Source organism: Hymenobacter arcticus (assembly GCF_054779975.1).
This window is the reverse complement of the sequence record NZ_BAAGXF010000002.1, coordinates 114254-171924: the sequence shown is the minus strand read 5'-3', so window position 1 is coordinate 171924 and position 57671 is coordinate 114254. Positions and strand designations below refer to the sequence as shown.

Sequence of the window (57671 nt, the reverse complement as noted above, 5' to 3'; positions counted from 1 at the left end):
GTGAGGGCGTAGCGCAGGCTCACGGGCACGGCCAGCTGCTGGTCGGTGGCCAGCAGATTCTGCACCAGGATGTAGCCGCTGGGCGTGTCGAAAGCAATGGCTCCCAGCACCTTGTGGTAGCGCTCGTACTGCACGCCGGCCTGCACGGCCAGGCGCGGGGTGAGGTAGTAGCCCCCGTACACGTAGGGCAAGGTGCTCACGTACTGCGTATACGTACCGTAGCCGTTGTTATACGCCCCACTGCCGTAGCTGGTCGTTACCGTGACGTTGGGTGGCGGGATGATGGCAGAGGGCGGCAGCGGGTTGTCGGGGGAGTAGTGCAGGCGGTAGGAATAGCCGCCCACCTGCACCCCCACGTAGGCGCGGGGCAGCAGCGTGAGCACGGCATCGGCGGGCACGGGCGGGGCCACGGCGGGGCCGGCCCCCGGCAGCACCAAGCCGAGCCGCAGGCTACCGTTCAGGCCCAGGCTCTGCACGCTGCCACCGGCCAGCAAGGCGCTTATCCCCAGGCTGGCATCCACGAAGCCGTAGCTGCCCAGGCGGCGCTGCAGGCCGTAGAGCAGGGCAGCATCGGCCACCGCGCCCACCGGGCTGGCTACCAGGTAGAACGGAGTTTCGCGCACCGGCCCGCCCAGGCCAGTACCCACGGCCAGGGAGACGTAATTGGCCGAAAAATTACCGGTGTAGTGGCCCCGGCGCAGGCGGCGCTCCAGGTTGTAGTAGTAGCGGCCCGCCAGCTGGGCCCGCACGCTCAGGCCCGCGCTAATGTCCTGGCCCGGTGCGAGGCGGTAGTGCGTAATGGCCGGGCTTACCTCCACCTGCCCCGACCAGGCGCGGCCCAGGCGGCGCTCGTAGGCTAGGTGCAGGCCGTAGCGGGTGTAGTAGAGGTTATAGGAGCCGAGGGCCGGAATGGAAAGCGCCGGGTAGGCGTCCACCAGAAAGTTGTTCAGCCCCAGCTTCCACTGCCCCTGGGCCACGCGCTGTACCCGCTGCGGCAGCGGCGCGGTAGCGGGTGCGGCGGCTTCTTCGCCGTAGCGCAGGTGGGTGGTGTCGGCGGGGGTAGTTTGGGCGGCGACGGGCCCGGCCAGGGCCGCCCCGCATAACAGACCCAGCCAACGCAAGTAGTTGTTTTTCATAATAATACTAGGGTTTGAGCGAGGAAGAAATGCTAAGTGGCGCGGCCGGTAGCGGCTGGGTTTGCAGCGTGAGCGGGGCGTAGGTGGTGGTGGCCCGCACCAGCGGCCGGGCCGGGCCGGCCACCGTGAGGGTGGCCCGCGCCTCGGTGCCGCGCCGGGCGGCGGCGTAGGCGGCGGGCACCGCGAGGGTGCCTTGCTGGGCACTCAGCTGGTAGGCAAACTGCTCGGGCTGCGGCACGCTGATGACCACCTCGGTGCGGTCGGTTTCGAGGGTGAGCTTGCGCAGGGTGGCGGCCGGCTGCACCCGCACGCTGCCGTAGAAATTGCGCACCACGCAGCTGCCGCCCAGCCCCAGCAGCAGCACCGCCGACTTATTGGCCTCGCACGTAAAATCGGCCTGAATATCAGTGCCCGTGAGGTCGGCGTAGCGGGCCGTTACGGCGAGGGTGCCGCGCAGGTCGCGCAGGGTTATTTTGCCGAAGCTCTGCTCCAGAGTCAGGCGGCCACTGAGGTCGGCCAGGTCGGTTTGGCCGTAGGCGTTCACCACTTGCAGCGGGTTGGCGGCGGGCATAAACACCGTGTACTCGGCCCGCAGGTCGGCGCGCACGGCGGGGGCCCCGGCGGGCAGCTCAAAGAAGTTGAGCAGGTCGAGGCCGTTACCGTTTTTCTGGAGGCGGTACTGGGCCACGGGCAGGTCTTGCTCGGCCACGGCGCGCTCGGGGTGCCGGGCGCTCAGGCGCAGCGTTACGCGCACGGTGGGCTGGTCCCAGGCCCGCACCTGCACGGTCGCCTTTTCGGCCCGAATGCGCACCGCCATGCCCGGCGCGCAGGGCCAGCTTTGCTCCAGCGTGCGGGTCACTACCTGCACTTTCTGCTGGGCCCGGGCGGCGGGCAGCGCCCCCAGCGCCAGCAGCGCCAGCAGCAGGCCCAGTCGCCGGGCACGATGTAATAAATTGTATAACATATTGTTAAGAGATAAAGAGCTGCACCAGCTCGCGGGTGAGCGCGGCTTTCATACTGACGAGCTGGGCCTGCTCGCGCAGTAGTTCGGGTGAGGTGCCAAAGCGCCGGGCATCGAGGCGCAGCCGAACTTCCTGGGTTTCCAGTTCGGCCAGCTGCGTGCGCAGCGAGCGAAACTCGCCCGACTGGCACACCCCCGGCAGCGCCGAGCACTGCGAATTGATAAACGCCTGGCCCTGAAGCTCCAGCGGGTCGGCAGCTGCCGAGCTGCCCGCACTGGCCGGGGCCGGGGCGGCGGCCGTTTCTTCGCTGTAGGCCACGCTTTCGCGGGGGCCGGCGGCCACCGCTACCGGCCGGGGGCCGGGGGCCGCCGGGCGCTGCTGCCACCACACGCCCAGCAGCAGCAGCACGCTGGCGGCCAGCGCCAGCACCCGGCGCACCACGGGGCGGGCCGGCCACAGCGTGCGCACCACGGCATCCGCCGGCTGGCGCACAACCGCTTTGCTGTCAATATTTTGCATAACACCCGGCGCGTCCAGCCGGGCCGCGATGCTGGCCCACAGGTCATCGGCGGGCTCGTGGGCGGGCAGGTCCGGAATGATGCGGGCTAGGGCTTCGTCGGCGGCCAGCTGGGCGGCTACGCGGGGCCAGGTGGCCGGGGCAGGCTCGTGGGTGGGCAGGGTAGCTACCGCCCGCCGCAGGTTCGGGGCGCCGCGGTCGGGCGCGTCGGGGGTTGGGTTCATCGGTAGAGATACTGAAGTTTGCGTTGTAGCACGCGCTTGGCCTGAAACAGCTGCGACTTGCTGGTGCCCTCGCTGATGCTGAGCAGCTCGGCCACCTCGCGGTGGGCGTAGCCCTCTACTTCGACCAGGCAGAAAACCGCCCGGTAGCCGGCCGGCAGCTCGCCGATGGCCTTTTCCAGGGCCTCGCCGGTGAGGCCGTCGTGCCAGGCCACCAGCGGCTCGGGGTGCTGCCCGGGGTTATATACGTCCATGCGCTGCTCACACTTGAGGGTGCGCAGCGCCCGCCGCACCACAATGGTTTTCACCCAGGCCCCCAGCGTGGACTGCTGCCGGAAGCCGCCCAGCGCCTGGAATACTTCGATGAAGCCTTCCTGCAAGGCATCCTGCGCCAGGGCGTGGTCGCCCAAAATGCGGAGCGCCGCCGAAAACATGGCCGTTTTGTAGCGCAGGTACAGCTGGTGCTGCGCCTGCCGGTCGTGGGCCAGGCAGCCGGCCACCAGGTGCGCTTCGTCGGCAGGCAGAAAGGGGGGCGAAGCGGACACTGACCGGGGCGGCTGATTGATTTTCGACCCAAAGTGACAGGCCGCCGCCGAAAGGTTGGTTGCCTGGTCCAAAATATTTTCCGGCCCCACCCGGCGCTCAGCACTGTGGCGCGGCAGCAGCAGCTCGCAAGCATAGCCGCAATGCCGGGAAACACTTTTTTAAGGGAAATTAATTATTATTAACTCATTCACAATCATGCTTTTACTCGCAAAATTAAATACCTTGACGGGCCGGATAAGTATTTTTTCCAGGAAGCCAACCAACCTTTCTTCCGGGAGCCGACACTTTCCGGCAGCTTCTCACCAACCCCGGTTTTTCTTTTCCGCACTTTTCAGCAATCCCCACTTTTTTCATGCAAAAACTTCTCCTCCTGGCGGCCGGCCTCCTCGCCCTCGGGGCCTGCAAAAAGAACGATACCGCTGCGCCCACCCCCTCGCGCACCGACCTGCTCACGGCCAAGCCGTGGCGGCTAGCGGCCCAAACCACTACCAGCACCCCCAGCAGCGGCCCCGCCACCACCACCGACGACTACGCCACCCTGTCGGCGTGTGAGCGCGACAACTTTGTGAAGTTCAACCCGGATAAGACGCTGCTCGTGGACGAAGGCCCCACGCGGTGCAGTGCCTCGCTGCCCCAAACCTCGGCCTTCACCTGGGATTTCAACGCCGACCAGACCAAGCTGCTCGTCGCCTCACCGGGCAAAGCCAATGCCGAAACAGATGACATTATCGAGCTGTCGGCCAGCACCTTGCACTTCCGCACGGCCGTTACCAGCAGCTCCGGCACGGTCAAAACCCAGGATGTTACCTTCACCTCTTTCTAACGCAACCACCTCCCTGTCATGAAGAAACTTCTGCTGGCCCTGCTGGTACTGAGCGCCTGCGCTAAAAAGGACGAGGGCCCCGCCTACAACGACTTCACGCCGATAAGCGGGCAATTCAAAATCACGAACGACGGGTTTTTGCGCTACAACAAGCACGATACCACGGCCGTGCTCTCCGACCTGCGGCTGCGCATCAACACCGGCGGCACCCAGGACGTGTATGAGTTTCAGGGCCGCCTCAGCGCCCACGAAACCGAGAACATCCGGTTTCTTGTCGATAAAAACCGGGCGGGTACCGGCCCCTGGACCAAGCTTGCCACGGAAGGCACCACCTACGTCAACGGCAAGGTCTGGACGCAGGGCGGCAGCTCCAATTCAGGCTCGCTTTCGGCCAGCGGCAACACGTTTACCGCCTCGTTCGCCCATTCCAGCACCACGGGCGTGCTCAAATAACCGCCAAGCGAGCCGTTTAAAACAGGCGGGGCCGCTGAGCAGACAGGCCTGATTATCGAAAAAAGCGCGCCCACCTCCCTCGCAACGGGTAGGCGGGCGCGCTTTTTTGGGCCGGTGGCAACTACTGTTGCAGTTTCAGCAGCTCTGCTTTGGCAATGCTGGCGGCCTCCTATTTGCCATAAATTGTTATTAATCAGATTTTTGCTTCATCAGCTGTTTGCGTTGCGCAGTAGGTAATAACGCGAAAGCCGCCGCCCTTGCTGGCGCTGCCCGGGCGGATTTTATAGAGCATTGCGCCCAGGATTTTGCCCGGCCCCGGGCACCGCTAGGCAGCCCGGTCCAGTAAGCGGAGCACGACTTCCTTCTGGAAGGCGCGAAACACCGGGTTGCCGGTGGCATTGGCGAAGACGAGGACGCCCGTGTGGTGGGCCAGGTCCAGGCAAACCACGGAATCCGCGCCCGGGTCGCCGCCGCTGTGGCTCGCGAGCGGGGTGCCGTTCACCTCGCGCCGGAGCCAGATGAGGGCTTGTTGAATGGTGTTGTTGCCGGGCACGACCGCTGGGGCGGGCTGCGGTGCCAGAAAGGTGCGCAGCGTGTCGGGTTGCAGGTACCGCCGGTGCCGGCTAACGCCTTCATTGGTAAACACTTCCAGGAGGCGGGCAAAATCGCGCGCCGAGCTCCGGAGCGAGCCCGCCGGCCAATCGGGGTAGCCCGTCGGGGGCAGTTCGCGCAGCTGCCCTTCGGCCCACTGGTAGGGCTTGGCCAGGTGCTGGGGCGGGATATCGGCGACCTTCCAGGCCGTGTGGCGGGTACCCAGCGGCCGGAACAGCTGCTGCTGCGTGAGGGCCGCCAGGGGGGTGGGGCCCACCCGGCCGGCCAGGTAGCCCAGCAGGGCAATGGCCACGTTGCTGTACTGCCACTGCTGGCCCGGCGGCACGGTAGTGAAGCAGTCGGCGGCGGCATACCAGGTGCCGCCCGGGGTGAGGTAGCCCACCAGGAAATCGCGCAGGGGCAAGGTGGGGTCACCCACCACGCTGAAGGCCGGGGTTTGGCCATAGCGAACATCTGAAATGCCCGAGGTGTGGGTCAATAAGTGCCGAAACGTCAGCGGCACATTGGGAAACTGGGGGTGCCGCACGGGAAAATCCAGGTACGGCCCGATGGGCTCGTCGAGGTGATATTTCTGCTGCTCCAAGAGCTGCATCAGGGCGGTACCCGTAACCACTTTGCTGACCGAGGCAATGTGAAAGGCTGTGTCCGGCGTTACGGGGCGGGCGGCGGCTACATCGGCCAGCCCGTAGCCGGCCGTAAACACCGTGCGCCCGGCCCGCACAATGGCCACGCCCAGGCCGGGCGTGTGCGTTTGGGTTAACCCCGCCCGCACAAACGTGGCAAATTCCGGCTCCCAGGGCTGGGCGACCGGCCGACGGCCCCACACCGCCGGCGCGGCGAGCAGGGAAACGCCTAGCTGCAAGGCCTGACGACGATTCATAAAATGGGTTAGTTGGGTGAAGGAAGCAACCAGGGAAACGCTCCCCGCGGCCGTATTTCGGCGAAAAAGCGCGGGCAAAATCAGGGCGTGCAGCGGTAGCGCGCCACAAAGGCGCGGAACGCCCGGCGGTAGGACTCGCTGACGGGTAGCCACCGGCCGCCGACCTGCACTTTGTCCTTATCAATGGCCTCGATGCCGGCCAGGCCCACGATATAGGAGTGGTGAATGCGTACGAAGCGGTCGGCGGGCAGCTGCGCCACCAACGCTTTGAGGCGCAACAGGCTGATAATCTTCTGCGAACGGGTATGGACCGCCACGTAATCGCGCAGCCCTTCTATAAACAGAATATCATCGCAGAAGACCTTATGCTGCCGGGCCCCGTCCTTGAGAAACAGGAAGGCGGGCTCGGCGGGGAGTAGCAGCGGCGGCGGGGCGGCCGGGGTGGGCCGCCGGTCGTAGGCCTTGTGCACCGCCCGCAGAAACCGCTCGAACGTGATGGGCTTGAGCAGGTAATCCACCGCATCTACCTCGTAGCCGTGCAGGGCGTATTGCGAATGGGCCGTGGTGAGAATGACCAGGGGCGGGCGCGGCAGCGTGCGCAGCAGCTCCAGCCCGGTGAGCTCAGGCATGTGCACATCCAGCAGCAGCAGGTCGATGGGCGTGGTGCGCAGGATGTCCAGAGCAGCCAGCGGACTGGCGCAGGCGGCGTGCAGTTCCAGAAAAGAAACCTTGCCCACGTAGTCAGTGAGCAGGTGCCGGGCCAGGGGCTCGTCGTCCACGATGAGGCAGCGCAGGCTCATACCAGGTGCAGGGTAAGGTGCACGTGAAAGTGGGCGGCGGTGTCATCCAGCCGCAGCTCGTGCCGGCCGGGGTAGGCCAGGGCCAGCCGCCGCCGCACGTTGAGCAGCCCCGTACCGGGCAGCGGCGCGGTACCGCGGGCGGGCAAGCGGCCATTGGCCACCGTGTAGGCGCAGGTGGTGGGCGTCACGCGCAGGTGCACCCGCACCCAGGCGGCCGGGTCGTCGTCGCGCACGCCGTGCTTGAACGCGTTTTCCAGAAAGGTCATGAGCAGCAGCGGGGCCACGGCCACCCCGGCCGGCTCGCCCTCCACCACAAAGTGCACGGCCACGGGATTATTGAGCCGGAGCTGCTCCAGGCTGAGGTAGCTGCGCATAAACGCGATTTCCTGGCTCAGCGGCACCGTGGGCTGGTTGGATTCTTCCAGCAGGTAGCGCATCATTTGGGCGAGCTGGGCCACCACTTCCGGCGTTTTGGGCGACTGGGTGTAGGCCAGGTAATACAGGTTGTTGAGGGTGTTGAAGAGGAAATGCGGGTTAATCTGGGCCTTCAGAAACTGGAGCTCGGTGAGCAGCTGGGCATTTTCCAGCGCCTTGGTTTTCGCTTCCAGCGCGAAGGTTTTGGCTTCCAGGGCAAACCAGCCCACCGAAAAGCGCAGCATGGCGATAAACAGCACGACGGTGAGCGTGCCGACCACCGTTGCCACCACAAAGCTGAACGAGTGCAGGTAGGCGGGTGGCAGGGCGGCGAGCAGGCCCGCCGGCGCGAAATACTGCATGGCTTTCACCCGCAGCCACACGCTCAGCACCAGGGCCCCGGTGAGCTCCAGCAGGTAGCGCCCGGTGCGGTGGTGGGTTAGCCACCGGGGCAGCAGGTAGCCATAGTTGAGGTAGGCCACCAGCCCATTGCCCACCAGCGGCACCAGTGCCCAGGGCACGGCCTGCCGCCACCCATACTCGTGCTGGATTTGGTAGAAATAGAACGAGAAGTAGACGCCCCAAAACGCCAGGTGCAGCAGCACTACCCGGTACCGATAAAGAAACAAACGCATGAGCAGCTGGCAAACAAAGCACAAGTATACCGCCGCCCACGAGGGGGCCAGCGGCCGCGCGGGCCCTATTCGACACGTGCGGCTTTTTTATCGGCAGTTGCCAGTTACCGCCTCTTTTGCCCTTCGCAACGCAGGTGTCGAATATCAGTTGGCACTGGTCGAAAATAGCCCTTACTGCTGCGGGAAGCCGCTTTCCTTTGCGCTATCCGGTTGGCAGAAGCCCACCGGCACTTCCCATCTTTCCGGCTGCCCCGCTCATGCCTTTTCTGCGCACCCTCCTTACCTATGGCTTGCTGCTGGGGCTCCTGCTCGGGCTCTACACCACCCTGATGTGGCTCACCCGCCTCGATACGACGTACCTCGCCACTGGGCAATACCTGGATATGGCCGTTGGGTTGCTGCCGGTTGGGTTTATCGCGGCCGCTATTCACCGGCAGCGCCGGCAAAGCCACCTCAGTGGGCTGCGGCGCGTGGCCCTCGGCATCGGGGTGATGGCCCTGGCCGAGCTGCTTTATCGGCCATATCTCTACCTGTACCATACCGTCATTAACCCGAGTTGGTTTGCCGCCGTGCTGGCCCTGAAGCAGACCGAGCTACTCGCGGCGGGCCGCAGTGCTGCCAGCATTGCCACCGAGTTGGCCCACTTACAAATCAGTCATTCCCAGCAGACTGGCATGTTTCACGGCTTCTGGCTGTCGGCCATGGGGTTGCCCGTACTGGTAACCCTGCTCACTTGGCCATTGCTGCGCAACCGGATTGCTGGGAGCGAACGTCTTCTGCCGGGTGGCCCTCCTGATGGAGGTACCATGTACCCTTGCCGGATGGGAGATAGTGGCGGCGGGAAAGTAGGACCTTGATATTAAAAGTCGGAGCAAAAATTAAACGGGCGGGTTGCTGGTGGGCTCCCATCTGAAGGCCAGCAGAGCCTCGCTATCGAAGCGGAGCGAGTCCTTGAGCGCGTCGTCGGAGAAGTTAAACTCCCTGTGCAGGTTGATATGCCGCCAGCTTACGGACGAGCTGGCGACGCTGGCGGCGGCCAGCTACTGGCGCTCGGCCGCCGGGGCCTGGAATAAGTACTGATTGAGGTAGAGACAATTCCAACATACATTCATGTCTTGCACCAGCCGTTTTGGCCGTAGAACAGGCCCGGGCGAAGTGGTGAGTGCTTTCGAGCTTATCCAGCTGGTCGTCGATGCACTTACGAAAATTACATTACTCAGTAAATGAGGGAGTTAACTTGTCGTATAGCAACGTTTTACCGTCAGTATCCTACTGAGGTAGCTGTGGCCTTCGTCTTCCTGGCTGTGGTGGGAATATTCCAGATTGGCAATGAAGACAACTCGGCCGGCTGGCCCCGGCAGTGGCAATGTCACGCCCGCATTCGGCTGGGCCGGCTCAATCATGGCCGACCCGAAATCTATTATTATCACCCAAATGGCACTTGGGCACACCTGCCCTACCTGGCAGGCGCCATCGAGCAACTGCGTACCAATGACAGCATTAGCAAATCATTGACTGATACGCGATTCTACGTCATTCGGGACAGCGCTCGCTACCGAATGACTTTGCAGTATACCTGGAACGCAACGACCCGCGAGTTTGAGTTCGCGGGTCGTAATTCTACTAGGCGCTGAGCTTCCTACGCGTACACGCTGGTCTTCAACTCCTCGGCCAAAAAGCGGCTGGTGTGGCCTTTGCCACTCTTCGCCACTTGCTCGGGCGTGCCCTGGGCCACGATGGCGCCGCCGCCTGCGCCGCCCTCGGGACCGATGTCGATGACGTGGTCGGCCACTTTGATGAGGTCCAGGTTGTGCTCGATGATGAGGACGGTATTGCCCTTGTCGGCGAGCTTGTGGAGCACGTCGGCTAGGTGGCGAATATCCTCGAAGTGCAGGCCGGTGGTGGGCTCATCGAGGATGTAGAAGGTCTTGCCGGTGTCCTTTTTGCTGAGTTCGGTGGCGAGCTTCACGCGCTGCGCCTCGCCGCCCGAGAGCGTGGTAGCTTGCTGGCCCAGCGTGAGGTAGCCGAGACCCACATCAGCCAACGTCTTGATTTTGCGCAGGATGCGCGGCTGAAACTCGAAGAACTCCACCGCTTTCTCCACCGTCATATCCAAAATGTCGGTGATGGACTTGCCTTTGAAGCGCACTTCCAGCGTTTCGCGGTTGTAGCGGCGGCCTTTGCAGGTTTCGCAGGGCACGTGCACGTCGGGCAGAAAGTTCATCTCGATGGTGCGGATGCCCGCGCCTTCGCAGGTTTCGCAGCGCCCACCCTTCACGTTGAACGAGAAGCGGCCGGGACCGTAACCCCGGATTTTGGCCTCCGCCATCTCGGCAAACAGCTGCCGGATTTCAGTAAACACGCCCGTATAAGTAGCTGGGTTAGAGCGCGGCGTGCGGCCAATGGGCGACTGGTCAACCTCAATCACCTTGTCAATCAGCTCCAGGCCTTCGAGGCTGCCATAGGCCAGCGGCTCGCGGTGAGCGTTGAAAAAGTGCTGGTTCAGAATAGGATACAGCGTGTCGTGGATGAGCGACGACTTGCCCGAGCCCGACACGCCCGTGACGGCGATGAGCTTACCTAGGGGAAACTTAGCCGTTACGTTCTTGAGGTTGTGGCCCTTAGCCCCTTTCAGCACCAGCTCGGTGCCCTCGCCTACCCGCTTCTTTTTGCGCAGCTCAATATTGCGCTTGCCGCTGAGGTAGTCGGAGGTGAGGGAGCCCGAATTGAAAATAGCTTCCGGCGTGCCCTCGGCCACAATGTGGCCGCCGTGGATGCCCGCGCCGGGGCCAATATCGAGCACATGGTCGGCGTGCATAATCATGTCTTTATCGTGCTCCACCACAATCACCGAGTTACCGATGTCGCGCAGGTGCTGCAAGGCCTTGATTAGACGTTCGTTATCGCGCTGGTGTAGACCGATACTCGGCTCGTCCATGATGTATAGCACGCCCACAAGCTGGGTGCCAATCTGGGTGGCGAGGCGGATGCGCTGGCTTTCGCCGCCGCTCAGCGTGCGCACCGAGCGGTGCAGGCTGAGGTAGTCGAGGCCCACTTCCAGCAGGAAGCCAATGCGCTTGCGAATTTCCTTGAGCAACTCGCGGGCAATGAGGTTCTGACGGTCGCTCAGGCGCTCCTCCACATCCACAAACCAGGTCGCTAACTCGTTGATATCCATCACCGACAGCTCGCCGATGTGCTTATCAGCCAGCTTGAAGTGCAGGCTCTCCTTCTTCAGGCGGTAGCCGTCGCACACCGGGCAGGTTTGGGCCTGGGTGTACTGCTGAATCCACTCCCTAATGTTGTCGGACTCCGACTCCATCTGGCGGCGCAGGAAGGGAATGATGCCCTCAAACGGCTCGGTATAAACGGCTTTCGCGTCGTCGGCATCGTCCTGGGTGATGCCGTGGAGCAGGCGCTTGAGCAGCTCGGGGTCCAGCTTCTCGATGGGCGTGTTGAGGCTGGCCTTATGCTTCTTGAGAATAAGCTGGAGCTGCTGAAAAATCCAGATGTCGCGGTACTCGCCGAGCGGCGCAATGGCCCCGCGGCTCACGCTCAGCTTGGGGTCGGGTATTACAGTTTCCTCGGTTATCTGCTGCACCTCGCCCATGCCGGCGCAGTGCGGGCACGCGCCGTAGGGCGAGTTGAAGCTGAACGTGTTAGGCGCCGGGTCGTCGTAGGCGATACCCGTTTCGGGGTCCATGAGGAAGCGCGAGAAGAACTGCGGCGCGGCCTTTTTGGCGTCGGGGTCGAGCACCAGCATCGTGCCCTTGCCGTGGGTCATAGCGTTCTGCACCGAGCCCGACAGGCGGAAGCGGTCCTCCTCCTTCACCACGAGCCGGTCAATCACGATTTCGATGTCGTGGATTTTGTAGCGGTCCACCTGCATCTTGGGCGTGATGTCGAGCAGCTCGCCATCGACGCGCACCTTGGTGAAACCCAGCTTCGCAATCTTCTGAAAATCTTCGCGGTAGTGACCCTTGCGGCCCTTCACCACGGGCGCCAGCACGATAAGCTTTTTGCCATCGTACTGCTTGAGGATGTAGTTGATAATCTGGTCGTCAGATTGCCGAATCATCTTCTTGCCCGTGGCGTAGCTAAACGCCTCCGCAGTACGGGCATACAGCAAACGCAGGAAGTCGTAAATCTCGGTGATGGTGCCCACCGTGGAGCGCGGGTTGCGCGAGGTCGTCTTTTGCTCAATCGAGATAACCGGCGACAGACCCTCGATTTTATCGACGTTCGGCCGTTCCAGCCCACCCATGAAGGAGCGCGCGTAGGCCGAAAACGTTTCCATGTACCGCCGCTGCCCCTCGGCATAGATGGTATCGAAGGCCAGGCTCGACTTGCCCGAGCCCGATATCCCGGTGAAAACCACCAGCTTACCGCGCGGAATGCGCACGCTCACATTTTTGAGATTGTGCTCGCGCGCGCCGTACACTTCAATGTAGGGGGCCTCGGCGGCCGCGCCCAGCAGCGGGCCTTCGGCCGGCGGCGGCAGGGCGGCGGGCGTTTGGTGCTGCATGGCCACGACCAGGCCGGCGGGCGCAGGCTGGCTGCCCACGGGCAGGTTGTGCTGCGCGTTGGGGCCTTGCTGCTCAGCCACTTCCACAAGCGCGGCGGCGGTGACGTCGGTCAGTATTTCGGCCGCCGGGGCGGTGGACTTCACCGCTTTTTTAGGAGCAGCTTTGGGGGATTTCGGAGCGGGAGCAACGGGAGCGGTAGCCGTTTTTTTAGCCATGCGGGCAGAATCGGAGGAACGAGCAAAGGTACGGGAACGGCCAGGCGGGGGCTGGGCAAAGTTTGAACTTTTGCTACTACCCAGGCCGGGAGCCGACTGACACTAACAAGCTTAGTGGCCGATTGGTGCGGGGCCGATTCCTTTCTTTACTGGCCTGGCTGCCGATGCTGGCCGCTCTTACACTTTTTTCTACCTGATTATGTCCCTTTTTCCTCGCCTTTCCAACTTGTTAGGCGCTTTGGTCGGCGCTGGGTTGCTGCTGAGCAGCCCAATGACCCACGCCCAAATGGCCGCGCCAGCTGGCGCGGTGGCGGCGCGTGGGTATGAATACACAACTTTGACCTCGTTTGAATCGGCGTCCAAAGCCACTTCTAAGATTTTCGTAGCTCCTGCTTTTCAAGGAAAATCAGAAGTGCAGTTAGAAGATTTCAATGCGTTTGCTTATGAGAAGAACAAGGAGAAGCTTCAGCAAAATATGCAAACGATTAACCAACTGTTAGGTGACCTATCAGCAGTAGGCTGGGAATTAGTGCAGGTATATCCACTACCTAGCCAGGGCAGTAGCACTAATGTTACGCGTTACCTACTGCGCAAGCCCAAAAGCTGAGCCGCCGCGTACAAGCACTGCTGACCTCCGACACCTGGCACCGTCCTTGCACCAGGAGGCCACATCTACTTACTCTTGCTTTCATGAATTTCCTTCAAAAAACCGCCGCCCTCGGCTTGCTGAGCGCCCTGGCGCTGGCCGCCGCCCCGGCCCAGGCCCAGGTCAACATCAATATCAACACGGCGCCGCCCGTGGTAGTAGGTGCGCCCGCCAACGCGCAGTACTACTACATTCCGGAGGCCAACGCCTACTATGATGTGCCCGCCCGCCGCTACCTGGTGCAGCGCGATGGCCGCTGGAACCGCTACGAGCGCCTGGAGGGCTACGATGCCCGCAATTTCCATCCGCAATACATCGACTACCGCGGCAATGAGCCCTGGACGTATAACCGCGGCGGCAACCCCCACGGCCTGCCCCCCGGCCAAGCCAAGAAGCTGTATGGCAAAGGGTATAAGCAGGACAAACACGATAAGCACGACCATGATGACCGCGGCCACGGCCACGGCCGCCACTAAGGCCCGTCTGCCTCCCACTGAAAGCGCTCGCAAGGGCGCTTTTTTTGGCTTTATAGAATTAAGGTAGGCTGGTCGATGAAATAGGCCTCTTGGTCCGCATAAGCTGGGTGCTCAACGGGGAAGGGCATTTTGGGGCACCCGCTTTGCATGGGTCAGCGTATCCAGTTCAACATTTCTTTCCACCTTTTCCTTCTCACTGACATGAAATTCCGCACCCAAGTTCTCGCCTTTGTTTTTGGTGCTTTTGCGGCGCTGGCCGCCCCGGCCGCCCACGCCCAGGTCAGCATCAACGCCCAGTTTGGCCACCCCACCTGGGGGCCGGCCGCCCCGGCTGGTGCGCAGTACTACTACGTGCCCGAAATCGACGGCTACTACGACCTGGCCGCCCGCAACTACATTGTGCAGCGCAACGGCCGCTGGACGCCCATGGCCAACGTGCAGGGCTACAACCCCAGCAGCTTTCACCCGGTAGTGGTAGACTACCGCGGCCGCCAGCCCTGGGCGCAGTACAATGACCACCACGCCCGCTACTACCGCCGCCCCGTGGTAGTGCAGCAGCCGGGCCGCCGTCCCGTAGTGGTACAGCAACCCGGCCGCCGCCCAGTCATTGTGCAGCAGAAAAACCGCCGCCCGGTTATCGTGCAAAAAGTAAATCGCCGCGGCCAGGTCGTGACGCGTACCGTACGTTAATGTAGCCGCCTTTGGCCTTTAAAGCCTCGCCCGGTGGGCGGGGCTTTTTTGGGCATTCCCCGGCCGGGTGGGGGTTGGTCGACACATTTGCCGGGTCTGCCGCATAGCTGGAGCTGGCACCCACCCGAGCCAAAATCCGGCACCTTACTTGCACTGGTCCAACGGCCTACTCTTCCCTTTTTCGCTTTTCAACCATGAACTTCCGCCTTCGTTATCTTGCTTTCGCGCTGGGCACTGGCCTGGCTTTTGCCGCCCCCACTGCCGCGCAGGCGCAGGTGAGCGTGGGCATAAATATTGGCCTGCCGCCCTGGGGGCCTTCGGTGCCGCAGGGCACGCAGTACTATTACATTCCGGAGATTGACGGGTACTACGACATCTACAACGGCACGTACATCGTGTTCGATGGCGGCCAGTGGATTTCGGTACCCTACCTTGACGGTTATGACCCCTACTACTTTCACCCACAACCGGTTAGCTACGTAGGGGCGCAGCCCTGGCTCTACATTGGCACCTACCGCCAGCGCTACCCGCAGTACGTAACCGTGTACCGCGGTGGGGGCTACGGCGGGGGCGGCCGCTACAATGGCCACGAGTACGGCGCAGGCCGAGTGTATGGCTACGACCGCGGCGGCTACAACAATCGCGGCAGCGTGGGCAACCGGCCCTATGACCGCGACGGCTACGGCGGCCGGGGTGGCAACTACGGCGGCCAGCCCAACCGCGGCGGTAATCCCGGCGGCTTTGGTGACGACCGTGATGGCCGTGGTGGCGACCGTGGTGGCCGCGGGGGCATTGGCAATAACCCTGGCGGGGGCCAGCCCAACCGCGGCGGCTTTGGCGGCCAACCCGGTGGGGGCAACCCTGGGCGAGGAGGCTTTGGCGGCGGCCAGCCCGGCGGGGGTAACCCCGGCGGTGGCATGCAGCCCGCCCCGGGCCGCGGTGGCTTTGGGGGCCAGCCCGGTGGTGGCGGCCAGCCTAACCGGGGCACTTTTGGCGGGCAGCCCAGTGGCGGCCAACCTGGTGGCGGCGGGCAGCCTGGCGGGGGCGGCCAACGCGGCGGCGGCCAGCCGGGCGGAGGCAACCCTGGCGGCGGGGGCCGGGGCAGACGCTAGCACCTTGCTAATCAAGCAAAAAGAGGGGGACGACACCAAATAGGCGTCGTCTCCTTTTTATGTTTAATTGAGCGCAAATGCAGGCGGGGTTAGCGCAGGGCGGCCCAGTCCGTTTTGTCGTGCACGGCGGCGGGGGCGGGCAGCTTACCCGCGCTTAGCAGCTCGGTGATGTAAATCATGTCAGTATCGCGGCCCATGCCGGCGGCGGCCAGAATGCGGCCGCCCAGCACGTAGAGCGCCAGAAAATCCTGCTTGGCCACGTCGCCGTGGTAAATGATTTCATCCCACTTTTCGGCGTGGCCGGCGTAGCGCAGGCTTTTGCCATACTGCTGCGTCCAGAAGAAGGGCGCGGCCGTGAATTTCTCGCGCTGGCCCAGCATGTTGCGGGCCGCCACCTGGCCGTGCTGCTGGGCCACGCGCCAGTGCTCGATGCGGGTGGGCTGGCCAGTGGCGGCCAGCGGAAACCGGGCGATGTCGCCGGCCGCGTACACATTGGGCGCCGCTTGCAGGTATTCGTCGGTGACCAGGCCACCGTCTTTTTCCAGGGAGAAGGCTTCCTTGAGAAAATCGGTAGCCGGGCGCACGCCCACGCCCAGAATTACCACGTCGGCATCCACCAGCTTGCCCGTTTTTAGTTCCACGCCCACCACGTGGCCGCGCTCGCCGTGCAGGGCGGTTACCTCGGCCTCCGTTTCAAACTGCACGCCCTTTTCTTCGTGCAGCTTTTGAAACATTGCCCCAATTTCGGGCCCCAGCACCCGCGCGAAGGGCACTTTTTCCTGGGCAATTACTGTCACGGCCCGGCCTTCGGCAATGAGGCTGCTGGCGGCCTCCATGCCAATAAAGCTGCTGCCGATGATGACTACCTGCTTGGCGGCTTCGGTGGCGGCCAGTAGCTTATCGGCGTCGGCCTGGGTGCGCAGGGGCAGCACGCCGGCCAGGTTGTGGCCGGGCAGCTTGGGCAACAGGTTGGGGGTGCTGCCGGGGGCTAGCAGCAGTTGGTCATAGTGCAGGGGCGGCTGGCCTTCCAGGGTGATTTCCTGCTTGCTGAGGTCGAGGCCGGTAGCACGAGTATTCGCCAGCAGTTCAATCTGTTGCGCGGCATAAAAGTCTTTTTCGCGTAGTGGCATAGTGGCCGGCTTGGCCTTGCCCGCCAGGTAGGCTTTGCTGAGCTTGGTGCGGTCGTAGGGCACGTCGGCCTCGGCCGAAACCAGCACTACGCGGCCCGCAAAGCCCTCGCGGCGCAGCGCCTGGGCCGCAAATTCGCCGGCTGCCCCGCCGCCCACCAGCACAAACGTTCGGGTATCGGTGGGGGTGGCTGCCGGGGCGGGTGGCGCGCCGCCCAGTTCGGCCGTGGGCGTGGCGTCGGGCTTGTCGGTGCTGGCGGGCGGATTAGCGGGCACCTGCACCCAAATGCGCCCCTCGGCCTCGCGCACGGCGTAGGTGGGCAGGTCGTCGAGGGCGGGCGGCGCGCAGAGGTGGCCGCTATCCAGCTTAAAGCAGGCGTGGTGCCAGGGACATATTAGCTTGCCATTCACTACTTTACCTTTTTCCAGCGGCGCGCCATAGTGCGGGCAGTTGGGGGCGAAGGCGTGCACCTGGCCTTGCTGACGCGTCAACAGCACTTCGGGGCCGCCCTCAAGGGTAGGAAAGGTTTTCAGGCCGCCTTCGGGTAGGCTAGCGGAGTCGGTAAGGTCTATTTCGGGGCGCATAGTCTGGAAACTGAAGAATTACCTGATGCAACGCACGGCCGGCCCGCCGGGTTGGCTGCGCCAACCCGGGGCGGGGCGCAGGCCGCCGTTTTACCAGACCAGTTTTAGCGGTTACCCTAGCTAGGGCAGCTTCATTTTTGCACAGAATTTCCGGCAGCACCTTTGCGCTGCCCCAGGCCGGCCGAGTTTTCCGACTGCGTGTAAAATCCCTCCTCGAGCGTAGTGCCGCGCAGCCGCAGGCCGGGCGGCCACGCTTCGGCGCACGGCAGCGGGCAGTTGCCGCAACGCCCGGTAGCAGCGGGTGCTACGCGCAACGGGTAGCGCCCCAGCTGGCCCGCAACTTGTGTCGCCACGGGTGGGTAATCAACTGGTAATATGATAGTTGCTAACACCTCCGGCCGGGCCAGCTCGTGCCGCAGCCCGTTCACCCCATAAACCAGCCCAAGGCTGAGCAGCACCCAGCCGCTCAGCCGCCCCCGGCGCGCCAGCGGCGCGCGCAGTACCAGCAGCGGGCCCAACACGGCCGCCCCGATGAGGTAGGCATACCCAAAGCGCAGCGCCGGGGCCGCCGCAAACCAGCCACCGCATCCAATCAATATGAGTGCGTAGAGTTGCACCGCAGGCTGACGCAACTGACGGTGCCAGGCCGCCGGCCGCCGCAGGGCCAGCCACACTAGCCAGCCCAGCACCAGCGCCGCGCCGGCCAGCACCAGCACCAGCAGCCGCTTGTCGGCGGGCTCTTGCTGGGCCCACCACGGCGGCAGCCACTGGCGTAGCGGCTGCCCGGCGGCCAGCGGCCAGTCGGCCAGGGGCCGCCGGGCAAACAGCCTGATTTCGGCCACGTCGGCTAAACGCTGGGCTTCTGGCACCGCCCACTTGAGCCCCAGCGGCCAACCCCCCAACGGATACATTAAGTAGCCTGATAGCAGTACATTACGCCCCAGCCAAGGCAGCAACACTATAGCTGCGCTGCCTGCCACCACAGCCAGCCCGCGCCCCCAATCCCGGCGCGGCAGCCGCAGCAAGCCGGCGGCAGGCCACAGCAGCAGCAGCCCCGCCGAGGGCTTGAACGTGAGGGCCGTAGCCGTAAGCAGCGCCAGCCAGGCCAGGCCGCCGCGGGAGAGGCATCGCGTTTCGAGCAGCGCCCCCAGCAGCAGCAGGCCCCACGCGGCTACCGTGCTATCGGGCAGCGGCGACGAAATCCAGGGCCGCAAGGCCATGAGCAGCAGCAGCAGCGTGCCCAAGTAAAACCAGCTTAGCCAGGGCTGCCCGCCCGGCCGGACGTGAATGGCCGCCCGGCGCACGTGGTGCAGCACCAGCAGCAGGCAACCCGAGCTGTTAAGTATCTGCTGAAAAGCCGGCCCCCGCCCGGCCGCCGCCGGGCTAAAAAACGCCGTGAGCAAATGCGCGTGCGAGTTAAAAGCCAGCCGGCTTTGCAAGTTGCCCAGCCCCGGCACCGCCGGATACTGGTGCAGCCACTGCACAAACTGCGCGTGATACAGCGCCGCATCGGGAAACACGGGCGGCTGAGCGGCGTGCACCAGCACCAGCGCCGCCAGCACGGCCGCCAGCGCGCTCGCCCCTACTCCGGCCTGCCGCCACTCGTTAGCATAACTACTCAGCAAGGCCCGCAGCTGCGCCCGGCCGGCCACTAGGCAGCCGGCCGCCAGCACGCTCAGGCCCACCTGCATACCCACGGCCACGGGCAAGCCAAAGCTGAGCCCGGCAGCCAGCCAGGCCAGCGCGGCCAGCCCGGTCAGGCACAGCAGTTCGGGACTGCTGGTCAATATGTTAGGCAGTGGGCCCACCAGCCGGCGCAGGGCCGCCGCCAGCCCCAGCCCAAGGCCGAGCGACACGCCCAGCGCCCAGCCCCAAAACAGCAGTATCAGCAGCATAGGCCAGCGGGGCGGCGGGGCGGCCTAAAACTCGGCGTTCTTCGGGAAGCGCGGGAACGGGATAACGTCGCGGATGTTGGTCATGCCCGTCACGAATAGCACCAGCCGCTCGAAGCCCAGGCCGAAGCCCGCGTGCGGCGCCGTGCCGAAGCGGCGCGTGTCGAGGTACCACCACAGCTCGTCTTCGGGCACGTGCATTTCCTGCATGCGGGTTTGCAGCTTCACCAGGTCCTCCTCGCGCTGCGAGCCGCCGATGATTTCGCCAATGCCGGGGAAGAGTACGTCCATGGCCCGCACGGTGCGGCCATCATCGTCGAGCTTCATGTAGAACGCCTTGATTTCCTTGGGGTAGTTGGTGAGGATAACCGGCTTCTTGAAGTGTTTCTCCACCAGGTAGCGCTCGTGCTCGCTCTGCAAGTCGGTGCCCCAGTCCACGGGAAACTCAAATTTCTTCTTTGCCGACTTCAGAATCTCGACCGCCTCGGTGTAGGTGAGGCGCTGAAACTCGTTGGTAGTCACGAAGCTGAGGCGCTCCAGCAGCTCCTTGTCGTAGGTGTCGTTGAGAAATTGCAGGTCCTCGGCGCAGTGTGCCAGGGCGTACTTCACCAGGCTTTGGAGGAAGTCCTCGGCCAGGTCCATGTTGTCGGTGAGGTCGTTGAAGGCCACTTCGGGCTCAATCATCCAGAACTCGGCCAGGTGGCGGGCGGTGTTCGAGTTTTCGGCCCGGAAGGTGGGCCCAAAGGTGTACACGCTGCCCAGCGCCATAGCCGCCAACTCGCCTTCCAGCTGCCCGCTCACGGTGAGGTTGGTTTGCTTGCCGAAGAAGTCCTCCGAATAATCCACGGCGCCGTCCTCAGTGCGGGGCGGGTGCTCGGGCGGCAGGGTAGTTACCCGAAACATCTGGCCCGCGCCCTCGGCATCGGAGCCCGTGATGATGGGCGTGTGCACGTAGTAAAAGCCGTGCTTGTTGAAGTAGTCGTGCACGGCAAACGCCAGCGCGTGCCGGATGCGCAGCACCGCCCCAAACGTGTTGGTGCGGGGGCGCAGGTGGGCAATTTCGCGCAGGTGCTCCAGCGAGGTGGCTTTCTTTTGCAGCGGGTAAGCCTCAGGGTCGGCGGTGCCGAGCACGGTAATCTCAGTAGCCTGAATCTCAACGGCTTGCCCTTTGCCCTGGCTGGCTACCAGCTGGCCGCGCACGGCAATGCACGAGCCGGTGGTGATTTCCTTGAGGCTTTCCTGCGGAAACTGCTCGGCAGCAGCCACCACTTGCAGCGTGGCCAGGCACGAGCCGTCGTTGAGGGCAATAAACTGCACGTAGTTGTTGCCGCGGCGGGTGCGTACCCAGGCCTTCACCAGCACTTCGCGGTTGAGGTCGGTACTTTTGAGCAGGTCTTGGATGCGGGTGCGGCGGAGCTGGTCGGCAGGCATAAAGAAGGATTAAGGAGTGGGGCAAAGGTAGGTTCCAAGGTTAGTGTACCTCAAATACGCTGGCCCCGCCCCCCGAAAACACCCAGATGAAGCGCCCGGCCCGGTCGAAGCTCAGCCACTTCAGCATCTCCCCTTTGTGTTGCGGCAGGCCGGTGGTAAAAGCTTTTTGCCTAAAGCCCAGCCGGGTCACTTCGCCCGTAGCAAAGCAGTAGAAATAGAGCCCGCCCTGCGCGGCGGGCAAGTACTGGTTCCAGCCCGCCAGCGTGCCATCGGCCGTTAGCCGCACGCTGGCCCACTGCGTGGGTACGTATTGCAGCAGGGCAGTAGCCGTGGCCGAGCGCGGCTCCACGGCCAGCAGGGCCAGCCCCCGCCCCGTACCCGCCCCGCCCATGCGGGCCGAGTAGTAGCCGCCAAACGTGGCTACCTGTAGCTGCCCCGCCGCGTAGCGCAGCGCCAGTAGCTGCGGCGCGTCTAGTAGGTCGTCCAGGCTGTCCGGCAGTTGTTGCTCGGCGCGCAGCGCAGCACTTAGGCTAAGCGGCTGGGCTGGCGCTACCTGGTAAAAGGCAGCGGGCAGCGCTTGCATATGACTATCGGTCTTTGGCGCGGGCCGCAGGCGCAGCAGCCCCAAAAACAACTGCCGGCCCCGGAACTGGCCGTGCTCGTAGGCCACGGCCAGTTCGTTGGTATCGGGTAGCCAGCAGGCCGCGCCTGGGCAGCCGGCGCGGCCGGTGAAGCGGGCGGGCAGCACCTGGGGCTGTTGGTCGGGGCCTAGCACGTCGAGTACCCGCGGTACGGGCTGGTCCAACGTATCGAACAGCAGTACCTGGTCAATAAATACTACGCCAAAGCCCTGCTGGTAAGGAAATAACGCCCCGCCGCCGTAGTCGCGGTCCGCAAAGGTGTCGCCCGCCTGCTGCCACTGCTGGTAGCGGGCCGAAAGCGGGCGCAAGTCCTGCCCCGGCCCGATGGGGCCGTCGAGCGAGAGCCGCCACAACTGCCGGTCGTGGGTGAGGGCCACGGCGGCCTGGCCTTCGTGCAGGGCCAGGCACTGGCGGGTGAAGCCGTGGCGCTTCGGCGTAGGAAAGTCGCGGTACTTGCTGAATTTCATAGTACTATCCAAAGACGGAGGCGCAAAATAAGCCGTGCTGGCGCGCCAGTAGTACCGGCTGGTAGCACTGGCGGCACACCGGCTATAACCCGCCAGCCACCGGCCCGCTAGCAAGCTGCGCCAGGACCGAGAGTTAACCTCATCCGTGCATTGGGAGTATGAGAGGGGCCAACTGGAAATTGCCCGCCGTACCTTACGACCAAGGGCCGGCCGGCTACGTATCACTATTCCATGCTCGCGACCACGCCCCTCGCCTATTTTCGCCTTTCTTTATGCAACGCCTTGATTTAAAGCAACTTCTCTCGCAACGCCTGTCGCCCCAGCAGATTCAGTTTATCAAGCTACTGCAAATACCCACGGCCGAGCTGGAAACGCGCATCAAGGAAGAAATGGAGGTAAATCCCGCCCTCGAAGAAGGCGATAGCGAGGATGCCGACGACCGCGACGACAACTCGGACGAGGCCCCCGAGGCCGACGACCCCAACGACTCGCTCGACAACGACGAGAACACCCTGGACGAGGACTACGCCCCCGCTGGCCCCGACGCCGCCGAGCCCGTCGAAGAAAGCTATAACACTGACGACTACGCCGACCAGGGCCCCGAGCCCGCCGCCACCAATGAGCCGGAAGGCATCGACAACGACAACCACGAAATCGACATCAGCGACTACGTAAACGACGATGAGATAGCGGGTTACAAAATGCAGGGCGACGGCCCCGGCGACGAGGAGGAGCGCGAAATGCCCCTGGCCGACAACAGTGGCTCGCTGCAAGACTCGCTGCTCGACCAGCTGCACTTTGCCCAGCTCAACGAGCGCCAGCAGGCCATTGGTGAGCAGCTGGTGGGCTCGATTGATGGCGACGGCTACATCCGCCGTGACCTGGCGGCCATTGCCAACGACCTGGCCTTCAGCCAGAACCTGGAGGTGAGCGAAGACGAAATTGAGGCCGTGCTGCGCGTGGTGCAGCAGTTTGACCCGCCCGGCATTGCCGCCCGCGACCTGCCCGAGTGCCTGCTGCTCCAGCTAGAGCGCCGCCACCAGGACGAGGACACCCTGAACGCCGAGCGCATCCTCACCGAAACGTTTGACGAGTTTACCAAGAAGCACTACCAGCGTATTCAGCAAAAGCTTGATTTAGAAGATGATGAGCTGAAAGACGCGGTGGCCGTCATTCTGCGCCTGAACCCCAAGCCGGGCGGCAACGGCCCCGTAAACGCGGGCCGCGGCAGCGGCGGTGGAGCGCAGTACCTCATGCCCGACTTCATCCTCACCAACGACAACGGCGAGCTGAACCTGACCCTGAACGCCCGCAACGCCCCCGAGCTGCGCGTGAGCCGCGACTACCGCGAAATGCTCCAGACCTACGACAAGGCCGCCAAGAAGGACCAGAAAATGAAGGAGGCCGTGAGCTTTGTGAAGCAAAAGCTCGACTCGGCCAAGTGGTTTATCGACGCCATCCGGCAGCGCCAGAACACGCTGCTGCGCACCATGTCGTCCATTGTGGAGCTACAACGCGAGTTTTTCATGACCGGCGACGATTCGAAGCTGCGGCCCATGATTCTCAAAGACATTGCCCAGCAAATCAGCATGGATATCAGCACGGTGAGCCGGGTGGCCAACTCCAAATCGGTGCAAACCGAGCACGGTATCTACCCCCTCAAGTTTTTCTTCTCGGAAGGCATCGCTACCGATTCGGGCGAGGACGCCAGCAGCCGCGAGGTCAAAAGCATCCTGCGTGACCTCATCGGCGGCGAGAAAAAAGACCATCCCCTCAGCGACGACAAGCTGGAGAAAATGCTGAACGCTCGCGGCTACAACATCGCCCGCCGCACCGTGGCCAAGTACCGTGAACAGCTCAACATTCCGGTGGCGCGGTTGCGCAAGGAACTTTGAGTTCTTAACTTGCTGCTATATTTGCCCAAAGCAGTAAACCCAGCACCAGCAACCTATGCCCATTCTGTATGCGGAACTTAAGCTAGCAGGACGGCAAGTAGCGTGTGACGTAGCCTCGTTCTCCTTCACGTAGGCCACAGACGAGAAAGGCCGCCCCAGCTCGGTGGTGCGGGTTGGCTTGCTTAAGGTCAGGTCATTATCAGCGGGTAGGCAGCGGGCTGGCATTTGTGGGAAGAAATTAAATTCGACCCCTACCGCCGCGAGAGCGGGCACCTAGTGTTCTTCCAAAACGAAGGTATCACGGCCCGCCGCTACACCTTCTACGATGCGGCCCTGGTCGCGCTCACGTTCCGCCATGCGGGCACGGGCAGCGCCAGCCGCCAAACCGCCACCCAGGTCGAGTTGCATTTCTCGGCCGCCACCATCGAGCTCGACGGCATTCGGCTGGAAGCCCACAGCCTCATCCCCTGGCAGACGGCCGCGCGAACCAGCTTCCGGGCCCTCACCACCAAGACGCTGGCCGTAGAGCTGTTGCCTAATCTACCGCGCGAACCAGCTTCCGGGCCCTCACCCAGCCGCCCGACCCCCAGCCCTCGGCCCACCTGGCGGCCGGCCTGGGTTTGCTGGCCCGGAAAGCGGTGCAGGGCGCCCCGAACATCATTGAAAAAGCCCCGCCCATCGCCTTTGAGGGCGCGGCCCGCACCCTGACCCTACTACCGGGCTTGCTGCTGGCCCCAGTCAACGGCCACGCAGACCCGGCAAAGGATTACGATTGGCAGCTGTACCACCGCAACCACCAGCCGCAGGCGGCTATTCCGCCGCCCCCGCAACCCGATAAAGTTCGCCTGGTCCAATTGGAGCGAGCGCTAGAAGTCCAAACACTCACGGCCCAGAAGGAGGCCGAGTTGATTGTACTGCTGGCTAAGGTCAAAGGTATTCATGTGCAAAAATTGGTGAGCTCAACTCAGCAAGCACAGTATCGTCTAAAATTAAGCCAACTAAACCTTATAAAAACAAGAAACAACTACTAGGGAGCGGTCCTAGTAAGGAAAAGAGTAAACGTGAACAGTACTTAGGTACTACCCCTCGTAAAGCTTCAGCAACCGGCACAAAGGTTATTAAGCGGATGGAATCTGAGCGTAAAATCCAACCGGATTCTTTAGGCAATAAACAGGTGCTAGGACCAGATGGTAATTGGTACCCCGTCAAAGAAACCGATATGGGACATCTACATGACGCTGTACAATGGTGGAATGCAGAAGGCCGTAAACACGGGGCTAAGAGCCCGGAAATTCGCAAATGGATGCTTGACCCTGATAACTACGAATTAGAGCCCAGCAGTATAAATCGTAGCAGAGGAGGCAAACTCAAAGAAAGATACCTACCACCTTTAAAATAAATTTATGTCTGTCACTAAAGAATTGAAAGATAAGGAGTACAGCCAACTAGTGCAGCTTAGCAAGGCTGGTGATAAGTGCATGGAACAAGGTGACTATTCAAAGGCTATTGCGCAATTCAGTGCTGCTTTTGAACTAGTTCCTGAACCTTACCAAGACTGGGAAGCATCCTTATGGCTACTCACCTCTTTGGGTGAAGCATATTACTTTGATGGTGAGTATAGGCAGGCTCACGCGGCCTTGGCTAAGGTGATGAATGTACCAGGGGCAATTGGCAACCCACTTATTCATCTTCGCTTGGGTGAAGTGCAATTTGAGTTAGGTAATTCTAAACAGGCAGCGGACGAACTACTACGCGCCTATATGGGCGGAGGTAAAGAAATTTTTGAGGACGAAGACGAAAAGTATTTCGACTTTCTAAAGCAAAACGTCATTCTATAGATTACAGGCTTTATGCAAAACTAATTGTCATGCTATACGCGCAATAAAAATTGTTTTTTTTGTAAGTCACTAACTTCATGAAACTACTCTGGTGCTGGCGTTGCCGACAAGTGATACCGATGCTGGAAGACGAAGAATCGTACTTGGTGGATAAAGCGCACCACGAGGGAATGCCTTTTGTGGAGGCCGAAGCGCGCAGGTTGGGCAAGTCCTTACTACCCGAAATCCCCTTAACAGGCGTGGCGCTCCGGCAGCGCCCGATGCTGGAAATGTACCGCCTGCTTACAGGCTTTGAGGAGACCAACCCAAATGCAGTGCGGCACCATATTGTCGAGCTCTATGGGCCGCCGTGCCCCCAGTGCCATAAGCCGCTGCGCACTTTGAAGGCCCGCTTTTGTGCTGCCTGTGGCTTTGGGCAGGCAGCTATTGCCACTGATTCGCGGCCACTGGCGCTGCGCAAACCGGAGCTATTCGAATAGCTTCCAGCCGTCAGCCTAAAGTAAAACCCGCTCTTCACCGTCTGGTTGAAAAGCGGGTTTTTCGCTTTTTCTTATGTCTCAACGAATTATACTTACCGGGGCCACGGGCATGGTGGGCGAAGGCGTGCTCCTCACCTGCCTGCAACAGGCCGACGTAGCGCAGGTACTCAGCATCAGCCGGCGGCCCAGCGGGCACGCGCACCCCAAGTTGCGTGAGCTGCTGGTGGCTGATTTTTTCAATCTCACGGCCATCGAAAGTGAGCTGGCGGGGTACTCGGCCTGCTTCTTTTGCGCGGGCATCTCGTCGGTGGGCCTGAGCGAAGACGCCTACACCCATACCACCCACGACCTCACCCTGCACTTCGCCGAAACGCTGCTGCGCCACAGCCCGGGCCTCACGTTTTGCTTCGTGTCGGGGGCGGGCACCGATAGCCTCGGCAACAGCCGCCAGATGTGGGCCCGCGTGAAGGGCCGCACCGAAAACGACTTGCGGCAACTGCCGTTTCGGGCGGCTTATATGTTTCGGCCGGGCCTCATGCAGCCGCTGCCGGGCCAGGCGCACGTCAAGACCGGCTACGCCATCATGGGCGGCTTGGTGCCGCTGCTGCGGCGCGTGGCCCCCAGCTTCGCCTGCACCCTGCGTGAGGTGGGCCAGGCCATGCTGCGCGCCACCCGGCAGGGCGCGCCCAAGCAAGTGCTGGAGGTGAAAGACATCGTGCAGTTGGCCAAGTAGTTACTGTCGCCTTATCCTTCGGTCAGCCGCAGTAGCACTTCGTAATACGGCCGGCCAATGACTCGGGCCCGCAGCCAGGCAAAGAAGCTAAGCACTTGCAAATCTTCTTGTTGCGTGGCCAGAAAACCAGGCATAGTGGCCACCCGGTTGGCAAAGGCCGACGTAGTGGCTACGGCGGGGTCGTCGATTATTTCGTGCACCAGGGCCAGGTAATGCAGCACCGAGTGGTAGGGGCCGCCGGCGGGCACGGCGGGGTGCTCGGCCGTGGCCGCGGCGGCCGGAAACTGCTCGTGCAGCCGCCGCTCTATGGTGCGCAGCCGCCCCAGCGCCAGCTCAGCGTTGCCCAGCTCCAGCTGGATGAGCAGCTCGCCGATGTTGTGGTTGAGCAGCCATTCGAGGCCCTGGTTTTGCTCCAGCCAGTGGTCGGTGCGGTCGAGGCTGATGAGGGTTTGGTTGGCTTTGGCAAACTTGCCTTCGGCGAAATAATGGAACGTGAGCTGCAAGCGCGCCGTGAGCTGGTCGGCGGGTAGCAGCGCGGGCTTGGCTTTCAGAATCTCTTCTAAAATATTGATACTATCGCGGTTACGATTCAAAAACGCGTAGTTAGCCGCCAGTAAAAACGTAAGGCGCGGCCCCATTTCGGCAAACTGCCGGCTGGGCGCAGCGGCCAGCACCGCCCGCGCCTGCTCCAGGTACGCCACCGACTCGGCAAAGCGCCGGGCGCGGTACAGCGCATGAGCCAGCATATAGAGCAGCCGCAGTTGGTAGCCGCGCTGGGCCGGCGCAAAGCCGTGGCGGCGCGCCATCAGCCCGTAGCAGCGCTCGATGAAGGGCGCAAACGTGGCGAAGTCGCCGCGCGCCAGCATCGCGTGCCGCGCTATGCTCAGCAGCCGGCACAGCAGCGAGGGCGAGCGGGCGAAGGCTTCCTGCAAGTTATATTCAATCAAGATGTTGCGCAGCAGCTCATCGACGGGTACCGCGCCGCGGCCGTGCATGCGGGCCTGGCGCAGGCGCTGCCGCAGCAAGGCATCGGCAATGCCGGCGCGCTCCTCCTCGTCGGCGGCTTTTTTGTTGCGGTGGCGGCGCTCGATAATAGCCTCCAGGGGCTCGGCGTGGGGCGAGTGGGCGTACTGAATCTGCACGTTGTACACGGCGTTCAGGGGCTCGTACTGCTCGTTGTCGAGGGCCAGCTTTTCGGCCTTGCGCAGCATGGTCCAGGCCAGGCGCGGCACGCCGGCCCCAAACAGGTACTGGGCCAGCGTGAGGTGGCCGCGCACCGGGGTGGTGGCGGTGGCATCGTGCTGGCGCTGGCGCAGCAGCAGAAAGTCGGTGAGCTGCCTGAACAGCCGCTTGCGCAACGCGTAGTAGGCCACTGGGTTAGGTTCGTCGGGGTAGAGCTTGTTGATGAGCACTTCCGAGTCGTACTCCTTGGGGTGCAGCAGCAGGGCCAGCAGGCGCACATCCTGGCGGCCGGCGGGGCGGCGGCGCTGCCACTGCATGTACTGGGCCAGGTCGCGGCGGTCATCGGGGGCCAGGGTTTGCAGGGTCAGGCGCAGGTCGTCCATGAAGGGCAGGTGGATAGCAGAACCCGAATGTAAGCGGGCCAATTGCGAAAATTAATTGGGCCCCAACCTCCTGCTTATTCTTGCCGTACAAGCCTCACAACCCACCACTTTCTTTTCTCAATCATGGACGCTAATAACAACAACATCGACGACAGCACCGAGCTGAAAGCCCGCGGCAACTGGAACGAAGTAAAAGGTGCTGCCAAGCAGAAGTGGGGCCAGCTCACCGACGACGACATGGCCTACGACGACGGCAAGCAGGACGAGTTCTTCGGTAATATCCAGAAGAAGACCGGCCACGCCATCGACGAAATCAAAGACTGGTTCTCGCAGACCTTCAGCGGCACCAGCGACGACCCCAACCGTCCGTCGAACCAAAACCATAGCTAAGCAACTCTTTCTGAGTTTTTTCAAAGGCCCCGCTCCTACCCTGGAGCGGGGCCTTTTTCAATGAGTGAATTGTGAATGAGTGAGTTGCGAAGGAGTGAATTAAACGAAATTTCATTCACAACTCACTCACTCACTGATTCAATCCCAGAGGCTGGCGGCCACGCGGTAGGTGTTGGCGTGGGCCTCCACGATGTCGGCGATGCGCTCGGAGTAGCCGCCGCCCATGCACACCACCACGGGCAGGCCACGGCGATGGCAGGCGGTGAGCACCAGCTCGTCGCGGCGGCGGCAGCCGGCGCGGCTCAGGCCTAGGTAACCCAGCTTATCGGTGGCCAGCACATCGACGCCGCTGAGGTAAAATACAAAATCGGGTTGGCACAAGTCGCCGTCGAGCAGGCGGGGCAGCACATCGGTAAGCTGGGCCAGGTACTCGGCGTCGCCGAGGCCGTCGGGCAGCGGCAGGTCGAGGTCCGACGCCTCCTTACGGCCCGGAAAGTTGCGCGCCCCGTGCATGGAGAAGGTAAACACGCGCGGCTCGTGCTGGAACAGGGCCGCCGTACCGTTGCCCTGGTGCACATCGAGGTCGATAATGAGCACTTGGCGCACCCGCGCCGGCTCGTGGGTGAGCAGCCAGTTAGCCGCCACGGCCTGGTCGTTGAGCAGGCAAAAGCCCTCGGGGCGGCCCGCAAACGCGTGGTGCGTGCCCCCGGCAATGTTGAGGGCCACGCCGCCACCCGCCAGCACTCGCTGCGCGCAGCCAATGGTGCCCCCGAGCAAAGTCATTTCGCGGTCGGCCAGCGCGGGGCTCCACGGGAAGCCGCTGGCCCGCTCCTCCTGCCGCGTAAGCTGGCCGTGCAGCAGGCGGTGCACGTAGTCGGCCTCGTGGGTGAGCAGCACATCGGCAAGCGGCGGTGGGGTAGGAATGAAGAAGTCGCTGGCCGTGGCCGTGCCTTCGTGCAGCAGCTGCTGGGGCAGCAGCTCGTACTTCAGCATGGGAAAGCGATGGCCGGGCGGCAAGGGCAGCAGGTAGTTGGGGGCAAACGCAATATCCATGGACACAGCCCAGGTGGGGCCGAAATAAAACTAAACGGGGAACCTGCGTACTGGCAAAAAGTGTAGTTAGCAGTGCGCGCAGCAGGATAATTCGGCTACTCTAGGTGGGTATTGGGCGAGTTGTTAGCTTATTAGCTTGCCGCGGGCAAACCGACTCGCAGCTACTGTCGTAGCTTTGTCGTGACTCGTTATTATGTTATAATTTCCTCACCCTACCCTTTTTGGTTGCTCAGATGGCGTCTCCTCACATCAGTTCTTCCCACCGCTCGGTGTCGCCCCGCCCCTATCGCCGCTCCTCCTTCAACGGGGCCAAGCAACTAGAGGCAGCCGGCGCTTCTACGCGGCGGACGCTGTTAGTGGTGGGAGTGCTGGTGGTGGCATTGGTAGTAACAATGGGCGTGGTAGCCTATCACTTGGCCACTAGCCCCCAGTAGCGAGCCGGGCGTGTCGGCCGGCGCTACTCATCGAGCAGGCTGCCAAAGATGCCGCCCAGTACGGTGCCGCTTTCCTTTTTGGCATTGCCACCCCACGGGGCCAGGGCCTGAATGAGCTTTTTCACGGGCATCGACTGAATCCAGACGCGGCCGGTGCCGCGCAGGGTGGCCAGCATCAGCCCCTCGCCGCCAAATATCATCGACTTGAGGCCGCCCGCGCGCGCCACGCTAAAGTCGATACCCGGCTCAAACGCCACTACGCAGCCCGTGTCCACACGCAGCAGCTCATTGTTCAGCCGCTTTTCGATAATGGTGCCGCCGGCGTGCACAAAGGCTTTGCCGTCGCCGGTCAGCTTTTGCAGAATAAATCCTTCGCCGCCAAATAAGCCGGCCCCCAATTTCTGATTGAAGTGCAGACTGATTTGGGTGCCCCGGGCGGCGGCCAGAAAGCCATCCTTCTGCACAATGAGGCCTTGCGGCATCGTTCCTAAATCAATCGGAATGATGGTCCCGGGGTAAGGAGCCGAAAAGGCCACCCGGCTTTTGCCCACGCTGCCCCGGTGCGTGAAATGCGTCAGAAACAGGCTTTCGCCAGTAATGAGCCGCGTGCCCGCCGAAAATAGCTTTCCTAGCAGGCCTTGGTCGGGCGAGGAGCCATCACCCATCTTGGTTTCGAAGGCAATACTCTCCTCCATGTACACCATGGCGCCAGCCTCGGCAATCACGGTTTCCTGGGGGTCCAGCTCAATTTCGAGCACCTGAATATCGGCGCCAATAATTCGGTAGTCAACATCGTGCGAGCGCATGGCCAATGAAATTTGGGTGGAGCACAAATGTAGTGGCCGCCCCAAATTGCCGGCCCCGCGCCACGCTCAGCTTAGCAGACGGCCTTCCACAGCAATGCATTAGCTAACCTACTGATTTTCTGATTATTACTAATCGGGCAGCTCCCGGCGGGTTTCAGCAGCCTCGTCGTCGTCGGTGGCGGCGGGCTTTTTGCGTTTGGCCTCGCGGCTGGTGCGCTTCATAAAGTCCTCGTCGGTTTCTTCGGGCTCTTCGGGCGGGCCATCGGTCACGGGGAAGTTTTCTTCGTCTTCGCGGGCCAGGCGAGCTTCTTCTGCGGCGGTGCGGGCCTGGGCTTCTTCACCAAACTGCCCCTCGCGGTGCACTATCTTTTTGTCGCGCACGTGGCGACCCAAAAACTGGTTTATCTGCTCGATGGAGTAGTTGGAGGTGATTTCGCCCAGTGGGTTCACCCCAATTTCGAAGCCATCCAGTTCTTTGTGCACGCGGGCTTTCTTCTCTGGCTCGGCGGGCTTCTGCTTGGGTTTGGTGGGTTTTTTAGCCATTTGGTATTCAAGAAGTCAGTAACGATGAGCAACTACGGGCCAACGCAAGAGGCCGCGCCGTAGTGCATACGGCGCGGCCTTGGGTTGGGGTTTGGTGAGCCTTACACAGCAGCCACTGGCGGTCTGCTTCAGCGGCCCGGCCAGTTGGTGGTAGCCACCAACTGCCGGGGTGCGGCCGCGCGGCCCGGCATTCAGCCTAAGCAGCCAGACGCGCAGAAATAAGCTGAGCAGTCGTGCGGATTACGCAAGTTGGAGGAGCCGGCCAGGGCAGTTAATTTTTTATTGAAAAAGTGCAAGTAATTAATAGGGTAATTAATGGATAATATTTTGCATTTTTCAAAGTAAATAGGCTATAAAGGAGACGAAAGAATGATTTAACAGTCCTTTAAAAAGCACCATTATAATCATTAGTTGCCAGGTGCGAACTTTGTTAGTTGATAGGCTATGCCTCTTTTATAGAAATCTACCAACAATCTTCATTTACCTTTTCCAACTAATTCTTTACTCGATGAAAGTATTCCTACTTGGACTATTGGTTGTTTTTTGGAGCGGCACAGCCATGGGCCAAACCTTGTATACGTTTAACGGCGGTGGCACCACTGGCGATTGGACCAAAGCCAACACCTGGACCACCGACCCCACGGGCTCGACCCGCGTAGCGGCCCGAGTGCCCGGCAACGGCGACAACATAGTGATAACCAATAGCTTCGTGGTGCAGGTAAACAGCGCCATCGCTACTACCGGGCTCAAGATTACCATTCAGCGCGGCGGGGTACTCAATTTGAAGTCGAGCAAGGCCACGTTTGCTACCCTCAATACCCTGGCGGGGCAGGGCACACTGCGCATTGGGGCTCCCTACTTCCCGGCGGTTACCACCAACAACTTCGACGATGCCAACACCGGCACGGTGGAGTACTACAACTGGGGGGCTACGGCGGCCCTGCCCAGCACGGCCACGCAGTACAACAACCTGCGCCTGCTCAACGACACCACCACCACCTACACGGCGCAGCTCGACAATACGCTGACGCTAACGGGCAGCCTAGCGCTGGTCAGCACCTCGCCCACCGCCACTAACCCACAGGTAACCTTCAACCTGGGCAAGGCCGCTACGGCGCGCACGCTCACGGTGCAGGGTGATATAACCGTAGGCGGGGCTACGGTGTTGGGCGTGACCAACGCTAATGCCTTACACACGCTCAACGCGGGCGGCAGCTTTATTAACAACGGCACGGTAGACCTGTACAACTCACAGGCACAGAATGCGTTGCTTAATTTCACCGGCAGCACCGACGCCAGCTTTGCTTGCCGCGGCATTACTGACCTGAGTGTATTGCAACTCAACAAGGGTATTGATAGCCAAGTGCTGCTCGATATTACAGCCACGGTAGCCTCAGGTGGCGCTTCGGCCAGCAACCTGCGCCTGCTGAACACCGCCGACGGCATTGACCGCCTGAGCCTGATAAACGGCGTGGCCAAGCTGGGCAACAACATTACGCTGCCGCAAATCCACAATGGCAACGACTTCGGCACTGGCTTTTCCATTGGCTCGACGAGTACCAGCCCCACCTTGTGGGTAGCCGGGGCCACCCTGCAAAACAACAATGCCCGCGGGGCTATCGTGTATGGCACATACCGCATCGACGGGGGACGCTTTGAGTGCATTACGCCCGATGCCATGGTAATTCGGGAAGATGGCCAGGTACTGGTAGAAGGCGGCACGACGCAGGTAGACAAGATGCGCCCGTCGAGCACCACCACCAGCCACCGCGGGTCGTTTATTATGACGGGCGGCTTGTTTGAGTGCCTGGGTACGGTGCAGGATGCGAACCACCCCAACTTTGCCCGCTTTGCGGTGCCCTACCTCACCCAGTCGTTTCGGATGACGGGCGGCACCATTCGGGTGCAGAACCCCGGTAATGCTACTGGTATTTTCCACATCGGCATCAATTCCAACAATGCCATCGTTTCGGGCGGCACCATCGAGGTGGTGCTGCCCAGCACGGCGGCCGAATGCAAAATATCGTCGACGGTGCCACTCTGGAACCTGAGCATTGTGCGGGCGGCCACCACGGGCACGGCCCAGGCCACGCTGGCGGCCGTAACCGTGCCCACCACGCCCACCGACCTCAGCCCCGGCGCTACGGTAACGGCCCAGCCGCTGACGGTACTTAACAACTTCAATGTAGGGGGGGTAAACACCACCCTGGGGACCAACACGCCCGCTATTTTCAACGCCAATGCGCTGGCACTCACCATTCAGGGAACACTAACAATTGCCTCGGGCAGCACCTACCTGCCCGGCAACAACAACACCATCTTCAGCGGCGGCCAAGACCAGCAGTTGGTCAACAACGGTATTATCGGCGCCACAGCTGGCACCAACACCTTCTACAACTGGACGGTGGACAAGTCGGCCGGCACGCTGGTGCTAGCCGGTTCGGCCAAAAATTACACCGTAGCCGCCCCCGTCACCGCCCCCAACCCCGGCCTGAGCCTGCTCAACGGCGTGCTCAGCGACAACGGCAGCACCATCAACGTGCTGGGCAACATGGTCAACTCGGCTTCGCACACCAGCGGCGGGGGCACGGGCAGCATCACGCTGGCCGGTAGCGTTAATCAAACGGTGAGTGGCAACGACCAGGGCATATTTGGCAACCTCAACATCAACAGCGGCGTGGCCGCTGGCGGCATAGCGGCCACCTTCACCGCCAACATGAGCGTAGCCAGCGCGCTGAACTTCATCAGCGAGAATATTCTGGCTATTGGTGCCAATCGGCTGTCGCTCACCAACGTGAGCACGTCCGATGCTATCAGCGGCACCTTCTCCAACAAGTGCTTTGTGCAAACGGCCGGCAACCAAAGTGACCTGGGTCTGCAAAAGACTTACGGCGGGGCCGATAACTTTATTTTCCCCGTGGGCACGGGCACTAAGTACGCGCCGGCCAACGTGATTCTATCGCTGGCTACCACGCTGGCCAAATACGGCCAGGTGAGCGTGAGCCCCACCGCTACCCGCAACCCCTTTGTGACCAACGGTACTGCTGGCTCGCTGGCTTACTACTGGAAAGTGCGCAGCACCGGCTTCGGACCAATTCCCGACGGGGCCATCAACATGCGCTTTACCATGACCAACACCGATGCCTCGGGTACGCTTACCAACTACGTACCGGGCCGCTACGTGCCCGTATCCTGGACGCCGCAGTACACCGACCCCAACCTGGTAGTGGAAAGTGCCACTACCTCCAGTATCCGATTCAACGCCCTCAACCAGTTTGAAGGTGAATATACGGCCGGCCTGCCCGGTGCTACCGGTGCCTTCGGCGCAGTAACGGCCTTTTATAGCCGCAATACTGGCAACTGGACAGCGAACACTACTTGGAGCACTGTAAGTAACAGTGGCACAGCTGTGCCAGCCGGCAGTGTTGCCGGGGTTAACTACCCAAGTGCCAACAACCCGGTATTTATTGGCTCGTTCACTGGCAAAATCTACCACACCGTAACCGTGGCCGCCGACGCGGCCAACGCGGGCTCGCTAGTGATTGACCGCGGCTCGATAATGGATGTGGGCACCACTACCGGCCACAACTTCGGCGCGCTGCCCGATGCCAAAATTGGCGGTTCGGGCCGCCTACGCGTGAGCGCAAAAATCGCTTCCGGGGCTACCGCCCCCTACATCGCCACCTTCCCCGGCGGCGACTTCGGCTCGTTTTTGCAGGAGAACGGCGGCACGGTGGAGTACTACACCACCGGCAACGTTGACTTTACTGTACCCACAGTCTCGGGCACGCTCTCGCTGAACTCGTATAAAAACCTGTGGGCGGATGCCGCCAGCGGCCGCACCATCACGCTGCCCAACCTGGGCCTGCGGGTGTTTTCGCAGCTGAAAACCGGTACCTCGGCCGGCACGGGCCTCGTGCTGCTGAGCGCCGCCGCCAACGGCGACCTGCGCGCCGACTCGCTCATTGCGGTGCAGGCCGGTACCCTGCGCTATGCCAACGGCGTGGCCCGCACCCTCACGGCCGATACCGACGTGCGCCTCGACGCCGGCGCTACGCTCGACGTGAGCAGCGTGGGTACCGCCGTGGCTAATGCCTTGACCATTGGGGGCTCGCTCACCAACAACGGCACCCTGGACTTCAACCTGGGCAACGGCCGCATAGCCAACCTGACTTTCCTGGGCAGCCAGAATACGAAGTTCACCGGCCCCTCGGCTACCCTCACCGACCTCTATACCCTTACCCTGAACAAGGGCCTGGGCCAGGCCGCTACCCTGAGCCTGGATGTGGCGGGCACCCTCACCACCCCCACCAGCGGCTGGCTGACCCTCACCAACGGTACGCTGCGCTACGCCAAAACGGCCGGCACGCAGCTGCTCACCATTCACGACGCTAACAGCCCATACCTGATTCCGGACAACGCTGGCTTTACGATGGATGCCCCCGGCGCCACCGTAACGGTAGCTACCAACACCACCGCCCCAGCCACCAATACCAGTTCGGCTTCCGACCTGAAGCTGGCCGGCCAGCTGCAAGTGCTGCAAGGCACCTTCAACGTGGGCACGACCGGCGTTATCGGCAACGACCTGGAGTACGCCAGCGCCGGCCGGCCTACCATTGGGGTAGGTACGGGCGGCACCCTGTACGTGAACGGCCAGATTCGCCGCACCACGGCCAACACCAACGGCTCGCTGCGCTACGACCAGAGCGGCGGCACGGTGGAAATTCGCGGCGCCCGCGCCGAAGTGTACCAGAACAACGAGCGCGGCCTGCTGGAGGTGCAGGGCCCCGGCAGCATCTTCCGCATGAGCGGCGGCACGCTGGCTTTGCGCGGCACCAACACCCGCCCCACCATCATTGCCGACCTCTACCTGCGCCCCGACTCGACGGTGGTGACGGCGGGCACCGTGCTGCTGGGCAACTTGGTGAGCGGCAACATCACGGTGAGCCTGGAATCGTTGGTACCCCTCTATGATGTGAAGGTGGAAAACGGCAACAACACCAGCAGCACCAACACCGGCCTGCTCACCGGCCTCAACCCGCTGAACCTGAAAGGCTCGCTGACCATCGGCAACGACAATGCCTACTTCAATGCCAACGGCCTGCCCCTGAATATCGACCGCGACCTGGTCAACAACAACGCCTCGACTAACACGGGCCTGACCAACGGCGGCTTCCAGCCCGGCACGGCTGCCCAGACGACGACCTTCACCGGCAAGGGCCCGGCTGTGCAGCAGCTCACCAGTACCGCCGCCAACCTCACCGTATTTGGCGGCCTGGTAGTGAACAACGCCCAGACCGGCGGCACCCTGCAGCTGGGCCGCAACGCCCGCGTTATCGGCACGCTCAACCTTGCCAAGGGCACCCTGGCCGACAACGGCCAGACCCTAACTTCGCTGGGCGACATCATTAATTCGGCTACCCACACCAGCTCCGGCAGCGGCAGCCTCACGCTGCTCGGCACCGTAAATCAGAACATCGACGGCAACGGCAAGGGCAAGTTTGGCAACGTTGTTCTCAACAACACTGCGGGGGCCACTACACTGGCCAACCAGGAAATCACTGGCGTGCTTACCCTCACCAATGGCGTGCTCACCATTGGCTCTAACCTCTTGAACCTGAGCAACCCCGCCGCCGGCGCGGTAGCGGGCACCTTCAGCAGCAGCAACTTCATCCGCACCAACGGTATCGTGGCCGACCTGGGCGTGCGCAAAAGCTACCCCAGCGGCGCGCTGAACTTCCTGTTCCCCATTGGCGCGGCGACCAAGTACACGCCCGTGACCATGAACGTGACTGCCAACACGGCGGCCGGTACCCTCACCGTGCAGCCCATCGACCTGGCCCACCCCTCTACCACCGACCCGGCGGCCAAGGAGTTGGGCTTTTACTGGAAAGTGCGCAGCACCGGCTTCAGCAACCCCATTGTTACGCAGGTATTCACCTACGTCGACAACGGCGTGGGCAATGATGTGAACGGCACCGAAGCCAACTATAAGCTGGGCCGCTTCCTAAACGGGGCCTGGATACCGGCGGCGGTAGCAGGGGTGGGTGGCATCCCTACCAGCACCGTGAACACGGGCAACAACACCCTCACCAACGCCGCTGCTACTTACCTCGACGGCGACTACACCGGCGGCGAACCCTCGGAGTTTGGCCTGGTACCCACGTTCTACAGCCGCAACTCGACGGCCGGCCTGGCCGGCGGCGGCAAATGGAATGACCCTACCACCTGGACCAATAATGCGGATGGCTCGAACCCCAGCGTCGCGTTCACCTCGTTCCCGACCCTGGCCAACCCGGTGGTTATCCGCAGCGGCCACCTCGTCAACGGCGCCCCGCCCCTCAACACGGGTGATGCTGGCCACGAGGCCGCCAGCCTGCAGCTGCTTGGCTCGCTGAACCTCAACAATACGACGGCCAATAACTTCAACACCGTAACGGGCTCCGGCACGGTGCGTATTGGCTCGGCCCTGTTCCCAGCCGGCAACTACGCTGCCTTTATGGACGCCACCGGCGGCACCGTGGACTACACGGCCGCCGTGCAGCTGCCCGCCCGCGACACGTACAACAACCTGACCTTCACGGGTGGTAATACCAAGCTGCTCAGCAACCTCGACCTGACCATCAACGGCACCCTGAGCGTGGCCGCCGGTACCACCGTCAACAACCCCACCAGCCAAGGCATCACCCTCACCTCGGCCACGAGTGGGGCCACCCTGGCCGGCACGGTTAACCTGAACGACGGTCCCCTCACCACGGGTGCCTTCCTCACCAACAGCGGCACGCTCAACCTGGGCGCGGGCGCGGTGAGCATTGGCACGGCTTTCACCAACAGCGGCACGCTCAACAACGGCAGCGGCGCGCTGGCCGTGGGCACCAGCCTCACCAACAGCGGCACCTACAACGCAACGGTAGGCGAAGGCACCCTCGATGTGGGCACCGGCTTTGCCAACAACGGCACCTACAACGCCGGCAAGGGCACCCTCACCATCGGGGGCGACTTCAGCAACGCGGCCGGCAAAGGCTTTGTGGCCAATACGGGCAGCGTGCTGGTAGCCGGCAACTTCTCGAATGCCGGCTCCTACACCGTAGCCGACGGCGTGAGCGGCAACTTGCTGCGCATAGTGGGCGATTTCAATAACCTCGCCAATAGCTCGTTTGCGGCGGCCACGAGCACCCTGGTGCTGCGCGGTAACTTCACCAATAATAGCGGCCTGGGCTTCGATGCCAGCGGGGGCCTAGTGCAGTTCATCACCGACGACAGCCGCCGCCTCACCGGCGCTACCACGTTCTACGACGTGCAGAAAGTGGGCGCTTCCACGCTCACGCTCGGCACTAGCTCGGACATAACGGTTAAGAACGTGCTGACCCTGAGCAACGGCCTCGTTGTGACGGGCACCACCAACACGCTTTCGCTCACCAACTCGGCCGTGCAGCCCATTGTGGGCACCAGCACGAGCGCCTACGTGGCGGGCCGCCTGGCCATCACGCTGCCCACGGCAGTGGCCATGCGGGTGTTCCCGGTAGGCCTGGGTGGGCGCTACCGCCCGGTTACGCTCAAAACCGAAGGCACTTCGAGCAAGCCGCAGGTTATCCTCACCGAAATCTTCAACGGCGCGCCCACCGGCAAGCCCGACGCAACGCTGTCTAACCTGTCGGCCAACCGCTACTACCGCATTCAGCGCCTCACGGATGGCACGCTGGCCCCAATTTCGGTGCAGCTGAGCTACAATACCGACGTAGTAGATGAGGAAGTGCACGTGCCCGGCAACCTGCGCGTGGCCCAGCTGAAAACGGATGGCACCTGGGGTACCGCGGGTGGCTCGGGGGTATTCTCGCCCGCCGACCCGCGCGGCTATACCACCTCGGCCTCGGCCCAGACGCTCGTTAATACCACGTCGTTCTTCGCCCTGGCTTCGACCAATGAGGTAGACAACCCGCTCACGGGTCGGGCTCCGCTGCCGGTGCAGCTGCTGAGCTTCACGGCCGCCCGCCAGGGCTCGGCCGTGCGCGCGGCCTGGGCTACGGCCTCGGAAGTCAACAGCGCCTACTTCGTAGTAGAGCGCTCGGCCGATGGCCGCACGTTTAGCGACGTGCAGCGGGTAGCCGCGCAGGGCAGCAGCGTGGTGCGCCACGACTACGCCGCCCTCGATGCTCTGCCCCTGCCCGGCACCAGCTACTACCGCCTGCGCCAGGTGGACCAGGACGGTACCGTGGCCTACTCGCCAACGGTAGCCGTGCGCTTCGATGGCGCGCTGGCCGCCCCCGCCCTGGCGGTGTACCCCAACCCCACGGCCGGCCAGCGCTTCCAGGTGCTTGCCAGCAACCTAGCCACCACCGGTGGCACGGTGCAGCTGTTCGATGCCCTGGGTCGCCTCGTGCTCACGCAGGTAGCCGCCGCGGGCACGGCCGAAGCCACCATTCAACCAGCCCAAACGCTGGCCAGTGGCCTGTACTTCGTGACGTGGCAAACGGCCGACGGCCTCAAGCTCACTACCAAAGTGGTGGTGAACTAAGCCCACCGGGCAAGCCACAAAAAAGCCCCGACTGCGTGTTGCAGTCGGGGCTTTTTTGTGGCCGGCCGGTAACGCGCAAGCTACGTGGCTCCACGTCTCAGTGCATCGTTCAGCAAGCCCGCAGCCCCTGGGGTGGTACCCGGCAGGGCTGTACGCGCTGGGTTGTCGCCCTTCGGGGCACCCCCCTAGCCTCGGTTCGCTTCATGCGCGAAGGCCAAAAAAGAGGAGAATTAATTTTTGGATTTAGACTTGATTACTAGATTTTTGACACTAAAATCAGTCGCCTTTTTTAGAGAGGGGCCGGGGGCAGCGTTGACAAGCTCTAGCTAAACGCCTGACCAAGTGCCGCGTAGCGGTACCAGGTTTGTAGAGATAAACGCGTTGTAAGCACCAAGTGCCGCGTAGCGGTACCAGAAACCCCTAACGCCTCTGGCACCACTACGCGGCACTAGTTCTTTTGGCGCGAATTACTACAGACCTGGAGCCGCTACTCGACACTCAGTCAGGCAGTTACCTGAAACTTATCAACGCTGGGGCTGGGGTAAGATGTCCCCCAGCATCTTACCAAAAAAAAAGGCCCCGCCGGACTATCCGGCGGGGCCTTTCACTTCAGGTAGCAACGGCTTATTTCTTCTCGATGCGGCGCACGGCCGTGGTCGTACCCTGGCGCACTTCGAGCAGGTAGATGCCGGCGGGCAGGGTAGCCGGCAGGCGCAGCGGCTGCTGGGCCGCCAACACTACCGGGGCCAGCACTGCCCGGCCCAGCAGGTCGCGCAGCGACACTGTGAGCGGGCCGCCCTGTGGTAGCTCAACGTGTACCAGGTCGGTAGCGGGGTTGGGGTACACGGCCAGCTCGGGCAGCGCCTGGCTGGCCTGGGCGGCTAGCACCAGGTTGAAGGCGGTGGCGCTGGTAGCCGTGCCGCCGGGCGTTACCACCGTGAGCGTGCCGCTCACGGCGCTGGTGGCGGCGGGCAGCACCAGGGTGATGCTGGTAGCCGAAACCACGGTGTAGGTCGGAATAGCCAGGGTGCCAATGCGCACCGCTGTAGCCCCCGTCAGGTTGGTACCCGTGATGGTGACCGTGGTGCCGGGGCCGCCCGAGGTGGGCGTAAAGCTGGCGATGGTGGGTACCGCTACCGGCACCGTTACGGTGAAGGAACCGGCGCTGGTGGCCGTGCCGCCCTGGGTGGTTACGGCCACCGGGCCCGAGGTAGCGCCCGTGGGCACTGCAAACGTGAGCGTGGTGGCGTTCACCACCGTGAAGCCGGTTACGGCCACCCCGTTCAGGGTCACGGCCGAAGCGCCCGTCAGGTTGCTACCCGTCACGGTCACGGTAGTACCCACCGGCCCGCTGGCCGGGGCCAAGCTGGCAACCGCCGGGGCCGGGGCCACCGGAGCTATTGAAATACCACGAAACGCCATGTTGGCCCCCGCCGTAGCCAGTGCCGCCGGCAGCTCCGTCAGGGCTGGGGCCACGTTGTAGCCCGTATTGTCGGTCAGCGCGTAGAGGCTGGTGGCGGTGCTGGCTACCAGCGCCACGCCGGTGCCACTGGGACTACCCTGCAAGCCGCGCACGCCCGAGCCATTGATAGTGCCGTTCAATACCCAGGTGCCGGCCACCAGGCTCCACTTCTGGATGCCCGCGGCGGCGCGGTCATCAGCCACGTAGGCTACGTCTACGCCGGGCACGGTGGCATCGAGGTCGGCCAGGTAAAAGCCGTAGGGGCTGGCCCCCGCCGTAGCGCCCGGAAAGCCCGGCAGCGCCGCCACCGTTTGGCCAGCGGCTGTGGGCAGGCCCGTGCCCACTTGGCTCAGGCCAATGTAGGGGCTCGAAGCCGCCGACACGTACACGTTGCCGCCGGCTACGTTGATGGCCCGAATATTAGTAGGTGCGGTATTAAGCTGCGTCGAGGCAAAGCTGCCCAGTGCCTGGTAGCGCACGCCCGAGTTGGCCCCCACGCTGTAAAAACCGGTGCCATCGACCGTAGCCGCCGCCCGAATGCTAACGCCACTGAAGGCATCGCCGGTGCTGGTGCTGGTATCGATGCTGCCATCGGCAGCAATTAGGCCGATAACACGGGTAACGTCGGTGGCGGCTGTGGCGGCCACGGCGGCCGTGCTGGGCGCGGCTCCGTAGCCCGTCAGCACCAGGTAGCGGCCATCGGCCGAGCGGGTCAGGGCTAGCTCGGTAGTAGCGTTGCCGGCAGCAGTAAGAATACGGTTGTTGTTGCTCACCGAGGTCGGCAGGGCTACCGACTGCACCAGCGTACCGCTCGGCGTGTACTCATCTAGAAATACCGCCGCGGCGGCCGCCGAAAGAGTCGCATTGCCGTCGCCCACGCGGGCCACTACAATGTTGCCCGGCTTAAACGGCGCGGCCGATGCCAATAGGGGAGCAGCCGAAAAAGCGGTAACCAGGAAAGTTACCAGTTGCTTAGGATAGAATCTTCTCATGAAATAAAAGGAAGAAATGAGGAAAATAGTACTAACAGAAGCTGAAAATGGCTTCTATCAACGAAGTTACCGCCTTCCTCCTGCAAACCAAATCGATTTGGCTATCCTGCTGTAGTCCTACTTCATTTTGTGCTATGCACCCCCGTTTTTCATGATTCATGTCTGCCGCCTTAGCGCCTGGCCTCGCCTTGGCAGTGCCCAAAAAAAGCCCCTGATTATTCAATCAGGGGCTTTACACAATAGTGACAGGCGCTTGGGCTAGCCCAAACGCTCGATGGCCGTGCGCAGGCGGCTGGCTACTTCACCGGTACCCAGGATGGCCAGCGTCTCAAATAGGTCGGGGCCAGCGGCGGCACCCGTGGCGGCTACGCGCAGGGCTTGCAGCACCTGGCCGGGCTTGAGGCCCTGGGCCTCCATCGTTTCGTGAAACAGCGCCTTCAGCACCTCCGCATTGCTGCTGGGCTCCGAGTCGGCGGGCAGCGCGGCAGCGTAGGCGGCCAGGGCGGCGCTCACCTGCGGGTTCCACTTCTTGCTGACAACCGTTTGGTCGTACTCCATCGGGGCGTCGAAGAAGTACTTGGCTTCCTGCCAGAAATCCTGCGGGAAGCTCACGCGCTCCTTCATCACGCCCACAATCTGCTCGGCCTTGGCCTGGTCGCAGGCAATGCCGTGCGCGGCCACGGCCGTGAGCAGGTAGGGCGCCAGCTCGGCATCAGACTTGGCGCGCAGGTAGTGCTCGTTGAACCACTTAACTTTATTCTGGTCAAACTTGGCGGGCGACTTGCTCACGCGGTCCATCGAGAAGGCCTGGATGAGCTCGTCCATCGAGAAAATCTCCTGGGCAGTGCCGGGGTTCCAGCCTAGAAAGGCCAGGAAGTTGACCAGCGCCTCGGGCAGGTAGCCCTCCTCGCGGTAGCCTTTGCTGAGGGTAGGCTCGCCGGTTTCGGCGTCGGTGCCGCGCCACTCGGTAGCAAACACCGGGAAGCCCAGGCGGTCGCCGTCGCGCTTGCTGAGCTTGCCCGTGCCGTCGGGCTTGAGCAGCAGCGGCAGGTGGGCAAACTGCGGCATGGTCTTCTCCCAGCCCAGGTAGCGGTACAGCAGCACGTGCAGCGGCGCGCTCGGCAGCCACTCTTCCCCCCTGATAACGTGGGAGATATCCATCAAATGGTCGTCCACAATATTGGCCAGGTGGTAGGTCGGCATGCCGTCCGACTTCATCAGCACCTTGTCGTCGATGGCGCTCGAATGCACTACTACCCAGCCCCGAATCATGTCCTGAAAGCGTACTTCCTCCTTACGCGGCACCTTGAGGCGAATCACGTAGGGTGTGTCGTTTTCGAGCAGCGTCTTCACCTCATCCTCGGGCAGGGTGAGCGAGTTGCGCATCTGGGCGCGGGTAATGCTGTTGTACTGCGGATTAGGCACCTTGGCGGCTTGCAGGCGCTCACGCATCACGTCGAGCTCCTCGGGCGTGTCGAAGGCGTAGTACGCGTAACCGTCGCGGATGAGCTGGTCGGCGTAGGCGCGGTACATGGGCTTGCGCTCGCTCTGGCGGTAGGGCGCGTGGGGGCCGCCCTTCCAGGGGCTTTCGTCCAGCTCAATACCCACCCACTCCAAGCTCTCGCGGATGTAGTCTTCGGCACCGGGCACAAACCGATTCTGGTCGGTATCCTCAATGCGCAGTATCATGGTGCCGCCCAACTTGCGGGCCAGCAGGTAGTTATAAAGCGCCGTACGGACGCCGCCAATGTGCAGCGGCCCCGTGGGCGAAGGTGCAAAACGCACCCGAACAGGTCGGTCAGTCATAGTATGTGCGGTAAGCTTTAGCTTGCCGTAAAGAATATGCAAAGGTAACTTCCAGCCCACGGGAAAAGCTGTTGCATGGCCCTGCGGTGCCAGCTAAAGCTTACCGCACTGCCTACCCCACTGCAATGCAGGAAATTTCCACCTCCACGTCGCGCGGCAGGCGGGCTACCTCCACCGTTTCGCGCGCCGGGGCGGTAGCCTCAGCAAAGTAGGTGCCGTATATCTGATTGATAATGGCGAAGTTACCTAAGTCTTTCACGAAGATGGAGCACTTCACCACGTCGGTCAGCTGCATACCGCCGGCCTTCAGTACGGCCGTGAGGTTCTGGAGCACCTGGTGGGTTTGGGCGGCTACGTCGCCTTCGCCCACGAGTTGGCCGGCCGCGCTCAGCGGAATTTGGCCCGACACGTAGAGCGTATTGCCGGCCTTAATGGCCTGCGAATAAGGACCGATGGGCGCGGGCGCCTGGTCGGTAAGGATAACCTGGTGGGACATGTGGTAAAATGGTACGTGAGTAAATGCGTAAGGTGGCAGGCCGCAAATAACGCAAGAAGCCGCTCCCATTGCTGAAAGCGGCTCCCGTTGAGCAAGCCAAAAACTTACTCACTTACACCTTATTTATTCCACCGTCACCGACTTGGCGAGGTTGCGGGGCTGGTCCACGTTGCAGCCGCGCAGCACGGCAATGTGGTAGCTCAGCAATTGCAGCGGAATCACCGACACCAGCGGCATCAGCACTTCCGAGGTAGCGGGCACTTCAATCACAAACTCGGCCATGGCCGGGATGGTGGTGTCGCCCTCCGTTACCACGGCGATAATGCGGCCCTTGCGGGCTTTCACCTCCTGAATGTTGCTCACCACCTTCTCGTACGAGCTGTCCTTGGTGGCGATAACCACCACCGGCATGTTCTCGTCGATGAGGGCGATGGGGCCGTGCTTCATCTCGGCCGCGGGGTAGCCCTCGGCATGGATGTAGCTGATTTCCTTGAGCTTAAGCGCACCTTCCAGGGCAACCGGGAAGTTGTAGCCGCGGCCCAGGTACAGGAAGTTGGGCACGTCCTTAAACGTCTCGGCAATCACCTGAATTTCGGCATCCAGCTTCAACGCCTTCTCCACTTTCGTGGGAATGTTGTGCAGCTCAGTGGTCAATTCACGCAGGCGGGTGTCCGAGAGCGTGCCCTTGCGCTGGCCAATGCACATGGCCAGCAGCGTGAGCACCGTTACCTGGGCCGTGAAGGCTTTGGTAGACGCCACGCCAATTTCGGGGCCGGCGTGGGTGTAGGCCCCGGCGTCGGTGGCGCGGGCAATGCTGCTGCCCACCACGTTGCAAATGCCGAAGATGGTGGCACCCTTGCTCTTAGCCAGCTCCAGGGCAGCCAGCGTATCGGCGGTTTCGCCGCTCTGCGAAATGGCAATTACGATGTCGCGCTCCGAGATAACCGGGTTGCGGTAGCGAAATTCCGAGGCATACTCCACTTCCACCGGAATGCGCGCCAGGTCCTCGATGAGGTACTCGGCTACCAGACCCGCGTGCCACGACGTGCCGCACGCCACAATGATGATGCGCTGGGCATTCACAAACTTCTGCTCGTAGGCCCGGAAGCCCGCCATGTTGAGGTGGCTGCCGCCCAGTTCCAGGCGCCCGCGCATGGAATCGAGAATGGAGCGGGGCTGCTCAAAAATCTCCTTGAGCATAAAGTGCTCGTAGCCACCTTTTTCGATGCTATCAAGCTCCAGCTCCAGGCGCTGGATGTAGGGCGTCTGCACCACGTCTTCGCGCGAGCGGATGGCCAGTTGGCCATCCTTGATAACGGCCAGCTCATAGTCGTTTACGTAGACTACTTCGTTGGTGTACTCAATAATGGGCGTGGCATCCGAAGCAACGAAGAATTCGCCTTCGCCAATGCCGATTACCAGCGGCGAGCCTTTGCGGGCCGCGATGAGCTGGTTGGGAGCATCCTTGCTTAGCACCACAATGGCGTAAGCACCAATCACTTCGTGCAGCGCTAGGCGCACGGCCTCTTCCAGCGTGCAGTGGTTGTTGGTCTGAATATCCTCAATGAGGTTGACGAATACCTCCGTATCGGTATCGGAGTGGAACGTGTGACCCTGCTTTTCCAAGTGGGTTTTCAGCGCCGCGTAGTTCTCGATGATGCCGTTGTGAATGATGGCAATCCGCTCCGAGGTGGAGTAATGCGGGTGCGCATTCACGTCGTTGGGCTCGCCGTGGGTAGCCCAGCGGGTGTGGCCCATGCCCACGGTGGCGTGGGTATCCTTGTCGGTCAGGAATTTCTCCAGCTCGGCTACTTTGCCTTTCTTCTTATAAACGCTCAGCTCGCCGTTGAGCAAGGCCACGCCGGCCGAGTCGTAGCCCCGGTATTCGAGGCGATGGAGACCTTTGAGGATAATGGGGCAGGCCTCACGATGGCCGAGATATGCAACGATACCGCACATGTGCAGAAAAAGTAAAAGTAAATTTTAAGATAACTATCAATCAATCACCCGTAGAGGCTGGGCGCGGGGCATTAGCAATTTTATAGCCAAACCCCCACGCCCGCCGCTAAGCCCTTGTAAAACAGCACCGGCCGCTGGCTTCGCCCAAAGCGAGGCCAGCGGCCGGTACGGGACCAGCAAAGTTAAGAAGTATCTTCTCAACCCCGCCACAGCCCAAAGCCACTAGTTGGCCAGCTCGTTGTAGAGGGCCTGGTAGGAAGAGAGCAGGTTTTCGTCGGTAGCCACCTGGCTGAGGCGGTTGTGCAGGGCGTATTCTTTGAATAAGCCGTTCAGGTTATCGGAAAAGTCCTCATCCTGGCGCACTACCGTGTCGGCGTACTCCATACCCAGCTTCACGAAGCCCGAGAAGTCAGCCGTTTTCAGCGACTTCAGCATCTGGTCGTCGATGTCGAGCATCTTGGCTTTGTCCACTAAGTTCCCTTCAAATTTATCCAGGAATTCGTTGTTGTAGACCGTGAATACCGACTTAGCATCCTTGAAAACGGGGTCTTTCTTGTAAGTCGTTTTCAGGTAGAGCGGGATGAGCGAAGTCATCCAGTCGTTGCAATGCACGATGTCGGGCGACCAGCCGAGCTTCTTCACCGTTTCGAGCACGCCCTTGCAGAAGAAGATGGCGCGCTCGTCGTTATCGGCGTAGAACTTATCGTTTTTGTCAACCAGCGCCGACTTACGGTGGAAGTAATCCTCGTTGTCGATAAAATAAACCTGTAGCTTCGCGGTCGGAATGGAGGCTACCTTAATTACCAGCGGCTTCTCATCGTCGCCCACCGCAATGTTGATGCCCGAGAGGCGCACCACTTCGTGCAGGCGGTTCTTACGCTCATTAATGATGCCGAAGCGAGGCACAAAAATCCGGATTTCGGCGCCCGCCTCCTGCATGCCGGCCGGCAAGCGGCGCAGCAGCTCCGCTACTTTCGTAGTCTGGAGAAAAGGGTCAATTTCGGTGGCCGCGTACAGGATGCGCAACTTCGACATAGCTAGTGAACTAAAGGATTTGAGAACAGGCCACAGATTGGCTCCACAAAAATACGCATTTTTTCGCGAATTTTCAATAAAATTCGCTTAACCCTATTGTTCTATCGTTCAGCTAAATGCACGTTTTTACTACCGCCGCCGAGCTGCGCGCCTACTCGGAGGCCGCCCGCAGCGCCGGCCGCCGCCTGGCCTTGGTGCCCACCATGGGCGCCCTGCACGCCGGCCACCTGCAACTAGTGCAGGCCGGGGCCGCCGCCGGCTACGACGTTATTGCCAGCATCTTCGTCAACCCCACTCAGTTTAATAATCCCGACGACCTGCGCCTCTACCCGCGCCTGCCCGAGCAAGACACGGCTCTGCTGGCCGGGGCCGGCTGCACGGCACTCTTCATGCCCGCCGTGGCCGAGATGTACCCGCAGCCCACGGTGCTACACTTCGACTTCGGGCCCCTGGAGCGGGTGATGGAGGGCGCGCACCGACCCGGCCACTTCAACGGTGTGGCCACGGTGGTGAGCAAGCTCTTTCACCTGGCCCGGCCGCACGTGGCGTACTTCGGGCAGAAGGACTTTCAGCAAGTGGCTGTGGTTAAGCAACTTATAGCAGACCTGTCATTTGACCTAGAACTTCTGGTGTACCCCACGGTGCGCGAGGCCGATGGCCTGGCCATGTCGTCGCGCAACCGCCGCCTCTCGCCCGCGGCGCGGGCGGTGGCCCCACTACTTTACCAAGTGTTGACCCAGGCGGCTCAGCAAGTGCGCCAGGGCGTGGCCCCGGCTGAGGTGCAGGCGCAAGCAATTGCCGCGCTGGCAGCCGAGCCACAGTTTACGCCCGAGTATGTTGAAGTGGCTGATGCGCAGACCTTGCAGCCGGTGGCCGGCTATGAGGCGGGCCGCGGCGTTGTGCTGTGTGTAGCTGCCCACCTGGGCGGCGTGCGGCTGATTGATAACGTGGTGGTGTAGCGCGAAGCTCTGCTTCGTGCGCGAGCGAAGCGAGCATTGGGCAACTGGCTGGCGTTGCGCAATGCCGCATACTCGCTGCGCTCGTACACGAAGCTGGAGCTTCGCGCTACAGTTTGCTACCCGCGCGCTTGGCCGTAGTCAATTTCGGTGTTATCGCCCAGGTTGAGGCTATGATTCAGGCCTTTGAAGGATGCATCGGAGCCCACGATGCAGTCGCTCATCACCGCGGAACTGAGTTCGGAGTAGGAGCCGATGATACTGTCGCTAATGATAGTGTGGCGGATGATGGTGCGGTCACCGATGGCCACGTTGGGGCCGATGATGGCGTGCTCGATGCGGCAGTCGGTGCCGATGCTGACGGGCGGGATGATAACTGTATTCGGAAACTCGGGGTAGGCACGCACGTTGCGAAACTCGGGCTGGTCGAGCAGGCGAGCGTTGGCTTCGAGCAGCGTTTCCTTGCGGCCGCAGTCAAACCAATTATCCACGGCCACGGTCTGCATGGGCTCACCTTCCTCGATGAGGTGCATGAGGGCATCGGTGAGTTGGTACTCTTCGTGGGTGCGGCGGCCGGTTTCGATGAGCCACTCCAGCGACTGGGCCAGCTTTTCGGCGTTGGCCATTTTGTAGAGGCCCACCAGCGCGTAGTTCGACTTTGGAATGCGGGGCTTCTCGACCACACGGCTGACTTCGCCAGCAGCATTGGTTTCAACCAAGCCGAAGAGGCTGGGGGTTTTCACTTCTTTTACGGCCAGCACGGTGCCTTCCTGGCGCAGCAGGGCGGGCAGGTCGATGTCCACGATGGTATCGCCGAGCAGGATGAGCACGCCGTCGGGGTCGTGGCGGAAGGTGTCGCGGGCCACCCACAGGGCGTGGCCTAGGCCCTCGCGGGGCTCCTGCACCACGAAGGTGGCGTTGAGGTCGGGGTAGTGGCGGCGCACGTACTGCTCAATCTTTTCGCCCAGGTAGCCGATGATGAACACAAATTCGGTGAGGCCGGCCCCGCGCAGGCGGTCGATGATGTGGCCCAGGATGGTATTGCCGGCTACCGGCACCAGGCTTTTGGGCTGGGTGTGGGTGTGGGGGCGCAGGCGCGAGCCGATGCCGGCAACAGGAATGATGGCTTTCATGAACAAAGAGGGCAAAGGCAGAAAAAGCAGAACCGTACAACCGTTATCGGGCGGCTGCGTACTTTGCGCCGGTCGGGCACCATAACCGCCACCCTTGGCTGGTGGTTACGACCGGCCGGTTCTTTTCTTTCTCACCGCTGGGCCTCAAAGCTAGAGCCCAGCATTTAGAAACCCTTGTTCTATGAAACGCCTTCTTCTCTACTTCGCCGCAATGGTGACGCTGCTCTCGCAATCGTCGTGCGGCTACAACGGCATGGTTGAGCGCGACCAAGCTGTGAAAGGCCAGTGGGCCAACGTGCAAAGCGCCTACCAGCGCCGCTCCGACCTCATCCCCAACCTGGTGAGCACCGTGAAGGGCGCCGCCAACTTTGAAAAATCGACCCTCGAAGGCGTTATCGCCGCCCGCGCCAAGGCTACCAGCGTGAACATTAGCGCCGACAACCTGACGCCCGAAAACATCGAGAAGTTTCAGGCTGCGCAGAGCCAGCTTTCGAGTGGGCTGGGCCGCCTGCTGGCCGTGAGCGAAAACTACCCCGAGCTGAAGGCCAACGCCAATTTCCAGGAGTTGCAGGCCCAGATTGAGGGTACCGAAAACCGCATCAACGTGGAGCGTAACAAGTTCAACGGCAACGTGAACGACTACAACACCTTCACGCGCTCGTTCCCCAACAACCTGTTTGCCGGCATGTTCGGCTTCCAGCCCAAGGGCTACTTCGAGGCTGATGCGGGTGCCAAAGACGCGCCCAAAGTTGACTTTGGCGACATGGGCGGCGGCAACGCCCCCGCTGGCAGCAAATAACTGCTAAACAATAGTTTAAGAACGTCATGCTGAGCTTGCCGAAGCATCTCGCTCGCTTCGTTAGCACGGCGCGGTAGAGATGCTTCGGCAAGCTCAGCATGACGTTCTTTCTTTTTGACAAGCTCCCCCCATGACCCACCCCCTTACCCCTGCCCAGGAAGCTGCGCTGGTGGCCGCCATCAAGGCCGCCGAACTGCGCACGTCGGGCGAAATCCGGCTGCACCTGGAAGATAAATGCCCCACGCCGGAGCCGCTCGACCGCGCTGCCCAGGTGTTTGCCGAGCTGCAAATGCACCGCACCAAGCTGCGCAACGGGGTGCTATTTTACCTGGCCTGGCAAACGCGGCAGTTTGCCGTGGTGGGCGATGCGGGCATCAACTCGGTGGTGCCCGACGAGTTTTGGGAGGCCGTGAAGGAGGCAGTGATGGACCACTTCCGGCAGGAGAAGTACGTGCCGGGGCTGGAGCGCGGCATCCGGCTGGTGGGCGAGCAGCTGCGGCAGCTTTTCCCCTACGACGGGGCCACCGACGTAAATGAGCTTGACGACGACATTTCTTACGGCGACAACCCGCCCACTCCCCGCCGATGAAAACGATGACTCTTACCAAGCCGCGCCCGGCCCTGCACCCGGCCGCCTGGGCGTGGCTGCTGGTGCTCCTGCTGGGCCTGGGCTTGGCGGCCCGCGCTCAAACCGTGCCCCCACGCCCCAACCCGCCGCGCCTCGTAAATGACCTGGCGGGCCTGCTGCAACCCCAGGAAGTGGCCGCGCTGGAGCAAAAGCTGGTGGCCTACAACGACAGCACCTCATCGCAGATTGCGGTGGTCACCGTGCCCTCGCTCGACGGCAACGACATTGCCGACTACTCCCAAAAGCTGTACGAAAGCTGGGGCATTGGCCAGAAGGGCAAGGACAATGGCATCCTGGTACTGGTGGCGGCTAAGGAACACACGGCGCGCATCCAAACTGGCTATGGCCTGGAAGGGGCCGTGCCCGATGCTCTAGCTAAGCGCATCATTAGCAACGTATTAGTACCCGCTTTCAAGCAAAACCAGTACTACACGGGCCTTGACCGGGCCACCGACGCCCTTATCTCATTGGCCAAGGGCGAGGGCTACAAAGGCGACCCCAACCTGGCGCGCCGCGGCCCTCGCGACCGCTCGGGCTCGGGCATCGGCCTGTGGCTGATTATTGGCGCGTTGGTGCTGTTCTTCCTCCTGCGCTCGCGGGGCGGGGGCGGCGGCCGGGGCGGCCGCGGGGGCGGGGGCTTCATTCCCCCCATCATCTTCGGCGACTTCTCAGGCGGCCGGGGCGTGTTTGGCGGCGGGGGCGGCGGCTTTGGTGGCGGCGGCGGCGGTGGCGGCTTCGGGGGCTTTGGCGGCGGCAGCAGCGGCGGCGGCGGCGCCAGCGGCAGCTGGTAGCTTTCTAATGAGTGAATGCATAAGGGGTGAATGAGGGAATGTTGGCTAGCCACTTCGCTCATTCACCCCTCACACTTTTATTTCTATGCTAGGTTGCGGGCTGGCTTTTCTCCTCCTCTATTCGCCCCATTCTCATTCATTTATTCACAACTCACTCATTCACAATTACTTTATAAGCCGGGCGCTCATAAAACGGGCGTAGCAGGCGAACCACTTCCAGGGCGTCGGCGAGGGCTTCGTGGGCCACGTGCGGCTCGGGGTCGCCGAAGCGCGCCTGGCAGATGAGCATGGAGGGCAGGCGCGAATCCTTGTGCCAGTTGAGGTAGAACGCGGCTGGGTCGAGCACGGCGGGTTCGGCTCTTACCAGGGTGCCCCAGCCGGGCAGCTCGCGCAAAAACAGCAGGTCGAACGTCCCCACGTTTTTACCAGCTATTGTGAAGCTTACGCAGTCCTTTTTGTCGGGCTTGAAGCCGTTGGCCAGCAGGAACTCGCGCAGCTGGGGCAGCACGTCGGCGGGCGCGCAGATGTCGGGGGCAGCGGCCTTGGTTTTGTCGGCCAGCTCGACCAGCAGGCGGGCGTTGAGGGCCAGCGCGCCGGGCGTGCCGGTGAGCTCGCGGTAGCGCAGGGCGCGCCGAAAAGCGGGCAGCTCGGCCAGGGGCGTGGTGGCGGTGCGGCGGGTATCTTCCACTACGGCGGCCAGCTCCAACACCTGGTGGCGGAGCGGGTCGGAGCCGCTGGTTTCGAGGTCGAGCGAGACGTAACGCATAGCAATAAACGAGAAAGAGGGAAGAACTACTGGTTACGTAATTTTTCCCTCTCCCTTCTTATTTCCTGCCGAAAACTTACTCCCAGCGCAGGTCGTTCAGGCGCAGCTGCAGGGTGCGTTGACCACGAAACTCATTCATTTCTAAGGCGTAACACACACTAAATAGTGCATCGGGGCTTTCGAGCAGGCGGGGCAGATAATGGCCCAGGCCGAAGCCGATAGCTTCCAGCACGAGGCCGGGCGACTGGCCGGGCTGCATGAGCCGGATTTTGAGGTGGCCGGCCTGGCCCACGGGGCGCACCGAGCCGGGCACCGCCCGCACGTGGTGGGTAGCAAAAATGGGCGCCGGGTTGCCCGGCCCAAACGGCTCCAGGCGGCCCAGCTGGGTCAGAAAATCCTCGGTGAGCTGGGTGAAATCCAGTTCCGCGTCAATCTCGACCGGGCGCACGGGCAGCTGGCCGGCGGGCAGGCGGGCCGCCACCTCGCGCATAAACTGCTCGCGGAAAGCCGGCACGTTTTCGATGGGCAGGGCCAGGCCGGCGGCGGCCTTGTGGCCGCCAAACTGGCGCAGCAGCGGGGCGCAGGCCTCCAATACTTCGTGCACATCGAAGCCCGATACCGAGCGCGCCGAGCCGGTGGCCAGGCCATCGCGCTCGGTGAGGATGACGGTGGGGCGGTAGTACTGGTCGAGGCAGCGCGAGGCCACAATGCCCAGCACGCCCTGCGGCCAGTGGGCCTGGTAGAGCACGGTGGCAGGCGAGGTGGCCCCGTCGGGGTCGGCCGCAATGAGGGCCAGCGCCTCCTGGGTGGTGCGCGCGTCGGAGAGGCGGCGCTCCTGGTTCATGTGGTCCACCACTTCGGCGGTGTAGCGGGCCTCTTGCTGGGTGGCGGCCAGCAGCATATTCACGGCGCGGTGGGCGTCGCCCATGCGGCCGGCGGCGTTGATGCGCGGCGCAAAGCCAAATACCAACGAGCTGAGGCTCAGTGGCCCCTGGCGCGGGGTGGCCAACTCGTGCAGCGCGGCCAGGCCGGGGCGCAGGCCGTCGTGCGCATCCTCGGCGGGTGGCGGGGCCAGGGGACCAGGGCCGTCCAAAGTATCGGCCGAGGCCAGGGCGGAGGGCAACGGTGCGGCAAAAGCGGCCGTCTGCGTCACGTTGAAGCGGCGCAGGCCGTGGTGGGCCAAAATGCGGTTTTCGCCGGTGATGGGCACCACGTCGGCCGCGATGCTCACCGTAACTAAGTCGAGCTGCGCATAGAGCGGAGCCAAGGGTAAATTGTATTTTTCGGTGTAGGCCTGCAACAGCTTGAAGCCCACGCCGCAGCCCGACAAGTCGGGATAAGGGTAGCTGCAATCCAAGCGCTTGGGGTCGAGCACGGCCACGGCGGGCGGCAGCACGTCGCCGGGCAGGTGGTGGTCGCAGATTACGAAGTCCACGTCCAGGGTGTTGGCGTAGGCTACTTGCTCCACGGCCTTCACACCGCAATCGAGGGCAATGATGAGGGTGATGCCGCTGGCTTTGGCAAAATCCACAGCCTGCATCGAGATGCCGTAGCCCTCGCGGTGGCGGTCGGGGATGTAGGGCTGGAAGTGGCTGGCCGCCTCGTCGAGGTCGGGGCTTTCCACCAAATTACGTAAGAAACTCACTACCAGCGCTACCGACGTGATACCGTCTACGTCATAATCGCCCAGCACCAGGATTTTCTCGCCGCCGTCGAGCGCGCGGCGCAGGCGGGCCACGGCCAGGTCCATGTCGCACATCAGCCAGGGCGACACCAGGTTGGCGAGGTCGGGGGTAAAAAAGGCTTCGGCGGCGGCGGGCGTTTCGATGCCGCGCTGCACCAGTAAGCGGGCCAGCAACGGGCTGATGCCCAGCGCCTGCTCCAGCCCGGCCACCGTTGCGGGGGAAGGCAAGGGCGCAAAAATCCAGCGCTTAAGCGGTATAACAGCCATTAATTTATTGGATAGGGATAGCCTCAAAAGTACACAAAATTTAGCCGCCGTACCTTCGCCTAGCTTCCCCCTCCCGCCTATGCCCCGCCTCCGCGAATTTTACCAGCGCTACCGCCAGTACATTCTCAGCGATGGCCTGATGTACGTCGTCTTCCTGCTGGCGCTGGCCGTGATGTTTGTGTTTTTTCGGTAAGGTCCCGGCTTCACGCAACGTCAGCTATTCGTAGCCCCGGCTATCCTTGAATACCTGGTTATACTTCAGCTGCCGCTGGTGGGCCTTTTCTCTGGCATCAGCCGCCTTCACGGCTTTCATTTTGCGGCTCTCCTTACCTGTTCTCAATAACCGGGCGTAGGCCCAGCCAATGGGCGTGCCCCCAAACGGCGGCGGGGCAAATCGACGGGAAACATCGGCGTGAGCCTGGGGGACAAAAATTTAAAACTGACCCTGCTGCGTGGCCGCCAGAACAGGTATGATGACCTGACGACTTCCTAAACAGCTTCGCCACCAAAAACGGGGCTGCCTAGCAGTGTCGCGCGCCGGGCTATCGCCCCCGGCTCCTGCACCGCATCACTGCTGAGTACCTCGGGCTTGGGGTGGCCCGCCAACCTGCCCCAGCGGATACATAGCGGCGGCGCGGCCGGTGCTTAAAACCCAGGCTGACCGGCTTGGCTACCGGGCTTACAGGCTGCCACCGTGCCCCGGCTGGCTGAGGCCCATGGGACGGCCAGCTATTCTGCTTTCTGGACTGCGCTCTAAAAAGCAGACGTTAGCGGCTTATTTTTTTTAGTTAATTTACTGAAAACAAGTTACTTATAATATTTTTAAATCTTTGGTACAGCGCTGGTATCAGGAGAGCAAAACCTCTTTTGTATGACCCCAGACCTACTTACTTCCGTTCCTACTAAAGCGCCGTCTGCCTCGGTTTGGCTGGCGCTAGGCATTGTGCTGACTGCCTTGCTGGGCGCAGGGCGCTGGACGCAGCAGAAAGCCCCGGCCCCCACGGCCAATAGCTCGGCCCCCGTGCACTCGGCCGCCGCGGCGCGGCGCGTAGCCTTGGCGCAGCCGGCCCGGCCGCACCGTGGTGCTCCCGCAGCTTTTGGCTTGGCAAACTTATGAAGCGGCTGGGTATGCTAGCCGTGGCCCTGCTGGGCAGCGTGGGCCACTTGTGGGCACAGGCGGGCAGCTGGCGGCCGGCGGGGGCCGACTTGTCGTTTCCGCGCACGCTCCTCAGGGCCAGTGCGCTAGCCGATGTGCAGGCCTCGCTGAACGCCCCCGACCGGCTGGCGCTCTATAATGGCCTGTGGGCCGATGTGCAGGGTGCGCCCCCCCCCGATAACACCTCGGCCAGCGGGCGGCGGGCCCGGGCCACGTGGGCCAAAAATGCGGCTTTTGTGGTGCTGCTCGGCCAGCAGCCCACGGGCGGCGGCACCCTGGCGGCCCTCCCGGCGGCCCAGCGTGCCGCCCTGGTAGCCAGCGCGCGCGGCGTGCTGGAGAGCCTCAATGCTGACGTCGAAGTATTTGCTACCTGGTCGGGCACCACGCCCTATACCGAGTGGCAATGGCGCTCGAAAGAGCTGATAGACTACCTGATAGCCTACGACCTGCTGCGCGGCAGCGGCGAAACGGGCGCCGCGCTGGCGGCCAGCCAGGCCCGGCTGCAGGCGTTTGCGGGCAACCTCTACCAGCAATCGACTACCCCGCTGGGGCCGTTCAGCTTTTACACGAGCATCAAAAACAACCATACCCTGATGATGGCCGCCGCCCTGGGGATGGCCGCCGTGGTGCTCAGCGATGCCACCAGTGCCCAAGCAACCCAGCAGCCCGCTACCTGGGCCGGGGCGGGCCTCTACCACATCGATAACGTGCTGTGGCGCGACGCCCAGCGGCAGTCGGACTCGACGCAGGTGGCGGGCTACGCCGAGGGCCCCTACTACTGCAAGTATGCTCTGCTCAACTGCTTACCCTTTTTTCGGGCGCTGGGCAATTTTCTGCCCGATGGCCGGCAGGCCTACACCTTCGGCACCAGCACGCGCTCCATTCGCAACCCCTACTACGACCCGAAGTATGCGCGGCTTTATGAGTGGCTAACGGCCATTCAGATGCCCGATGGCCGCCTGCCGGCCCTCGAAGACTCCTACGTGGATATGGGCATGCCCGAGCTAGCCCTCACGGGCCAGGCGCAGTACGTCAAGCCCATGTATTTCAGTAAGTTGTCGGGCACTAATATGGCCTCGGCGGTCGCGCAGCTGCGCGACGTGACGGTGGACATGCGCGCGGCCTGGCTGGCCGCCGCCATTGCGCCCACGCCACCCAGCTACCCGGCCCTGACCGTGCTGCCGGGCAGCGGCAACCTCGTATTCAGGGCCGGCCACGACTCGCTGGCGACCTATCTGCACATATATGGGCGGGGCGGGGCGGCCCAGGCCAATGCCGCCGGCCACAGCCAGGGCAATGCCAGCAGCTTTATTCTGCACAGCCAGGGCCAGCTGCTGGCCCTCGACCCCGGCTACCTCAGCTACAGCCGCCGCGCCGAAGTAGGCCAGGCCACCAACCACAGCCTGGTGCTGGTAGATGGCGCGGGCCCGGCCATGGGCACGGTAGGGGTGGGCAGCCCGGCCATGGCGGGAATTCAGCACACGTTCGAAACCCCGCAGCTCAGCTACGGGGAGGTCACGACGGCGTACCAGCAAGCCAGTATTACGCGCAAAACCCTGTTTGTGCGCAACAGCTACTTTCTGCTGGCCGATGCCGTGAGCGCCGCCCAGCCCCACACCTACACCTGGCAGCTGCATGGCTACGGCCTGGCCGGCGGCACGGCCGCCACGGGCACCTTTGCCG

Annotated in this window: 48 protein-coding genes (2 of these 48 running past the window's edge); 24 read left to right on the top strand and 24 right to left on the bottom strand. The window is 62.5% G+C overall.

The genetic code is table 11. From position 1 onward, the window contains the following. The 4 genes in view from ACYVGC_RS04295 to ACYVGC_RS04280 are tightly spaced (at most 7 nt apart) and all read right to left on the bottom strand, a layout consistent with a single transcriptional unit that may run on beyond the window. On the bottom strand, positions 1–1136 hold the 5' portion of the coding sequence (locus tag ACYVGC_RS04295) for a hypothetical protein (protein WP_460582555.1). 316 nt of this gene lie to the left of the window's left edge; only the first 1136 of its 1452 coding nucleotides appear in the window; its start codon is at positions 1134–1136; its stop codon lies beyond the left edge, outside the window. A gap of 7 nt (positions 1137–1143) precedes the next feature. After that, positions 1144–2100 (bottom strand): DUF4097 family beta strand repeat-containing protein, encoded by a 957-nt coding sequence (locus ACYVGC_RS04290; protein WP_460582554.1) that lies wholly within the window; start codon positions 2098–2100, stop codon positions 1144–1146. Positions 2101–2104: 4 nt separating this feature from the next. Next, on the bottom strand, positions 2105–2839 hold the full coding sequence (locus ACYVGC_RS04285; RefSeq protein ID WP_460582553.1) for a hypothetical protein: 735 nt from the start codon (positions 2837–2839) through the stop codon (positions 2105–2107). Beyond that, positions 2836–3381 (bottom strand): RNA polymerase sigma factor, encoded by a 546-nt coding sequence (locus tag ACYVGC_RS04280; RefSeq protein ID WP_460582552.1) that lies wholly within the window; start codon positions 3379–3381, stop codon positions 2836–2838. Before ACYVGC_RS04280 ends, ACYVGC_RS04285 begins: the two co-directional genes overlap by 4 nt. 353 nt (positions 3382–3734) lie before the next feature. On the opposite strand from ACYVGC_RS04280, the gene ACYVGC_RS04275 reads away from it, so the two are divergent. Together ACYVGC_RS04275 and ACYVGC_RS04270 are read left to right on the top strand one after the other, a co-directional pair. After that, positions 3735–4205: a hypothetical protein gene (locus tag ACYVGC_RS04275; RefSeq protein ID WP_460582551.1), complete on the top strand. Its 471-nt coding sequence runs from the start codon at positions 3735–3737 to the stop codon at positions 4203–4205. A gap of 18 nt (positions 4206–4223) precedes the next feature. Continuing rightward, positions 4224–4658, top strand: a complete 435-nt coding sequence (locus ACYVGC_RS04270; RefSeq protein WP_460582550.1) for a hypothetical protein — start codon at positions 4224–4226, stop codon at positions 4656–4658. Positions 4659–4983: 325 nt separating this feature from the next. Here the strand turns inward: ACYVGC_RS04270 and ACYVGC_RS04265 are convergent, their stop codons facing one another. The 3 genes from ACYVGC_RS04265 to ACYVGC_RS04255 form a co-directional block, all read right to left on the bottom strand. Then, the gene (locus ACYVGC_RS04265) at positions 4984–6150 is read right to left on the bottom strand and encodes a serine hydrolase domain-containing protein (RefSeq protein WP_460582549.1); all 1167 of its coding nucleotides are present in this window, start codon (positions 6148–6150) and stop codon (positions 4984–4986) included. Positions 6151–6230: 80 nt separating this feature from the next. Next, positions 6231–6950 carry a LytR/AlgR family response regulator transcription factor gene (locus ACYVGC_RS04260; RefSeq protein ID WP_460582548.1) on the bottom strand — a complete coding sequence of 240 codons (720 nt, stop codon included), beginning with the start codon at positions 6948–6950 and terminating at the stop codon, positions 6231–6233. Then, the gene (locus tag ACYVGC_RS04255; RefSeq protein WP_460582547.1) at positions 6947–7999 is read right to left on the bottom strand and encodes a sensor histidine kinase; all 1053 of its coding nucleotides are present in this window, start codon (positions 7997–7999) and stop codon (positions 6947–6949) included. Before ACYVGC_RS04255 ends, ACYVGC_RS04260 begins: the two co-directional genes overlap by 4 nt. A 257-nt stretch (positions 8000–8256) precedes the next feature. Here ACYVGC_RS04255 and ACYVGC_RS04250 point away from each other — a divergent pair, with 257 nt between their 5' ends. After that, a complete protein-coding gene (locus ACYVGC_RS04250) occupies positions 8257–8856 on the top strand; it encodes a hypothetical protein (protein WP_460582546.1) in 600 nt (199 codons plus the stop codon). A 426-nt stretch (positions 8857–9282) separates the two neighbouring features. Then, on the top strand, positions 9283–9633 hold the full coding sequence (locus tag ACYVGC_RS04245; protein WP_460582545.1) for a hypothetical protein: 351 nt from the start codon (positions 9283–9285) through the stop codon (positions 9631–9633). Positions 9634–9638: 5 nt separating this feature from the next. Here ACYVGC_RS04245 and uvrA read toward each other — a convergent pair whose 3' ends face one another. Then, positions 9639–12524 carry an excinuclease ABC subunit UvrA gene (gene uvrA / locus ACYVGC_RS04240; protein WP_460582989.1) on the bottom strand — a complete coding sequence of 962 codons (2886 nt, stop codon included), beginning with the start codon at positions 12522–12524 and terminating at the stop codon, positions 9639–9641. Positions 12525–12939: 415 nt separating this feature from the next. Between uvrA and ACYVGC_RS04235 the strand changes: the two genes are divergently transcribed. From ACYVGC_RS04235 to ACYVGC_RS04220, 4 genes are all read left to right on the top strand, one after another. Beyond that, a complete protein-coding gene (locus tag ACYVGC_RS04235) occupies positions 12940–13347 on the top strand; it encodes a hypothetical protein (RefSeq protein ID WP_460582544.1) in 408 nt (135 codons plus the stop codon). A gap of 83 nt (positions 13348–13430) precedes the next feature. Continuing rightward, positions 13431–13862: a hypothetical protein gene (locus ACYVGC_RS04230; protein ID WP_460582543.1), complete on the top strand. Its 432-nt coding sequence runs from the start codon at positions 13431–13433 to the stop codon at positions 13860–13862. A 201-nt stretch (positions 13863–14063) separates the two neighbouring features. Continuing rightward, positions 14064–14552 carry a hypothetical protein gene (locus ACYVGC_RS04225; RefSeq protein WP_460582542.1) on the top strand — a complete coding sequence of 163 codons (489 nt, stop codon included), beginning with the start codon at positions 14064–14066 and terminating at the stop codon, positions 14550–14552. Between the two features lie 194 nt (positions 14553–14746). Then, entirely contained in the window at positions 14747–15664 is a 918-nt protein-coding gene (locus ACYVGC_RS04220; RefSeq protein WP_460582541.1) for a hypothetical protein, read from the top strand. An 89-nt stretch (positions 15665–15753) separates the two neighbouring features. On the opposite strand, the gene ACYVGC_RS04215 is transcribed toward ACYVGC_RS04220, so the two are convergent. The 4 genes from ACYVGC_RS04215 to ACYVGC_RS04200 all read right to left on the bottom strand — a co-directional run bounded on the left by ACYVGC_RS04215 (position 15754) and on the right by ACYVGC_RS04200 (position 21819). Further along, positions 15754–17376, bottom strand: a complete 1623-nt coding sequence (locus ACYVGC_RS04215) for an FAD-dependent oxidoreductase (protein WP_460582540.1) — start codon at positions 17374–17376, stop codon at positions 15754–15756. 131 nt (positions 17377–17507) lie between these two features. Then, a complete protein-coding gene (locus tag ACYVGC_RS04210; RefSeq protein ID WP_460582539.1) occupies positions 17508–19271 on the bottom strand; it encodes an LIC_10190 family membrane protein in 1764 nt (587 codons plus the stop codon). 24 nt (positions 19272–19295) lie between these two features. Continuing rightward, the gene (gene asnS, locus ACYVGC_RS04205) at positions 19296–20699 is read right to left on the bottom strand and encodes an asparagine--tRNA ligase (protein WP_460582538.1); all 1404 of its coding nucleotides are present in this window, start codon (positions 20697–20699) and stop codon (positions 19296–19298) included. Positions 20700–20739: 40 nt separating this feature from the next. After that, a complete protein-coding gene (locus tag ACYVGC_RS04200) occupies positions 20740–21819 on the bottom strand; it encodes a hypothetical protein (RefSeq protein WP_460582537.1) in 1080 nt (359 codons plus the stop codon). A gap of 260 nt (positions 21820–22079) precedes the next feature. On the opposite strand from ACYVGC_RS04200, the gene rpoN reads away from it, so the two are divergent. The 7 genes from rpoN (at position 22080) to ACYVGC_RS04165 (ending at position 26752) form a co-directional block, all read left to right on the top strand. After that, on the top strand, positions 22080–23702 hold the full coding sequence (rpoN, locus tag ACYVGC_RS04195; protein WP_460582536.1) for an RNA polymerase factor sigma-54: 1623 nt from the start codon (positions 22080–22082) through the stop codon (positions 23700–23702). Positions 23703–23927: 225 nt separating this feature from the next. Further along, the gene (locus tag ACYVGC_RS04190) at positions 23928–24410 is read left to right on the top strand and encodes a hypothetical protein (RefSeq protein WP_460582535.1); all 483 of its coding nucleotides are present in this window, start codon (positions 23928–23930) and stop codon (positions 24408–24410) included. 14 nt (positions 24411–24424) lie between these two features. After that, positions 24425–24733 (top strand): hypothetical protein, encoded by a 309-nt coding sequence (locus ACYVGC_RS04185; RefSeq protein ID WP_460582534.1) that lies wholly within the window; start codon positions 24425–24427, stop codon positions 24731–24733. A gap of 95 nt (positions 24734–24828) precedes the next feature. After that, positions 24829–25101: a GH-E family nuclease gene (locus tag ACYVGC_RS04180; protein WP_460582533.1), complete on the top strand. Its 273-nt coding sequence runs from the start codon at positions 24829–24831 to the stop codon at positions 25099–25101. A gap of 4 nt (positions 25102–25105) precedes the next feature. Continuing rightward, positions 25106–25540, top strand: a complete 435-nt coding sequence (locus ACYVGC_RS04175; RefSeq protein WP_460582532.1) for a tetratricopeptide repeat protein — start codon at positions 25106–25108, stop codon at positions 25538–25540. A gap of 77 nt (positions 25541–25617) precedes the next feature. Beyond that, positions 25618–26019 (top strand): hypothetical protein, encoded by a 402-nt coding sequence (locus tag ACYVGC_RS04170; RefSeq protein ID WP_460582531.1) that lies wholly within the window; start codon positions 25618–25620, stop codon positions 26017–26019. Positions 26020–26092: 73 nt separating this feature from the next. Further along, the gene (locus ACYVGC_RS04165) at positions 26093–26752 is read left to right on the top strand and encodes a Rossmann-fold NAD(P)-binding domain-containing protein (protein ID WP_460582530.1); all 660 of its coding nucleotides are present in this window, start codon (positions 26093–26095) and stop codon (positions 26750–26752) included. An 11-nt stretch (positions 26753–26763) separates the two neighbouring features. Here ACYVGC_RS04165 and ACYVGC_RS04160 read toward each other — a convergent pair whose 3' ends face one another. Then, positions 26764–28359, bottom strand: coding sequence for a tetratricopeptide repeat protein (locus ACYVGC_RS04160; protein ID WP_460582529.1), 1596 nt, complete (start codon positions 28357–28359; stop codon positions 26764–26766). Positions 28360–28440: 81 nt separating this feature from the next. On the opposite strand from ACYVGC_RS04160, the gene ACYVGC_RS04155 reads away from it, so the two are divergent. Further along, complete coding sequence (locus tag ACYVGC_RS04155) at positions 28441–28707, top strand: CsbD family protein (protein ID WP_460582528.1); 267 nt, start codon at positions 28441–28443, stop codon at positions 28705–28707. Positions 28708–28845: 138 nt separating this feature from the next. Here ACYVGC_RS04155 and ACYVGC_RS04150 read toward each other — a convergent pair whose 3' ends face one another. Continuing rightward, positions 28846–29760, bottom strand: a complete 915-nt coding sequence (locus ACYVGC_RS04150; protein ID WP_460582527.1) for a histone deacetylase family protein — start codon at positions 29758–29760, stop codon at positions 28846–28848. A gap of 233 nt (positions 29761–29993) precedes the next feature. Between ACYVGC_RS04150 and ACYVGC_RS04145 the strand changes: the two genes are divergently transcribed. Further along, positions 29994–30194: a hypothetical protein gene (locus ACYVGC_RS04145; RefSeq protein WP_460582526.1), complete on the top strand. Its 201-nt coding sequence runs from the start codon at positions 29994–29996 to the stop codon at positions 30192–30194. Positions 30195–30217: 23 nt separating this feature from the next. On the opposite strand, the gene ACYVGC_RS04140 is transcribed toward ACYVGC_RS04145, so the two are convergent. Beyond that, positions 30218–31000 carry an AIM24 family protein gene (locus tag ACYVGC_RS04140; RefSeq protein ID WP_460582525.1) on the bottom strand — a complete coding sequence of 261 codons (783 nt, stop codon included), beginning with the start codon at positions 30998–31000 and terminating at the stop codon, positions 30218–30220. A gap of 129 nt (positions 31001–31129) precedes the next feature. After that, the gene (locus ACYVGC_RS04135) at positions 31130–31543 is read right to left on the bottom strand and encodes a hypothetical protein (protein ID WP_460582524.1); all 414 of its coding nucleotides are present in this window, start codon (positions 31541–31543) and stop codon (positions 31130–31132) included. Positions 31544–32102: 559 nt separating this feature from the next. Between ACYVGC_RS04135 and ACYVGC_RS04130 the strand changes: the two genes are divergently transcribed. Beyond that, positions 32103–40058, top strand: coding sequence for a T9SS type A sorting domain-containing protein (locus tag ACYVGC_RS04130; RefSeq protein ID WP_460582523.1), 7956 nt, complete (start codon positions 32103–32105; stop codon positions 40056–40058). A gap of 624 nt (positions 40059–40682) precedes the next feature. Here ACYVGC_RS04130 and ACYVGC_RS04125 read toward each other — a convergent pair. The 5 genes from ACYVGC_RS04125 to ACYVGC_RS04105 form a co-directional block, all read right to left on the bottom strand. After that, on the bottom strand, positions 40683–42512 hold the full coding sequence (locus ACYVGC_RS04125) for an IPT/TIG domain-containing protein (RefSeq protein WP_460582522.1): 1830 nt from the start codon (positions 42510–42512) through the stop codon (positions 40683–40685). A 258-nt stretch (positions 42513–42770) separates the two neighbouring features. Further along, positions 42771–44318 carry a glutamate--tRNA ligase gene (gltX, locus tag ACYVGC_RS04120; protein ID WP_460582521.1) on the bottom strand — a complete coding sequence of 516 codons (1548 nt, stop codon included), beginning with the start codon at positions 44316–44318 and terminating at the stop codon, positions 42771–42773. Positions 44319–44430: 112 nt separating this feature from the next. Continuing rightward, complete coding sequence (locus tag ACYVGC_RS04115) at positions 44431–44814, bottom strand: RidA family protein (RefSeq protein ID WP_460582520.1); 384 nt, start codon at positions 44812–44814, stop codon at positions 44431–44433. A 123-nt stretch (positions 44815–44937) separates the two neighbouring features. Then, on the bottom strand, positions 44938–46773 hold the full coding sequence (gene glmS / locus ACYVGC_RS04110; protein ID WP_460582519.1) for a glutamine--fructose-6-phosphate aminotransferase: 1836 nt from the start codon (positions 46771–46773) through the stop codon (positions 44938–44940). Between the two features lie 222 nt (positions 46774–46995). Next, positions 46996–47808, bottom strand: coding sequence for a glycogen/starch synthase (locus ACYVGC_RS04105; RefSeq protein ID WP_460582518.1), 813 nt, complete (start codon positions 47806–47808; stop codon positions 46996–46998). Positions 47809–47924: 116 nt separating this feature from the next. Between ACYVGC_RS04105 and panC the strand changes: the two genes are divergently transcribed. Continuing rightward, on the top strand, positions 47925–48767 hold the full coding sequence (panC, locus tag ACYVGC_RS04100; RefSeq protein ID WP_460582517.1) for a 4-phosphopantoate--beta-alanine ligase: 843 nt from the start codon (positions 47925–47927) through the stop codon (positions 48765–48767). 116 nt (positions 48768–48883) lie between these two features. Here the strand turns inward: panC and ACYVGC_RS04095 are convergent, their stop codons facing one another. Then, positions 48884–49897, bottom strand: coding sequence for a sugar phosphate nucleotidyltransferase (locus ACYVGC_RS04095; protein WP_460582516.1), 1014 nt, complete (start codon positions 49895–49897; stop codon positions 48884–48886). Positions 49898–50078: 181 nt separating this feature from the next. Here ACYVGC_RS04095 and ACYVGC_RS04090 point away from each other — a divergent pair, with 181 nt between their 5' ends. From ACYVGC_RS04090 to ACYVGC_RS04080, 3 genes are all read left to right on the top strand, one after another. Next, the gene (locus ACYVGC_RS04090; RefSeq protein ID WP_460582515.1) at positions 50079–50696 is read left to right on the top strand and encodes a LemA family protein; all 618 of its coding nucleotides are present in this window, start codon (positions 50079–50081) and stop codon (positions 50694–50696) included. 130 nt (positions 50697–50826) lie between these two features. After that, positions 50827–51285 carry a TPM domain-containing protein gene (locus ACYVGC_RS04085; RefSeq protein WP_460582514.1) on the top strand — a complete coding sequence of 153 codons (459 nt, stop codon included), beginning with the start codon at positions 50827–50829 and terminating at the stop codon, positions 51283–51285. Then, positions 51282–52115: a TPM domain-containing protein gene (locus ACYVGC_RS04080; protein WP_460582513.1), complete on the top strand. Its 834-nt coding sequence runs from the start codon at positions 51282–51284 to the stop codon at positions 52113–52115. The genes ACYVGC_RS04085 and ACYVGC_RS04080 overlap by 4 nt, the downstream gene beginning before the upstream one ends. A 151-nt stretch (positions 52116–52266) precedes the next feature. Here the strand turns inward: ACYVGC_RS04080 and ACYVGC_RS04075 are convergent, their stop codons facing one another. Continuing rightward, positions 52267–52881 carry a 3'-5' exonuclease family protein gene (locus ACYVGC_RS04075; RefSeq protein ID WP_460582512.1) on the bottom strand — a complete coding sequence of 205 codons (615 nt, stop codon included), beginning with the start codon at positions 52879–52881 and terminating at the stop codon, positions 52267–52269. A gap of 76 nt (positions 52882–52957) precedes the next feature. Then, the gene (gene recJ, locus ACYVGC_RS04070) at positions 52958–54793 is read right to left on the bottom strand and encodes a single-stranded-DNA-specific exonuclease RecJ (RefSeq protein WP_460582511.1); all 1836 of its coding nucleotides are present in this window, start codon (positions 54791–54793) and stop codon (positions 52958–52960) included. A gap of 910 nt (positions 54794–55703) precedes the next feature. Between recJ and ACYVGC_RS04065 the strand changes: the two genes are divergently transcribed. Continuing rightward, the gene (locus ACYVGC_RS04065) at positions 55704–55949 is read left to right on the top strand and encodes a hypothetical protein (RefSeq protein ID WP_460582510.1); all 246 of its coding nucleotides are present in this window, start codon (positions 55704–55706) and stop codon (positions 55947–55949) included. Further along, positions 55946–57671, top strand: partial view of a heparinase II/III domain-containing protein gene (locus ACYVGC_RS04060; RefSeq protein ID WP_460582509.1) — the 5' portion only. The gene runs 1241 nt beyond the window's last position; the window shows 1726 of its 2967 coding nt (coding positions 1–1726); its start codon is at positions 55946–55948; the stop codon falls past the right edge of the window. Before ACYVGC_RS04065 ends, ACYVGC_RS04060 begins: the two co-directional genes overlap by 4 nt.

Excerpts from the sequence above, each read along its gene's own strand:
- ACYVGC_RS04290 (WP_460582554.1), bottom strand. The coding sequence starts at position 2,100 with ATGTTATACAATTTATTACATCGTGCCCGGCGACTGGGCCTGCTGCTG.
- ACYVGC_RS04285 (WP_460582553.1), bottom strand. The coding sequence starts at position 2,839 with ATGAACCCAACCCCCGACGCGCCCGACCGCGGCGCCCCGAACCTGCGG.
- ACYVGC_RS04275 (WP_460582551.1), top strand. The coding sequence starts at position 3,735 with ATGCAAAAACTTCTCCTCCTGGCGGCCGGCCTCCTCGCCCTCGGGGCC.
- ACYVGC_RS04270 (WP_460582550.1), top strand. The coding sequence starts at position 4,224 with ATGAAGAAACTTCTGCTGGCCCTGCTGGTACTGAGCGCCTGCGCTAAA.
- ACYVGC_RS04265 (WP_460582549.1), bottom strand. The coding sequence starts at position 6,150 with ATGAATCGTCGTCAGGCCTTGCAGCTAGGCGTTTCCCTGCTCGCCGCG.
- ACYVGC_RS04260 (WP_460582548.1), bottom strand. The coding sequence starts at position 6,950 with ATGAGCCTGCGCTGCCTCATCGTGGACGACGAGCCCCTGGCCCGGCAC.
- ACYVGC_RS04255 (WP_460582547.1), bottom strand. The coding sequence starts at position 7,999 with ATGCGTTTGTTTCTTTATCGGTACCGGGTAGTGCTGCTGCACCTGGCG.
- ACYVGC_RS04250 (WP_460582546.1), top strand. The coding sequence starts at position 8,257 with ATGCCTTTTCTGCGCACCCTCCTTACCTATGGCTTGCTGCTGGGGCTC.
- uvrA (WP_460582989.1), bottom strand. The coding sequence starts at position 12,524 with ATGCAGCACCAAACGCCCGCCGCCCTGCCGCCGCCGGCCGAAGGCCCG.
- ACYVGC_RS04235 (WP_460582544.1), top strand. The coding sequence starts at position 12,940 with ATGTCCCTTTTTCCTCGCCTTTCCAACTTGTTAGGCGCTTTGGTCGGC.
- ACYVGC_RS04230 (WP_460582543.1), top strand. The coding sequence starts at position 13,431 with ATGAATTTCCTTCAAAAAACCGCCGCCCTCGGCTTGCTGAGCGCCCTG.
- ACYVGC_RS04225 (WP_460582542.1), top strand. The coding sequence starts at position 14,064 with ATGAAATTCCGCACCCAAGTTCTCGCCTTTGTTTTTGGTGCTTTTGCG.
- ACYVGC_RS04220 (WP_460582541.1), top strand. The coding sequence starts at position 14,747 with ATGAACTTCCGCCTTCGTTATCTTGCTTTCGCGCTGGGCACTGGCCTG.
- ACYVGC_RS04215 (WP_460582540.1), bottom strand. The coding sequence starts at position 17,376 with ATGCGCCCCGAAATAGACCTTACCGACTCCGCTAGCCTACCCGAAGGC.
- ACYVGC_RS04210 (WP_460582539.1), bottom strand. The coding sequence starts at position 19,271 with ATGCTGCTGATACTGCTGTTTTGGGGCTGGGCGCTGGGCGTGTCGCTC.
- asnS (WP_460582538.1), bottom strand. The coding sequence starts at position 20,699 with ATGCCTGCCGACCAGCTCCGCCGCACCCGCATCCAAGACCTGCTCAAA.
- rpoN (WP_460582536.1), top strand. The coding sequence starts at position 22,080 with ATGCAACGCCTTGATTTAAAGCAACTTCTCTCGCAACGCCTGTCGCCC.
- ACYVGC_RS04180 (WP_460582533.1), top strand. The coding sequence starts at position 24,829 with ATGGAATCTGAGCGTAAAATCCAACCGGATTCTTTAGGCAATAAACAG.
- ACYVGC_RS04175 (WP_460582532.1), top strand. The coding sequence starts at position 25,106 with ATGTCTGTCACTAAAGAATTGAAAGATAAGGAGTACAGCCAACTAGTG.
- ACYVGC_RS04170 (WP_460582531.1), top strand. The coding sequence starts at position 25,618 with ATGAAACTACTCTGGTGCTGGCGTTGCCGACAAGTGATACCGATGCTG.
- ACYVGC_RS04165 (WP_460582530.1), top strand. The coding sequence starts at position 26,093 with ATGTCTCAACGAATTATACTTACCGGGGCCACGGGCATGGTGGGCGAA.
- ACYVGC_RS04155 (WP_460582528.1), top strand. The coding sequence starts at position 28,441 with ATGGACGCTAATAACAACAACATCGACGACAGCACCGAGCTGAAAGCC.
- ACYVGC_RS04150 (WP_460582527.1), bottom strand. The coding sequence starts at position 29,760 with ATGGATATTGCGTTTGCCCCCAACTACCTGCTGCCCTTGCCGCCCGGC.
- ACYVGC_RS04145 (WP_460582526.1), top strand. The coding sequence starts at position 29,994 with ATGGCGTCTCCTCACATCAGTTCTTCCCACCGCTCGGTGTCGCCCCGC.
- ACYVGC_RS04140 (WP_460582525.1), bottom strand. The coding sequence starts at position 31,000 with ATGCGCTCGCACGATGTTGACTACCGAATTATTGGCGCCGATATTCAG.
- ACYVGC_RS04135 (WP_460582524.1), bottom strand. The coding sequence starts at position 31,543 with ATGGCTAAAAAACCCACCAAACCCAAGCAGAAGCCCGCCGAGCCAGAG.
- ACYVGC_RS04130 (WP_460582523.1), top strand. The coding sequence starts at position 32,103 with ATGGGCCAAACCTTGTATACGTTTAACGGCGGTGGCACCACTGGCGAT.
- ACYVGC_RS04125 (WP_460582522.1), bottom strand. The coding sequence starts at position 42,512 with ATGAGAAGATTCTATCCTAAGCAACTGGTAACTTTCCTGGTTACCGCT.
- gltX (WP_460582521.1), bottom strand. The coding sequence starts at position 44,318 with ATGACTGACCGACCTGTTCGGGTGCGTTTTGCACCTTCGCCCACGGGG.
- ACYVGC_RS04115 (WP_460582520.1), bottom strand. The coding sequence starts at position 44,814 with ATGTCCCACCAGGTTATCCTTACCGACCAGGCGCCCGCGCCCATCGGT.
- glmS (WP_460582519.1), bottom strand. The coding sequence starts at position 46,773 with ATGTGCGGTATCGTTGCATATCTCGGCCATCGTGAGGCCTGCCCCATT.
- ACYVGC_RS04105 (WP_460582518.1), bottom strand. The coding sequence starts at position 47,808 with ATGTCGAAGTTGCGCATCCTGTACGCGGCCACCGAAATTGACCCTTTT.
- panC (WP_460582517.1), top strand. The coding sequence starts at position 47,925 with ATGCACGTTTTTACTACCGCCGCCGAGCTGCGCGCCTACTCGGAGGCC.
- ACYVGC_RS04095 (WP_460582516.1), bottom strand. The coding sequence starts at position 49,897 with ATGAAAGCCATCATTCCTGTTGCCGGCATCGGCTCGCGCCTGCGCCCC.
- ACYVGC_RS04090 (WP_460582515.1), top strand. The coding sequence starts at position 50,079 with ATGAAACGCCTTCTTCTCTACTTCGCCGCAATGGTGACGCTGCTCTCG.
- ACYVGC_RS04085 (WP_460582514.1), top strand. The coding sequence starts at position 50,827 with ATGACCCACCCCCTTACCCCTGCCCAGGAAGCTGCGCTGGTGGCCGCC.
- ACYVGC_RS04080 (WP_460582513.1), top strand. The coding sequence starts at position 51,282 with ATGAAAACGATGACTCTTACCAAGCCGCGCCCGGCCCTGCACCCGGCC.
- ACYVGC_RS04075 (WP_460582512.1), bottom strand. The coding sequence starts at position 52,881 with ATGCGTTACGTCTCGCTCGACCTCGAAACCAGCGGCTCCGACCCGCTC.
- ACYVGC_RS04065 (WP_460582510.1), top strand. The coding sequence starts at position 55,704 with ATGACCCCAGACCTACTTACTTCCGTTCCTACTAAAGCGCCGTCTGCC.